The 57,671-nt window shown below is 56.1% G+C and carries 57 protein-coding genes, 1 other RNA gene and 1 riboswitch (2 of these 59 cut by a window edge); of the genes, 3 read left to right on the plus strand and 55 right to left on the minus strand.

The genetic code is table 11. The features are described from left to right. The 12 genes from nifS to SDD30_RS01970 form a co-directional block, all read right to left on the minus strand. Positions 1-1,135: the 5' portion of a cysteine desulfurase NifS gene (gene nifS, locus SDD30_RS01915; protein ID WP_434073241.1), read on the minus strand. Its footprint begins 41 nt before the window's first position; the window shows 1,135 of its 1,176 coding nt (coding positions 1-1,135); the start codon lies at positions 1,133-1,135; the stop codon falls past the left edge of the window. 18 nt (positions 1,136-1,153) lie between these two features. Then, positions 1,154-1,606 (minus strand): RrF2 family transcriptional regulator, encoded by a 453-nt coding sequence (locus SDD30_RS01920; protein WP_434073242.1) that lies wholly within the window; start codon positions 1,604-1,606, stop codon positions 1,154-1,156. 362 nt (positions 1,607-1,968) lie between these two features. After that, a complete protein-coding gene (locus SDD30_RS01925) occupies positions 1,969-2,808 on the minus strand; it encodes an Mrp/NBP35 family ATP-binding protein (RefSeq protein WP_434073243.1) in 840 nt (279 codons plus the stop codon). 111 nt (positions 2,809-2,919) lie between these two features. Then, positions 2,920-3,417, minus strand: coding sequence for a DUF134 domain-containing protein (locus SDD30_RS01930; protein ID WP_434073244.1), 498 nt, complete (start codon positions 3,415-3,417; stop codon positions 2,920-2,922). A 153-nt stretch (positions 3,418-3,570) separates the two neighbouring features. Continuing rightward, on the minus strand, positions 3,571-3,834 hold the full coding sequence (locus SDD30_RS01935) for a toxin-antitoxin system TumE family protein (protein ID WP_434073245.1): 264 nt from the start codon (positions 3,832-3,834) through the stop codon (positions 3,571-3,573). An 82-nt stretch (positions 3,835-3,916) separates the two neighbouring features. Continuing rightward, the gene (locus SDD30_RS01940; protein ID WP_434073246.1) at positions 3,917-4,234 is read right to left on the minus strand and encodes a hypothetical protein; all 318 of its coding nucleotides are present in this window, start codon (positions 4,232-4,234) and stop codon (positions 3,917-3,919) included. 200 nt (positions 4,235-4,434) lie between these two features. Then, positions 4,435-6,681, minus strand: coding sequence for a molybdopterin-containing oxidoreductase family protein (locus SDD30_RS01945; RefSeq protein WP_434073247.1), 2,247 nt, complete (start codon positions 6,679-6,681; stop codon positions 4,435-4,437). 136 nt (positions 6,682-6,817) lie between these two features. After that, on the minus strand, positions 6,818-8,086 hold the full coding sequence (locus SDD30_RS01950) for an MFS transporter (RefSeq protein ID WP_434073248.1): 1,269 nt from the start codon (positions 8,084-8,086) through the stop codon (positions 6,818-6,820). Between the two features lie 146 nt (positions 8,087-8,232). Beyond that, positions 8,233-8,451, minus strand: coding sequence for a 4Fe-4S dicluster domain-containing protein (locus tag SDD30_RS01955; protein WP_434073249.1), 219 nt, complete (start codon positions 8,449-8,451; stop codon positions 8,233-8,235). A 3-nt stretch (positions 8,452-8,454) separates the two neighbouring features. After that, positions 8,455-10,200: an FAD-dependent oxidoreductase gene (locus tag SDD30_RS01960; RefSeq protein WP_434073250.1), complete on the minus strand. Its 1,746-nt coding sequence runs from the start codon at positions 10,198-10,200 to the stop codon at positions 8,455-8,457. 88 nt (positions 10,201-10,288) lie between these two features. Next, entirely contained in the window at positions 10,289-11,686 is a 1,398-nt protein-coding gene (locus SDD30_RS01965) for a tryptophanase (RefSeq protein WP_434073251.1), read from the minus strand. Between the two features lie 37 nt (positions 11,687-11,723). Beyond that, a complete protein-coding gene (locus SDD30_RS01970) occupies positions 11,724-13,034 on the minus strand; it encodes a UbiD family decarboxylase (protein ID WP_434073252.1) in 1,311 nt (436 codons plus the stop codon). Positions 13,035-13,195: 161 nt separating this feature from the next. Here SDD30_RS01970 and SDD30_RS01975 point away from each other — a divergent pair, with 161 nt between their 5' ends. Together SDD30_RS01975 and SDD30_RS01980 are read left to right on the plus strand one after the other, a co-directional pair. After that, positions 13,196-14,098, plus strand: coding sequence for a LysR family transcriptional regulator (locus SDD30_RS01975; RefSeq protein ID WP_434073253.1), 903 nt, complete (start codon positions 13,196-13,198; stop codon positions 14,096-14,098). A 96-nt stretch (positions 14,099-14,194) separates the two neighbouring features. Continuing rightward, positions 14,195-15,520, plus strand: coding sequence for an AAA family ATPase (locus SDD30_RS01980; protein ID WP_434073254.1), 1,326 nt, complete (start codon positions 14,195-14,197; stop codon positions 15,518-15,520). Between the two features lie 249 nt (positions 15,521-15,769). On the opposite strand, the gene SDD30_RS01985 is transcribed toward SDD30_RS01980, so the two are convergent. The 38 genes from SDD30_RS01985 to SDD30_RS02170 form a co-directional block, all read right to left on the minus strand. Next, complete coding sequence (locus SDD30_RS01985; RefSeq protein ID WP_434073255.1) at positions 15,770-16,639, minus strand: FAD binding domain-containing protein; 870 nt, start codon at positions 16,637-16,639, stop codon at positions 15,770-15,772. 66 nt (positions 16,640-16,705) lie between these two features. Next, positions 16,706-17,197, minus strand: a complete 492-nt coding sequence (locus SDD30_RS01990; protein WP_434073256.1) for a (2Fe-2S)-binding protein — start codon at positions 17,195-17,197, stop codon at positions 16,706-16,708. A 195-nt stretch (positions 17,198-17,392) separates the two neighbouring features. Next, a complete protein-coding gene (locus tag SDD30_RS01995; protein ID WP_434073257.1) occupies positions 17,393-17,866 on the minus strand; it encodes a hypothetical protein in 474 nt (157 codons plus the stop codon). A gap of 1 nt (position 17,867) precedes the next feature. Then, a complete protein-coding gene (locus SDD30_RS02000; RefSeq protein ID WP_434073258.1) occupies positions 17,868-18,812 on the minus strand; it encodes an ABC transporter permease in 945 nt (314 codons plus the stop codon). Then, complete coding sequence (locus tag SDD30_RS02005) at positions 18,766-19,836, minus strand: ABC transporter permease (protein ID WP_434073259.1); 1,071 nt, start codon at positions 19,834-19,836, stop codon at positions 18,766-18,768. Before SDD30_RS02005 ends, SDD30_RS02000 begins: the two co-directional genes overlap by 47 nt. Further along, a complete protein-coding gene (locus SDD30_RS02010; RefSeq protein ID WP_434073260.1) occupies positions 19,820-21,355 on the minus strand; it encodes an ABC transporter ATP-binding protein in 1,536 nt (511 codons plus the stop codon). The genes SDD30_RS02005 and SDD30_RS02010 overlap by 17 nt, the downstream gene beginning before the upstream one ends. A gap of 66 nt (positions 21,356-21,421) precedes the next feature. Then, complete coding sequence (locus SDD30_RS02015) at positions 21,422-22,483, minus strand: BMP family protein (RefSeq protein WP_434073261.1); 1,062 nt, start codon at positions 22,481-22,483, stop codon at positions 21,422-21,424. A gap of 61 nt (positions 22,484-22,544) precedes the next feature. Beyond that, entirely contained in the window at positions 22,545-24,680 is a 2,136-nt protein-coding gene (locus tag SDD30_RS02020; protein ID WP_434073262.1) for a xanthine dehydrogenase family protein molybdopterin-binding subunit, read from the minus strand. 30 nt (positions 24,681-24,710) lie between these two features. Next, complete coding sequence (ade, locus tag SDD30_RS02025) at positions 24,711-26,474, minus strand: adenine deaminase (RefSeq protein ID WP_434073263.1); 1,764 nt, start codon at positions 26,472-26,474, stop codon at positions 24,711-24,713. 48 nt (positions 26,475-26,522) lie between these two features. Continuing rightward, complete coding sequence (locus tag SDD30_RS02030) at positions 26,523-27,266, minus strand: GntR family transcriptional regulator (RefSeq protein ID WP_434073264.1); 744 nt, start codon at positions 27,264-27,266, stop codon at positions 26,523-26,525. A 257-nt stretch (positions 27,267-27,523) separates the two neighbouring features. Then, positions 27,524-28,084 (minus strand): YdcF family protein, encoded by a 561-nt coding sequence (locus tag SDD30_RS02035; RefSeq protein WP_434073265.1) that lies wholly within the window; start codon positions 28,082-28,084, stop codon positions 27,524-27,526. A 229-nt stretch (positions 28,085-28,313) separates the two neighbouring features. Continuing rightward, entirely contained in the window at positions 28,314-28,643 is a 330-nt protein-coding gene (gene trxA, locus SDD30_RS02040; protein ID WP_434073266.1) for a thioredoxin, read from the minus strand. A gap of 30 nt (positions 28,644-28,673) precedes the next feature. After that, a complete protein-coding gene (locus SDD30_RS02045; protein WP_434073334.1) occupies positions 28,674-28,967 on the minus strand; it encodes a metal-sensitive transcriptional regulator in 294 nt (97 codons plus the stop codon). A 222-nt stretch (positions 28,968-29,189) separates the two neighbouring features. Beyond that, on the minus strand, positions 29,190-29,903 hold the full coding sequence (locus tag SDD30_RS02050; protein WP_434073267.1) for a tRNA threonylcarbamoyladenosine dehydratase: 714 nt from the start codon (positions 29,901-29,903) through the stop codon (positions 29,190-29,192). A 16-nt stretch (positions 29,904-29,919) separates the two neighbouring features. Next, positions 29,920-30,104, minus strand: a non-coding RNA gene (ssrS, locus tag SDD30_RS02055) — 6S RNA. Positions 30,105-30,237: 133 nt separating this feature from the next. Beyond that, positions 30,238-32,043, minus strand: coding sequence for an aspartate--tRNA ligase (gene aspS / locus SDD30_RS02060; protein ID WP_434073268.1), 1,806 nt, complete (start codon positions 32,041-32,043; stop codon positions 30,238-30,240). Further along, positions 32,037-33,308 (minus strand): histidine--tRNA ligase, encoded by a 1,272-nt coding sequence (gene hisS / locus SDD30_RS02065; RefSeq protein ID WP_434073269.1) that lies wholly within the window; start codon positions 33,306-33,308, stop codon positions 32,037-32,039. The genes aspS and hisS overlap by 7 nt, the downstream gene beginning before the upstream one ends. Before the next feature lie 10 nt (positions 33,309-33,318). After that, positions 33,319-33,942, minus strand: a complete 624-nt coding sequence (locus SDD30_RS02070; protein WP_434073270.1) for an MBL fold metallo-hydrolase — start codon at positions 33,940-33,942, stop codon at positions 33,319-33,321. Positions 33,943-33,965: 23 nt separating this feature from the next. Next, positions 33,966-34,415 carry a D-aminoacyl-tRNA deacylase gene (gene dtd, locus SDD30_RS02075; protein ID WP_434073271.1) on the minus strand — a complete coding sequence of 150 codons (450 nt, stop codon included), beginning with the start codon at positions 34,413-34,415 and terminating at the stop codon, positions 33,966-33,968. A 111-nt stretch (positions 34,416-34,526) separates the two neighbouring features. Beyond that, on the minus strand, positions 34,527-36,680 hold the full coding sequence (locus tag SDD30_RS02080) for a RelA/SpoT family protein (protein ID WP_434073272.1): 2,154 nt from the start codon (positions 36,678-36,680) through the stop codon (positions 34,527-34,529). Continuing rightward, complete coding sequence (gene recJ / locus SDD30_RS02085; RefSeq protein WP_434073273.1) at positions 36,649-39,438, minus strand: single-stranded-DNA-specific exonuclease RecJ; 2,790 nt, start codon at positions 39,436-39,438, stop codon at positions 36,649-36,651. Before recJ ends, SDD30_RS02080 begins: the two co-directional genes overlap by 32 nt. Then, positions 39,435-39,761: a LapA family protein gene (locus SDD30_RS02090; protein ID WP_434073274.1), complete on the minus strand. Its 327-nt coding sequence runs from the start codon at positions 39,759-39,761 to the stop codon at positions 39,435-39,437. The genes recJ and SDD30_RS02090 overlap by 4 nt, the downstream gene beginning before the upstream one ends. A gap of 22 nt (positions 39,762-39,783) precedes the next feature. Then, positions 39,784-40,728, minus strand: a complete 945-nt coding sequence (locus SDD30_RS02095; RefSeq protein ID WP_434073275.1) for a cation diffusion facilitator family transporter — start codon at positions 40,726-40,728, stop codon at positions 39,784-39,786. A 121-nt stretch (positions 40,729-40,849) separates the two neighbouring features. After that, a complete protein-coding gene (locus SDD30_RS02100) occupies positions 40,850-41,368 on the minus strand; it encodes a hypothetical protein (protein WP_434073276.1) in 519 nt (172 codons plus the stop codon). Between the two features lie 163 nt (positions 41,369-41,531). Continuing rightward, positions 41,532-42,473 carry a protein translocase subunit SecF gene (gene secF / locus SDD30_RS02105; protein WP_434073277.1) on the minus strand — a complete coding sequence of 314 codons (942 nt, stop codon included), beginning with the start codon at positions 42,471-42,473 and terminating at the stop codon, positions 41,532-41,534. Then, on the minus strand, positions 42,473-43,762 hold the full coding sequence (gene secD, locus SDD30_RS02110) for a protein translocase subunit SecD (RefSeq protein WP_434073278.1): 1,290 nt from the start codon (positions 43,760-43,762) through the stop codon (positions 42,473-42,475). Before secD ends, secF begins: the two co-directional genes overlap by 1 nt. A gap of 117 nt (positions 43,763-43,879) precedes the next feature. Continuing rightward, complete coding sequence (locus SDD30_RS02115) at positions 43,880-44,281, minus strand: HD domain-containing protein (RefSeq protein WP_434073279.1); 402 nt, start codon at positions 44,279-44,281, stop codon at positions 43,880-43,882. 6 nt (positions 44,282-44,287) lie between these two features. Continuing rightward, positions 44,288-44,557: a preprotein translocase subunit YajC gene (gene yajC / locus SDD30_RS02120; protein WP_434073280.1), complete on the minus strand. Its 270-nt coding sequence runs from the start codon at positions 44,555-44,557 to the stop codon at positions 44,288-44,290. Between the two features lie 222 nt (positions 44,558-44,779). Beyond that, positions 44,780-45,901 carry a tRNA guanosine(34) transglycosylase Tgt gene (tgt, locus tag SDD30_RS02125; protein ID WP_434073281.1) on the minus strand — a complete coding sequence of 374 codons (1,122 nt, stop codon included), beginning with the start codon at positions 45,899-45,901 and terminating at the stop codon, positions 44,780-44,782. A 13-nt stretch (positions 45,902-45,914) separates the two neighbouring features. After that, positions 45,915-46,940: a tRNA preQ1(34) S-adenosylmethionine ribosyltransferase-isomerase QueA gene (queA, locus tag SDD30_RS02130; RefSeq protein ID WP_434073282.1), complete on the minus strand. Its 1,026-nt coding sequence runs from the start codon at positions 46,938-46,940 to the stop codon at positions 45,915-45,917. Positions 46,941-47,140: 200 nt separating this feature from the next. Beyond that, positions 47,141-48,286, minus strand: coding sequence for an anti-sigma factor domain-containing protein (locus tag SDD30_RS02135; protein ID WP_434073283.1), 1,146 nt, complete (start codon positions 48,284-48,286; stop codon positions 47,141-47,143). Next, a complete protein-coding gene (sigI, locus tag SDD30_RS02140) occupies positions 48,273-49,013 on the minus strand; it encodes an RNA polymerase sigma factor SigI (RefSeq protein ID WP_434073284.1) in 741 nt (246 codons plus the stop codon). Before sigI ends, SDD30_RS02135 begins: the two co-directional genes overlap by 14 nt. A 48-nt stretch (positions 49,014-49,061) precedes the next feature. After that, entirely contained in the window at positions 49,062-49,286 is a 225-nt protein-coding gene (locus SDD30_RS02145; protein WP_434073285.1) for a DUF2905 domain-containing protein, read from the minus strand. Positions 49,287-49,301: 15 nt separating this feature from the next. Further along, on the minus strand, positions 49,302-50,312 hold the full coding sequence (ruvB, locus tag SDD30_RS02150; RefSeq protein ID WP_434073286.1) for a Holliday junction branch migration DNA helicase RuvB: 1,011 nt from the start codon (positions 50,310-50,312) through the stop codon (positions 49,302-49,304). Continuing rightward, a complete protein-coding gene (gene ruvA / locus SDD30_RS02155) occupies positions 50,313-50,921 on the minus strand; it encodes a Holliday junction branch migration protein RuvA (protein WP_434073287.1) in 609 nt (202 codons plus the stop codon). It abuts the gene before it with no gap. Then, the gene (gene ruvC, locus SDD30_RS02160; RefSeq protein WP_434073288.1) at positions 50,918-51,421 is read right to left on the minus strand and encodes a crossover junction endodeoxyribonuclease RuvC; all 504 of its coding nucleotides are present in this window, start codon (positions 51,419-51,421) and stop codon (positions 50,918-50,920) included. The genes ruvA and ruvC overlap by 4 nt, the downstream gene beginning before the upstream one ends. 123 nt (positions 51,422-51,544) lie before the next feature. Beyond that, positions 51,545-52,099, minus strand: coding sequence for a hypothetical protein (locus SDD30_RS02165; protein WP_434073289.1), 555 nt, complete (start codon positions 52,097-52,099; stop codon positions 51,545-51,547). A gap of 80 nt (positions 52,100-52,179) precedes the next feature. Next, entirely contained in the window at positions 52,180-52,938 is a 759-nt protein-coding gene (locus tag SDD30_RS02170; RefSeq protein WP_434073290.1) for a YebC/PmpR family DNA-binding transcriptional regulator, read from the minus strand. Between the two features lie 307 nt (positions 52,939-53,245). Beyond that, positions 53,246-53,445, plus strand: a riboswitch (cyclic di-AMP (ydaO/yuaA leader). Between the two features lie 50 nt (positions 53,446-53,495). On the opposite strand from SDD30_RS02170, the gene SDD30_RS02175 reads away from it, so the two are divergent. Further along, positions 53,496-54,224 (plus strand): CAP domain-containing protein, encoded by a 729-nt coding sequence (locus tag SDD30_RS02175; RefSeq protein WP_434073291.1) that lies wholly within the window; start codon positions 53,496-53,498, stop codon positions 54,222-54,224. A gap of 125 nt (positions 54,225-54,349) precedes the next feature. Here the strand turns inward: SDD30_RS02175 and cysK are convergent, their stop codons facing one another. From cysK to tyrS, 5 genes are all read right to left on the minus strand, one after another. Continuing rightward, positions 54,350-55,270: a cysteine synthase A gene (cysK, locus tag SDD30_RS02180; protein ID WP_434073292.1), complete on the minus strand. Its 921-nt coding sequence runs from the start codon at positions 55,268-55,270 to the stop codon at positions 54,350-54,352. Between the two features lie 153 nt (positions 55,271-55,423). Then, entirely contained in the window at positions 55,424-55,615 is a 192-nt protein-coding gene (locus tag SDD30_RS02185) for a CooT family nickel-binding protein (protein WP_434073293.1), read from the minus strand. After that, a complete protein-coding gene (locus SDD30_RS02190; protein ID WP_434073335.1) occupies positions 55,608-56,039 on the minus strand; it encodes a DUF3842 family protein in 432 nt (143 codons plus the stop codon). Before SDD30_RS02190 ends, SDD30_RS02185 begins: the two co-directional genes overlap by 8 nt. A gap of 165 nt (positions 56,040-56,204) precedes the next feature. Then, complete coding sequence (yunB, locus tag SDD30_RS02195; protein ID WP_434073294.1) at positions 56,205-56,873, minus strand: sporulation protein YunB; 669 nt, start codon at positions 56,871-56,873, stop codon at positions 56,205-56,207. Positions 56,874-56,912: 39 nt separating this feature from the next. Next, on the minus strand, positions 56,913-57,671 hold the 3' portion of the coding sequence (gene tyrS / locus SDD30_RS02200) for a tyrosine--tRNA ligase (protein WP_434073295.1). The gene runs 462 nt beyond the window's last position; 759 of the gene's 1,221 nt are visible here — the last part of the coding sequence; its start codon lies beyond the right edge, outside the window — the gene reads right to left on this strand; its stop codon occupies positions 56,913-56,915.

Raw genomic sequence — 57,671 nt, forward strand, 5'->3', positions numbered from 1 at the left:
GCAGGCGGGCTACTATCGCCGGCATAACCTCCAGGACGTAGTCGATATCCTCTTCCGTATTGTCGCGGCCCAGGGTCATGCGCACCGAGCCGTGGGCGACCTCGTGGGGGATCCCCATGGCCAGCAGGACGTGGGAGGGATCCAGGGATCCGGAGGTACAAGCTGAGCCGCTGGAGGCGCAGATGCCCTTCATGTCCAGGCTCAAGAGTAAGGATTCACCTTCAACATAAAGGAAGCTGAAATTAGCATTGGTGGCCACCCGCTGCCGGGGGTCGCCGTTTAACTGGACATCCTCAATGCGGCTCATAATACCGTCAATCAGCTTGTCCCGCAGGCCCTGCAGGCGCTCCATCTCGCTCGCCAGTTCCTGGCCGGCCAGTTCGGCCGCCCGGCCGAAGCCGACGATGCCGGGCATGTTCTCTGTCCCCGGCCGGCGCTTGCGCTCCTGGGCACCGCCGTAAAGGATAGGGTTGATTCTGGTCCCTTTGCGGATATAGAGGCAGCCAATGCCCTTAGGACCGTAGATCTTATGCCCCGAAACCGATAATAAGTCAACACCCAGTTCGTCGACATTAACCGGTATTTTGCCTGCGCTCTGGACAGCATCGGAATGGAAGATAATCCCCCGCTCCCGGGCGAGTTTGCCTATCTCCTTGATGGGCTGGATGGTGCCTACCTCATTATTGACGTGCATCACGCTGATGAGGATGGTTTCATCGGTAATGGCCTTTTCCACATCCTCCACGCGGACCAGACCCTCCGGGGTCGCCGGTAGGAAGGTCACTTTAAAGCCGTGGCGCAGCAAGTACTGGGCTGTATGCAAAACGGCGTGGTGCTCAATGCTGGAGGTGATAATATGGCGGCCTTTCTTCTCATTGGCCGCGGCCGCGCCGATGAGGGCCAGGTTGTCGGCCTCGGTTCCACCGCTGGTAAAAAAGATCTCCTCCGGCCGGGCACTGATCAGGTTGGCTACTTTTTCCCTGGACTCGTCCAGGGCTTTCTTGGCCTCGCGGCCGTAGCTGTAAATGGTGGAAGGATTGCCAAAGGCCTCGTCCTTTAAAAAGGGTAACATAGCCTCCAGGACTTCCGGCCTGACCGGCGTGGTAGCACTATGATCAAGATAAACCCTGCGCATTGCGTTCACCCTTTTCCGTCAGATGTAATACATATAGTATTTACTGTTTTGACGCATTTGACTGGCCTTGGCTACCATATCCGCCAGGGTAAAACTATCCAGGACGTCGCTGATACTGTCCCGGACCTTTTCCCAGATACCCCTGGTGACACAGGTCTCGGCCCGTTCACAACTCTCACCCTCGCCAACGTTCAGGCAGTCTACCGTGGCAATAGGGCCCTCCAAAACCCGGATGATATCACCCACGGTAATCTCCTCGGGCTCCCGGCTGAGGATATATCCCCCCTGGGCGCCGCGTACGCTCTTGACCAGCCCGGCTTTCCGCAAGGCGGCAATCAATTGTTCCAGGTAGTGCTCGGAAATATCCTGCCGCTCGGCCACACTTTTAATGGGTATCGGACCCTCGCCGTAGTGCTGGGCCAGGTCAAACATGGCCCGGAGGCCATACTCACCTCGAGTCGAGAGTTTCACCCTATCACCTCCAATCCCTACTGATTTCCTCGGTAATAATATCTTAGCAACCCACTCGGGAAATGTCAACGCTAAAGTTGACTTTTTTACTACGCTTTCTAACTTATCCTGGAATCGGGAAATTTATACGGCAACCTGCCGGGAGGAAACCATCTGGCTGATCGATCAGGAGCGAAAGCTGGAGAACACGCCTATACTTGTCGATCTGGTTGCCAGTATTACCCGTGCCTGTAAGAAGAGGATTTATATAATAAAAAGCCCCGGGAATCTGACATCCCCAGAGCTGAAAATATTCCCGCCGCTGCTCAAAGTCGCCTGGCCTAGAGATAGTTTGTGGAGCCGTCTAATACCGGAAAAACTTACTACTGCCCGGCCGTTATCTTTTGCACCAATTCCCTGGCCCGGGTCAGCAAGGGCCCGTGGTACTCCTCGACCCGGCCATTATCGCTCAGGGCTGTCAGCTCCGGATCCAGGGGCAGGGTGCCCAGCAGGGGGATACTGGCTTCAGCCGCCGCTGCTTCGGCGCGGCTGGGACCAAAGATATAGATCTCCCGGCCGCACTCAGGGCAGCGGGCAAAGCTCATATTCTCCAACAAACCCAAGATCTTGACGTTCATAATGGTGGCCATCTTCACGGCCTTACGGACCACCATGTGGGCCAGTTCCTGGGGTGAACTGACGATGATCAGGCCGTCCAGGGGCAGGGATTGGAGGACCGTCAGGGGGGCGTCACCGGTTCCCGGCGGCAGGTCCACCAGGAGGTAATCCAGGTCACCCCAGATAACGTCGGTCCAGAACTGCTTCACAGCCCCGCCAATCAGGGGACCGCGCCAGATGACTGGGTCGTCTTCGTGGGGCAGCAGGAGATTCAGGGACATGATCCTGGTGCCCCCCGCGCTCTCCGGCGCGATCATCCCATTGGCCGTACCCTCGGGTGGGCGGTGCAGGCCAAAGATACGGGGAATGCTGGGCCCGGTAATATCGGCATCCAAAATACCCACCCGGTAGCCTTCCTCTTTTAAAGCCAGCGCCAGCAGGGCCGTAACGGAGGATTTACCGACACCGCCCTTGCCGCTCATGACGCCGATAACATGCTTGATATGGGTAAGTTCGTGGGGCGGGACCCGGCCCGGCTTTTTAGCTTCACAAGTACTGGATTCACAGGTTTCCGGGTTACAGGTCTCGCAGGCTTCGTTGGCCAAGATCTCTCACCTCGTTGATATGATCGTCTTGCTATTAGCTATTATTATGCTCCTTTTGCGGTCATATGTCAATTAATATTTATCGCAGAACTTACATAGTACTCCTACGGGTTATTCTTCCGGTAGTTCTGCATCTGGGGAGACTGTGGGCGTATCAACCCTTCCGTAAGGACCGTGCCCGTGACGGTGGCAGCGACCCCGGCCCGGGCCGGCGCCCCGGCCGGCCAGCTCCCTGCTCCCGCAGCGTGGGCAGGCGCCCTCCTCTACCGCTTCGGGTTCCCACTCGTGACCGCAATGACGGCAGCGTACCTTTTGTCCCACCAGGCGGTAGCACCCGCCCTCCACCCGGATGGCTTTACCGTTAACCAGGGCGTCGGCAACCTTATCCCGGGCGGCGTTCAAGATCCGCACAAAGGTCGGCCGGGAGACGCCCATGCGGACGGCACAATCCTCCTGTTCCAAACCCTCTTTATCCTTTAGGCGGATGGCCTCCAGTTCCTCCACCGCCAGGACAACCTCTTCCAGGTCTCGCAGGGGTATGGCTGCCGGTTTAAAATAGGTAACCCCCGGCAGGAACTCTACCCGCCGGCATATAGGTGGCCGCGGCATTTTAATCCCCCTTTTCGGCAACGAAATTTACTCTTATCATAACCTGTTTGCTGAACTTATGCAACAAAAATGCTCTATGAGCCCTATAAGGCCCTCCAGCTCTATTATACCGGACATCCGGGCATAAAAAAGCGCCCCTGAGGGCGTTAGTTGTTAACGACCGCCTTTCATTCGGGTATGAATGGCGGTAAGGACTTCATTTAAATCTGTTTCTGACGAGGCTAGTACTTTTTTCTCGTCATAAAAGTGCTTATGATGGGGGTGGGTTTCAATCTCTGGCCAATGCGGCACATTATCCCATCGAACCAGCAGTTTATCATCCTTATCCTGCCAGTGATAGGCATATTTTCGTCTCTGGGCATCAAAAATGTAGTCCCGTACATGGAGTTTACTTCCGTCATTAAAGGTAATCTCCATTTACAGGGAGCTGTCGTTGCCCTCAACTTCAAAGCATAACACTTCCAAGTGGGCAATGATATCTGAAAACGATTTTAATATATTACCGATATGCATTCTTTAAGACCCCTAATCGCTTCTGCCACAAGGCAAGGGCATCTTCTGCAAACTCCCAATCCATTAAGTCGTTTTCTTCTTCAAAGGCTTCTGCGCCAACAACACTATTTACTTTACGTTGAAACTCTTGGAACGACTGGCCATACTTCTTCTTAAATTTTGCACATTCCCGTTCATATCTACTAATCTTCGTAAGGGCAACCATTAAAGAAACCTCACGTGTGGCTTCCTTCTCAGAAGCAAAGCCACCTTCGGCCAAAGTGTGTGTAATCACCTGGTTAAGGTCGAGATTTAAACTTTCCATTCGGCCTTTATCACCCTTTCAACGTGAAATTTTAAGTCAACGCGTAAAAATCCCCTACTTTACCCTTTATTATACCACTAACGGCGCATCGGCGGCTACACCTACACGCAGCTGCAGTGACCAATGCTGATACAAAAAAAGCGCCCTCTCCAGGGCGTTAGTTAGGCTTCTATGCCAACCTTCTATGCCAACACATGGTATTATATCTTCCGGAGGCGTACCAGGATCGACCGGTTGGCGGTGGTGCCGGAGATGGGGTCAAAATGAGCGCCGTCTGTCAGCAGGTTCAAGTTAGCATTCGCGCTGGCGTCAGCATCGTGGCACCTGCCGATGGGCAAAGGCGAACAAAGATTGGATTGGTTCAGGCGGGCACTCCCACCAGCATCGCCATAGGTGTTGGCGCCGGTAGCGTCAGTGCCAGCGCCGGCATTGGCGTCAGCTCCAGCACTGACTTGATCATCAAGCCCAACTGCGTAGGGCTGGCCCCAGCCGTAACTTAAGAAAAGTACCTCCGGCAAGACATCAGTGGTTACCCGGGCGCGGAGTTTTACCTGGCCACGCTCGGATTCCACTATAACCGTATCCCCGTTGGCTATACCATACTGAGCCGCAGTCTGGGGGTGGATTTCTACCCAGGGTTGCGGCATCTCTTTATATAGGCTGGGCAGGGTACGGAACATTGTTTGCGTATATTCCGCCAGCCTTAAACCGGTATTGGCGATGAGCGGGAAACGGGCGTATTTCTCCGGAGTGCTGTAAGGACTCTCCGCCGGTTCGCGGAAAACCGGCAGGCCGTCGTAATTATGAGCGGCACAGGTCTGGGACCACAGCTCCACCTTCCCAGATGGGGTGGCAAAGCCGGAGTTCATATACTTACGGTACATCCTTTTCCCGGCCGGTACCAACACCCAGGGATTAGCTATTAATTCCTCTACCGTCACCGGAGTGGGAGCCAGTAAATCCCGGAGGGCCTCCAGGTTGGTGGACCAGGGAAAAGCCGCACCGAAGCCGAGCTTGCGGGCCAGGGCGAAGATGAACTCCTGGTCCGTCCGGCACTCGCCTACCTGACAGACCGGCCGCTGCAAATAAACCACATGGTAATCTTCACCATCAGCCATGGTCACCGCGAAGTAGGTATAAAGTAGATAGCGTTCCAGATATGAGCTGGCGGGAAGGACGAAATCGGCGAGTAAGGCGGTGTGGGTCAGGTACTGCTCATGGACTACCAGCAGATCTAGCTTCTTTAAGGCTGCGGCAACCCGTCGGGAATCGGAGCTGCTGGCCACCAGTGCCGCCCCCTGGACGATAAGGGCGTGCACCGGTTCCGGCTCCCCGGCGGCTATCGCCTGCAACAGGATCGGTGGGGTAACCATGGCGTAGCGGCCCTGACCCAGGAGGGGGTATTGGCCTAGTAAAGGGGAAAGCTCGGGTTTTAAGTAACCCAGGGTTAAATTAGCAGTCCTGAACCCTGATAGGAAAACGTTGCCGCCGGGTATATCAAGATTCCCGGTCAGAGCCCGCAGGCAGGCTATAGCCCTGGTAGTGTTGACCACATTAGTGTGCTGATCTAGACCGTTGCCATCCTGTAGGCACGCTGGTTTAGTGGTGGCATAAAGTTTGGTCGCCTTAATAATTAATTCGGTAGGCACCCGGGTTAACTCTTCTACCCGTTCCGGCGGGTAATCCTTGACCAATTCTGCAAGTCGCTCTAAACCAATGGTCCAACTTTCTGTAAACCCTTGATCATAAAGTTTTTCCTGGATAATGATATTTAGCATCCCGAGAGCTAATGCCCCATCACTCCCCGGTCGTACTTGGAGAAAAAGATCAGCCATTGCTGCTATTTCGTTACGGCGGGCATCGACGACTATTAATAGGGCGCCCCGTTCCCTGGCGGCTAGTATCCGAGCGGCGTTATAGGGCCGGGAGGCGGCGGGGTTGGTCCCCCAAAGGAGAATGCACTGCGCCTGCTCGTAGTCAGGGGCCGGCATGGCACCATAGGTGAGGCGGTGGGCCAGCATACGAGGGACATGACAGAGGTGGTTATTGGTAGACAGGGTAGGCGAACCCAGGACGTTCATAAAGCGGATGACGAAATCCCAGTTGCTCTCCCACTCCGAGGCATGGCCGCGGTGGTAGGCGATGGCCCGTGGCCCGTAGGCGTCTTTAATGGCCAGCAATCGTTCGGCTATCTCCCCCAGGGCATCTTCCCAGGAGACCCGCTGCCAGCGCCCTTCTCCGCGCCCGCCGATTCGCTTTAAAGGATAACGCACCCGCCGGGGGTCGGTTACCAGCTCTTTACCGGCTTTGCCTTTTGCACAGATAAACCCTTTACTTACCGGGTGGTCCGGGATTCCCTCCAGGTCGATGATGGCACCATTTTCGACCAGCACATAGATGCCGCACTGCCCGCTGCACATCTGGCAAACGCTCGCTATCCTATGCATTAATCTCCACTTCCTCGCGTAAAACTAATTACTACCTACCCCAGTTTTAGGTCTCCCGTCTTCTGGGTATTAATGATTGAGTTTTATTCCCTCACCTGGATCACTTATAGCATACTATCAAGGGTCGCCTTGAGGTTTAAACACTTTCCTGCATGCTTACCCCCCGCTCCGGGACGTTAAGGGGCTCAATTTTACCTAGGATAAAAGCAAAGGCCAAGGCCGAGACAATCATCCATGCTCCCGCTATTATTAATGGCCAGTAAAAGCTTTTAGTCGTCGCCAGGAGAAAGCCGGTTAAGGCCGGAGCAATAATCCCCCCCAGACCTGCCGCCATATTCATAATACCCCCCACCTGGGCGGCAATAGGCCGAGGAGATATGTCGGCTGCTGTGGCCCCGCAAATGGCGCTACTAGCCTGACCGGTAATTTCTGCAATAGAGAACAGGATTACGGCCAACACCGGGTTGGGAACAAAAGCGCCAATGGCTATGCACGCTGCCACGAGGTTCAAGGTTATTAAGAAAAACTTGCGCGACGCTGTTCCTGACCAGCCGTGCTTGATTAGATAATCACACAATCCCCCCACCAGGGGTTTACCAAAGGCCCCGGTTAAGAAGACCAGGGAGGAGAAGGCGCCACTCTGTAGTAAATTTAAATGCCATTTGGTTTCGAAATAAGTAGGCAGCCAGGTAAGAAAGAAAAAGAGGCTATAGTTGGTGCCAAAATAGCCTATGGTGAGTCCGATAATATTCCGCTCCCGGAGCAAGGCGGTTAATTTTGTGTTGCTGATCGCAACCCTGGAGGCTGCGTTTTTAGGGCTAAAATTCTCGCGATAAAGCAGGTACCATAAAGGTATAAAGGCCAGGGTGATTAAACCGGTTACCAGAAACATAATCCGCCAGCCGAGATGGAATACGATACGGGAAACCAACCATGTCGAACCGGCCAGGCCCACATTAACAGCCGCGGACAAAAAGCCCATGGCCAGGGCCCTTTGGTTTTGCTTGAACCACATATTGATAAATTTTACGTTACCGGGATAGATGGCTGCCTCGCCAATTCCTAAAGCTATGCGCATAATAATCAACATTGTAAGTCCGTTAATCGCCCCGGTTAGCATAGTTACAATACCCCAACTGACAAAAGTCCAGCTAAGTCCTTTTTTTAGCCCGGTGCGATCGAGAAAATACCCTGCTGGGATCTGGAAAATAGTATAGGGCCAAAAAAAGGCCGACATGGCCAGGCCCATAGCAGCCGGCCCGAAGTTAAATTCCTTCATTATATTTGGGGCTACTACGGAAAGGTTTACCCGGTCCAGAATGGTTATCAAATTAAACAGAAATACCATTGCTAGAAATAACCACTGGCGGCTATAAATATTTTCCTGAGCGGATTGGGTATTCATCTTGTTTCACCTCATTTTTTAGATTCTTCGCTGTTTCGTGTGAGTGAAACGATATTTTGCCCTCGTCCTTAACATGAAGCCTCGCACTCGTGTTTCTAAGGGGCAAGCGGCAGAGCGACTTCGCTTACCCTTGTGAGCGCCTTTTATTACCAGGGCATAACAGCCCGGCGTTCCCGGTAGGGTGTAACGTAGATAGCCTGCCGGGGACAGTAAATCTCACATAAAAAACAGGCCTGGCAGTCTCTTAAATATTGTATGAGGGGTTTATGGTTTTCTTGGTCAAAACGCAGGACGTCTTCTGGGCAGATTCTAGTACATTGCCGGCAGCCATCGCAAACTTCATAATCGATTTTCCTGATGCCCATTACTCAACCCTCCCGGACATTATTTTCTATGGCGGCTATAACCGGGTGTTTGACCAGCGTTGGTGGCGCTTTAAGCCGGTACCGTTCCACGGGTATGTCTTCCGTGCGGAAGGTTAACTCGCCATTCCTTTCCTGAATTACAATCCACTTCAACCAGTCAATGTTGTTCATTTCTGGGTAATCCAGGCGGAGGTGGGAACCCCTGCTCTCCGTACGTAAAAGGGCGGCTCGTAAAAACATTTCCGCACAGAGGACCATATTACGAGCTTCCAGGGCCATGCGCAGGTAGTGGTAATCATAAGCCTTCACATCAGGTAGTTCGTTTTCCCTGAGCCAGAGGATAGCATTTAGGGCCTTTTGCAGGGTACTCTCATGGCGTAAGATGTAGACTTCCATTGGGAAAATAGTTTCCTGTACTTTTAGGACAATATGATCAGGCTCGATGCCTGCGGGTGTCCTTAAGGGGGCCAGGGTATGCCAGGAAAGTGCTGCTACTTCATCTTCGTCGATAGCTACTCCTATGGCATCGCGGGCATACAGGGCGGCAAAATGGCCGGCCCGCGCCCCGGAAGTAGTGGCGAAGGGAATAGCATAGGCACAGAAACCCTCTACGCCTGCTGAGGGCCCGCAGGTAGCATCCCCGGCGGCGAATAGCCCCTCCAGGGTGGTGCGGCAGGAGGTGTCAATGCGCAGGCCGCCGCCGAAGCCCACATTGCCGGACATAACCGAAACCCATTCAAGTTTCTTCTTGACAAACTGGCCGTCCTTAATAATGCCCCCCCGTTCAAAGGCGCGGTAAAGAATGGGCAAGACACGGGCAAAAAGTTCTACATCCTCCCGGGTGTAGCTGGAAAAATCCATATACAGGGGTCCCCTACCATCCCGCACCTCCATGGCCATGGCGGCGGAGATGCGGTTTAAACTACCGTGGTCCTTATGTTCAGGGTCATATCTGCCCATAAATTGCTCCCCCTGCCGGTTGACAAATAGGGCTCCCAGGCCCTGGATGACGTTCATCCCGGTAGTGTCAAAACCAGCGTAGGAAAGATGGTGCAGGGTATATTCATAATTCATCAGTTCAGCCCCGGCTTTAAGCCCCATAATGTGGCCGTCGCCGGTAACCATTTTATGATAGGCGTAATGGGATTTATAGCTCTGGCCGCCGGTAGAGAGTACCACGGCTCTAGCCTTTAAGATGTAACGGTCGCCGGTTTCCAGGTGAAAGCCCAGGGCACCACGGATCACCTGCCGCTCACGTTTATCGTGAAGGAGATCTGTAACCATGACTTTATCCAGGATTTTCACCCCGGCATTTAGTACAACCCGGCGCAGTACGTCCATTAGCTGAGGACCATGAAACATCAAGGTTTTAATGGGCCGGATCTCCGAGGAACCCTGCCCCTCGATCCGCCGGTAGGTACCGTCGGGGTTTTTCTCAAACTCAACGCCCCATTTTTCCAGTTCCTTAACCCGGTGGAAGACTTCCGCCAGGTGGATTTCAATCCATTCCTGGTCATTCATGTAGTAGCCTTCTTCAACGGCTTTACTAAACCATAGCTCATAGTCGTCTTCCTGGGGGATAAAACCCTTGAAGGAACCGGCGCCGAAAGTGGCGCAGCCGCTTTTACCCACGTAGCCCTTATCCACTAACAGAACCCTTTCGGCCCCGGCTTCCCGGGCCTTGATGGCCGCAAAACAACCAGCCGGGCCGCCGCCCAGAACTAACACGTCCCACATTGAGTCTTGCATTTTACTCCTCCTCCCAGTAATTGTTGAAGAAACGGTAACTTCAAATAAGTATCTCTGTCAGGTTTTACTGATGAACACCTCCCGAAATTTAATGATGGAATGATAACATCTCAAAGCGCGCGGTAAAATGGCGTAATACCGGCGCCTCGTAGACTAGCCGCAGGCCTGGTATTCGCTCCTTGCGGGCGGCAATAGCCCGAAAAGCCCTGACCACCAGGTCCATGTGCCGGTCAGTGTAAACCCTACGAGGGATAGCCAGGCGTACTAATTCCATCTCCGGGTAAACCATTTCCCCAGTCTCCGGGTTCCGGTAACCAAAGGCGCAGGTCCCGAGTTCTACGGCGCGAATACCTGCTTCTAAATATAGCTCGACAACCAGGGCTTGGGCAGGAAAGGCTGCCTGCGGCAGATGGGAGAGGAAACGCTTGACATCCACGTAAATGCCATGACCACCAGGGGGCTCAATAATAGGTATCCCGGCCGCCAGTAACTCCTCACCCAAATACGCTACCTGTCTGATGCGGTTTTCCAAATACCTTTCATCAATACCCTCATAGAGTCCCCGGGCTATTGCTTCCAGGTCCCGGCCCGCCAGCCCACCATAGGTTCGAAAACCTTCATAAGTAATTTGAACCTGTACCGCTTTCTCATAAAGTTCGCGGTCATCCTTGAAGGCTAAAAAGCCCCCGATGTTAACTAGTGCGTCTTTTTTGGCACTCATGGTACAGCCATCGGCATAGGAGAACATCTCCCGGGCGATCTCTTTTATAGATTTATCCTGGTAACCTGGTTCCCGCATCTTGATAAAATAACAGTTTTCCGCATAACGGGCGGCGTCCAAATATACGGGGATACCATAACGGCTCGCAATTTCCCTTACCCCACGAATGTTGGCCATGGCAACCGGCTGGCCCCCGTTATTGTTACAGGTTACCGTTATCAAGACAAAAGGAATTTGCGCCCGCCCGAACTGCTTAATCTCGGCTTCCAACCTCTCCAGGTCAAAATTACCCTTAAAGGGGTGGTGGATAGCTGGTTGTTTTCCTTCAGGAATCACAAGATTAACTGGTTTAGCGTTTCTTATTAAGATATGTCCTTCAGTGGTATCGAAATGCATGTTCCCCAATACCCGTTGCCCGGCCTTAACCATTAGAGTCATCAAAATATTCTCAGCGGCCCTTCCCTGGTGAGTGGGGACGACATACTTATAGCCCATTATATCATTTATTGCATCCCGCAAATGATAAAAATTTTTGCAGCCGGCATAAGATTCGTCGCCCAGCATCATTCCCGCCCACTGGTTATCGCTCATAGCCGCCGTCCCGCTATCGGTTAAGAGGTCGATGTAGACGTCCTCTCCCCGCAAATTAAACACATTATAACCGGCTTCCTTAATAAGCATCTCCCGAGTAGACCGGGTAGTTTCTTTGATTGTTTCTATGGCTTTAATTCGAAAAGGTTCCGCATACATATTTCGACTAGGCATTGTCTTCGCCAGCCTTTCTTGCTTTTTATAAATTCGTCTATACAGTTTTCCCTGCCGGTAAAGTAGTGCGCTCAAATTCCTGCCATTCCCCCAAGGGAATGGTGGCATCGATTCCCAGTTTAGATTGGTGTATCTGATAGGGATCGCGGGGGAAACCGACGGCATCGGGTATCACCAGCACTCCTTTATCAGGCCGGCAACGGGTAGATATTGCCCACCAGACGTCAGCAATGTCAAAGGCATTGACATCATGGTCAACTACGATGCAGATCTTCATCCAACTATAGCTACCAAAAGCCGCCATCATAACGTTTCTAGCCTCATCAGCAAACCTTTTACGTATAGAAATGATACAGGTAAAAATCATGGGGCATAGACTAAGGGCCTTAATCTCGGTACCAGTAGCTTTAACAGCTTCGTACACCCTAGCTTCGCGGGACAGGGCCAGGAGATGGGTATCTTCAATGGAACCGGCCATCATCGTCTGCAGAATAGGGTTCCTGCGGTGAGTAATTGCTTTGATGTGGAGGACATGATTATCCATCACCGGAACATAGTAGCCCATAAAGTCACCAAAGGGCCCCTCGGCTTCTCGTTCATATGGCCTAACCTCCCCTTCGATGACCAGTTCGGCGAAGGCCGGTACTTCCAAATCTACTGTTTTACATTTGACTACCTTTAATGCCTCGCCTCTCAGGCCACCGGCGATCCCTAATTCATCTACACCCAGGCTAGTACTCGTGGTCGCAGCAATTAAGTCTAAAGGATGGTTACCTATAGCCACGGCCACTTCCAGAGGTTTCTCCAGTTCCTCCGCTTTGGCGTAAATGACCCCCAGGTGTTGGGGGGGCATCATCCTTATCCCCAGCCGATCTGCCCCCTTTAACTGCATGCGATTGATAGAGACATTACGTATGCCGGTCTCCAGGTCTTTAGCGATTACCATCCCAGCAGTTATATAGCGGCCGGCATCTTTAGCACTATGGACCGGGAAAGGAAACTTTTCTATGCTCAACTTTCCGTTCCCCGCCGTCTCTATTTCTTCTTGTACCGGGGCCTTATCTATCAGTTCTGGTTCAATAGGTTTTTTACTACGTCGAATAAATTCCGGTACCACCTCTTCACACTGGCACTTAAAAGCCCGGGCCAGAAACTCCCGCCCGCCCAGGATATTATAGACGAGGGGATAGTTATAGCCGTTAATAGCTTCGAAAATTATAGTTCTCCCTTCGCGTTCTGCCTGATGCATTTTTGTAGGTACTTCGGCAAGGTCAACTGAAAATGCAACCCGCTCTAACTTGCCCGCATCCTCTAACTCCATCAAGAAGGATCTTAAGTCTGCTTGCATACTATGACTTCTCCTTTCAGATATCTTGATAATGACGAGATAATGCCAGTATAATAGATTCAATCTTAGTATTCCCAATAAAAATCCTATCAGTGTTGTAGTGCCATATCAATATGGTTATTTAGATAATACTATTATCTTTCCTGATAGGGGGGGTATTAATGGATCTTTTGCATTTCTTAAAGACGTTTGTTTGCCTAGCTGATAATGGTACTATGTCTAAGGCTATGGATATCCTCCAATATTCCCAGCCAACCATCTCTACCCATATAGCTGCTCTGGAGGATTTTTATAAGTGCCCTTTACTTGAATTCCAAAATAAGAGATACGTCCTTACGGAAGAAGGTAGGGTACTTTATAACTATGCCACCAAAATGCTGACCACTGCTACAGAGGCTTTTGATGCTTTGCTGGAGTTTAGGAACTTGGAACGGGGTTCCCTGGCTATTGGCGCCAGTGAAAATATTGGTGTGTATATGATTCCCCAGATTTTAACGCTTTTCCGCCAAAACTACCCGCAACTAAAATTGCAGGTCGTTATTGATAAGACCAGCGAGATAGAAAAGAAGGTCATCAACTATGAATTAAACATTGGATTGGTTGAAGCCGAGTTATCTTCCCACAATAAATTAAAGATAGAGCTATTAAAAAAAGAGCCCCTCATCTTAATCGCCGCTCCATCACATCCATGGGCCAAACAAGGAAGCATCGCTATCAATGATCTCCTTAAGGAACCCTTTGTCGTGGGGGAACCGGGTGCTGGAACGCAGAAAGCCCTGGAACGTCAGCTGGGCGATGTTATTAACCATGTAAATGTAGCCTTAGATTTAGGCAGTACAGAGGCAGTAAAAAAGGCTGTCGCCAATTCCTTCGGCGTTTCTATTGTAGTGGAATCAGCTGTTACCCGCGAGTTGCAAGCTGGGACCCTGGCTTCTGTTTCTATTATGGGGATTAATCTTTATAAAGAGTATAAAATTATCTACCGTAACGATAAGCATCTAAACGCTGGAACACAAAAATTTCTGGCGATCTTGCGCTCAATATACCACGAAGAAAATAAGTAAAAACCGAAGGTTTTGCTCACCCTACGAAAGCCGTGTTATAATTAAACAGAAGGAATATCCCATCCCTAAATTCTCGAGTATATCGAGGTGCAGCTGATGGACCTCTTCGAGCAGGCTGCTGCAGATAACCGGGAGGAACAGGCCCCCCTGGCCGTGCGGATGCGGCCGCGCACCCTGGACGAGTTCGTCGGCCAGGAAAAGATAATCGGCCCCGGCACCCTGCTACGCCGGGCCATTGAGAGTGACAGCCTGACCTCTATTATCCTCTGGGGGCCGCCCGGTAGTGGCAAGACCACTTTAGCCCGGATTATCGCCCGGATGACCAGGGCCCACTTTGAGGCCCTCAATGCTGTTTTAGACGGCATCAACGACATCCGGCGAGTGATCGCCGCTGCCAGGGAGCGTGAGAAATACTACCAGCAAAAGACGGTTATCTTTGTCGACGAGATCCACCGCTGGGCTAAAAACATCCAGGACGCCCTCCTGCCCTGCGTCGAGGAAGGGTTGCTGACCCTCATCGGCGCCACCATCGAAAACCCCATGTTTACCGTCAACGCCGCCATTCGTTCCCGTTCCCGCCTCTTCCGCCTGGAGGCTTTAACCGATACGGATATCCTCAATCTATTACGCCGGGCCCTGGTGGACCGGGAACTGGGCCTGGGTAAGTTTAACGTCCAGGCCGACCCTGAGGCCCTGGAGCACCTGGCTCGGGTGGCCAACGGCGATGCCCGGGTAGCTTTAAACGCCCTGGAGTTCGCCGTTCTGACCACACCCCCGGATACCGGCGGCCGGCGCCACCTGACCCTGGCGGTGGCGGAAGAGGCCATCCAGCAGCGGGCCGTCCTCTACGACCGCGACGGGGACCAGCATTACGACTGTGTCTCGGCCTGGATCAAAAGCATGCGCGGTTCTGACCCTGACGCCGCCCTGTACTGGCTGGCGCGGATGATCTACGCCGGTGAGGACCCGGCTTTCTTGGCCCGGCGGCTGATGATCCACGCTGCCGAAGACGTCGGCCTGGCTGATCCCCAGGCCCTGGTGGTGGCCAGCGCCGCTGCCCAGGCCGTCGAACGGGTAGGCCTGCCGGAAGGCAGGATCATCCTGGCTGAAGCCTCCCTTTACATCGCCCTGGCCCCCAAGAGCAACACCGTCATCAAGGCCATTGACGCCGCCCTGGCGGCGGTGGCCAGGGAGGCCGCCCCGCCCGTACCGGTACACCTGCGGTACGCCAATTACCGTGACGCGGCCGCCCTGGGTCACGGCAAGGGCTACAAGTACCCTCACGACTACCCCGGCGGCTGGGTGGAGCAGCAGTACCTGCCGGACAACCTGCAGGACAAAGTCTTCTATCACCCCAACGACTACGGCCGGGAGGGGCAATTAAAAACCGCCTGGCAGCAGCGTACCGGGCGTCGGAAATAGGCATAGCCGGCGAACAAGGCGCACCATGGCCGCTCCCCTTAATCTGTCCAGATCCCACTCTACCCTCTTTGATTTACACTCCTACTTTCCGGTACCTGTTTAAAGCATTGGCTTAATAAAGAACTAAATGTAAGAGTAAATAGCCTTTGTCCAAATAATCAACTTTAGACCAAATTCGATGCTGCTAACACTATTTACTGTTAATGGGGATTCTATCCAGTTATTATTATCACAGAATTCAAGTTAACTTTAATGTACGTAGGCACCCTTGCCCTTGCTCTTAAGAATTGTTACCAGCCCTTTAAAAACCAGATCGACTGCAAGCTGGCGCCGGTAGGCGGCTGTAGCGCGGATATCGTCGATGGGATACACTTCCTCAGCCACTATCCCCGCGGCCTGCTGAATTATTGTATAGTCCAGTTTACTCTTTTCCAATAAAGCCGCACAACGGTTAACGCAAACTATCGTGGGTCCGACTGCTCCCAGGACAATCCTTGCTTTTTCCACATAGCCTTCCGGTGTAATCGCTAACCAGCCAGCAACACTGGCTAGAGCAATACTCATAGACTGGCGCAAGCCCACTTTATAATAAAAACCGGTTTGGTTATATTGTCTTGCCGGAATTGCCACCGCTTTAATAATTTCACCGGGTTGTAAATCTGTTATATTGGGCCCCTGGAAAAAGCGTTCCGCAGCAACCTGGCGTTCACCATCTATCCTAGATAAGTACAGATACGCTCCAGAAGCTACCAAAGCAGGAAGTGTATCGCCGGCCGGGGATGCCGTACCCAGGTTGCCACCCAGAGTGCCCCGGTTGCGTACCTGGGGTGAACCTACCCGGGCGCAGGCTCGAGCCAGCAAAGGAGCAAATGTAAGGACCAGAGGATGGCAAGCCAAACGGGCATGATTATTACCGGCACCAATGATTAATATATCTCCCTCGAGTTTGATCGCCTTCAGCTCTGGCACATCGCTGATATCAATTAAAGCAGGGAGTGACAGTATTTCTTTTTTAAGCAAGGGAACAAGATCCGTACCGCCGGCAATTACCCGCGCGCCAGGGTAAGCCTTTAGCAGCTCTAAAGTATCATATATTGTTTTGACTTTTAAAACTTCCATAGTATTACCCCCATAGAACGAATGTAAGAAATTTTAACATTGCCCCACTACAACTGAAGGATTAAATCAAAAGCTATTGTCCGCCGGCAAAGTAAGGGCGCTGGCAGCGGCGGCAACAGCATCAACAATCTTCATGTAACCGGTACAGCGACAAAGATTCCCTGACAGGCCGGCCCGGATATCTGCCCGGGTAGGGCGGGGATTATGGCTTAACAGGTCGATTGCCGCCATCACCATGCCCGGCGTACAATAACCGCACTGGATGGCTCCGTGCTTAACAAAGGCTTGCTGGATAGCATACCAGGGGCTGGCAGGAGTAATCCCTTCTATAGTAGTTATTTCATGGCCAGCAGCCTGCACGGCCAGCACCAGACAGGAATTAACGGCGCGGCCATCCATGAGCACGGTGCAGGCCCCGCAGTTGCCCTCACCGCAACCTTCCTTGGTTCCGGTGAGCCCCAGTTGCTGACGCAGGACTTCCAGGAGAGTCACCTCCGGATAAGGCAGGGTAACGAAATACTCTCGATTATTTACTTTTAAAATAACTGTTTGTTCCATCTTAAATTCACCCCTATTTTGGTATACCTTCATGCCAGTATTTGTTCTTGAGAACAACCCCCATCATTGTTTAAGAAGAGTCTTCTATAGCAGCACACCACCAGCGAATGAAGGAAGTGATAAGCGTAGCCAGTTTTCAATCAGGAACTGGCTGCTAGCTAGTTCCGAGGAAAATTCCAACTTTTTCTTCTAACTCTACTTTCCGGGGAGCCGGTGCAGAGCCGTCCGGAAACTTCCATCGGCGATTTCGCGGAAGGCCATCATATAATAATCACCACGATACCAGTGTAAAGTAAGAACCATGGTTTGCCCAGGCAGGCGGGCTGCTACGGTGCAATAGACAACCCCGGTATACCGGTCCGGAGCGAGCTCCATTTTATCGATATAAAGATAAAGGGGCGTCAAATAAGGATAGGCACGGTCAGCGGTAAAATTGGCGGTAAACTGCTTTCTGGTCGTCAAACTGGCGATGGTTGGATCTAGAAGGCAATAGACCTCCGCCGGACGGTTGGTATTAACTGCGTTGACAAATAATTGTGCTCTTGTATAGGCACGTTTCATGGATGGCATCGAGCAGTCTTCCGCACTGGCAAAAATGAGCAAAGCAAAAACAATAATTATAAACCCCGAGCGCAGATAGCTACTTTTCTTCACTGTACCATTACCCATCTTAATGCTCGCCCCGGTGATAAGGCAAAGTATAGGCGGCCGGAAACTCCGCCCGGCGAGAGACGCCGATTAGTACCAGCACCGTTAACAAATAAGGCAGGGCCAATAGAAATTGATGAGGAATAGCTACCCCCATAGCCTGCAGGCGCATTTGCAAGGCATTGGCTCCCCCGAAGAGCAGGGACGCTCCTAAAGCCCTGTAAGGGTGCCAGCGGGCAAAAATAACTACGGCTATGGCGATGAAGCCGCGACCGGCGGCCATTTGATCGAGAAAAGTATTCATAAAGCCGATAGACAAGAAGGCGCCTCCCAGGCTGGCATAGGCACCGCCAATAATAACTGCCAGGTAACGGGCCAGATAAACATTGATTCCCTTGGCGTCGGCTGCCTGCGGGTTCTCCCCCACGGCTTTAACCTGCAGGCCAAAAGTGGTACGATCCAGGATAATGCTTGTAACCGGCACAAGCAAAAGAGCCAGATAAACTAAAAAATTGTGGTTGAATAAGATAGATCCGGCCACGGGTATATTGGTAAGTCCGGGAAAAGTAATCAGAGGGAAACTGGCCACCCGCGGCGGCAGGGTCTGAATACCGAATACCGAACGATAAATGAACATAGTCAATCCACCGCCCAGGATAGTCAGGGCCGTACCAGCGATAATCTGGTTGGCACCCACCGTAACGCTCAAAAAAGCCATCACCAGGGCCAGCAGCATTCCGGCCAACATGGCTGTAAGCAACCCAATCCAGAGGTTGTGGCTGAAGTACGTGCCCAGAAAACCTCCCAGGGCGCCCATTAACATAATTCCTTCAAGCCCCAGGTTCAGGATACCAGCCCGTTCGGTATAAATCTCCCCCAGGGCCGGGAGCAAAATCGGCACGCTCATTCTAATAGTTCCGCTAGCCAGACTGATTAACGAACCAGCGGTTAAAAACGCCTCTTGCACGCTGCCAACCTCCCCTTGCTAGGATTATCCGGCTGATAGCAAAGATTATCACCAGGCCCTCAATGATCCCGATAAGCGAAAAAGGTGTCCCCGCTAGGCGTTGCATAGTGCTGCCCCCTACCAGTAGGGCGGCAAAAAAGAAAGAGGCTACCATGATGCCGATCGGGTCCAGATTCCCCAGCAGGGCGACGACAATGGCCAGACTTCCGTAACCGGTATTAAGATCATCCAATAAGCGATAATGAATGCCAAAGACCTCTGTCCATCCCGCCAGCCCGGCCAGGCCCCCGGATAAAAGCATGGTCAGGACAACTGTAGCAGGTACATTGAGGCCGCAATAACGGGCGACCTCCTGACTTTCTCCGACCAACTGAATGCGGAAACCCACTCTGGACCGCCAGAAGAAATAAGATAAAAAGACAATAACCAGAGCAAGCAGGAGACCGCTGTGCAATCTCGTCCCGGCTAGCAGGTGCGGCAGGCGCAGGGCCGGGGCCAGCAGCGGCGTCTGCGGAAAGCCGGCGCCATTAGGGTCTATCATCGGCCCGCGCACCAGCCATTGGAGCAAATAGGAAGCTATATAATTAAACATTAGCGTCGTAATTACTTCGTTGGCATTAAAACGCGCCTTCAGAAAACCTATTATCCCCCCCCAGCAAGCGCCACCGGCGAAAGCCGCCAGCAAGGTGAGTAATAAAACGAGGGGTGCCGGGCCGGGTACATTCAAGGCCACGATTACGGCCAGGATAGCCCCCAAGATAAACTGGCCGTCACCACCGATATTCCAGACCTGGTTACGGAAGGCGATGGATATGCCGATCCCCATGATCATCAGGGGTGTCGCCTTGACCAGGGTTTCGGCAATGCGGTTAGCTGAACCGAAGGCGCCCCAGAAAAGCACCGTATAAGATTTGAGCGGATCTTTGCCTACCAGTAATAAAAGCAGTGCCCCCACTAACAGGGCCGCCATTACGGTCAACAGGAAGAACAGCATTTCCCGCCCGGCTTTAGCCAGCCTGGTCATTTACCTTACCCCCTGTACTGCCGGCCATCATCAGACCTATAGCCTGGATCGTGGCCTCCTGGTGCGCCACAATACCCATCAAGCGCCCTTTATAAATAACGGCAATGCGGTCGGCCAGTTGCCAGATTTCCTCCAGGTCCGTCGATACCAGTAAAATAGCGGCTCCCCGTTCCCTTTCTTCCACCAGCCGCTGCCGGACATAGGCGGTAGCTCCGATATCCAGGCCGCGGGTGGGCTGGTGAGCAATAATCACCCGCGGTTTTGCGCTCAATTCCCGTGCCAAGATGATTTTTTGCTGGTTGCCGCCCGAGAGATTCTTTACCGGGGTATCCAGGCTACCGGTTTTAATATCATAAGCAGCCACATATTGAGTTGCTTCCCGTTGCATCCGGGCCAGGTCCAGAAGGAAACGGCCGCTAAAGGCCGGCTGATGAAAATTCTTCAGGAAAAAGTTTCGCATAACGCTGAAATTCATAGCCAGGCCGGTGCGCTGGCGATCCTCGGGGATATAAGCGATCCCGGCGGCAATAAAATCCCCGGGCGGCCTGTTGGTTAAATCAAGGTCCCCCAGCTTGATGCGTCCACTAGCTGCCGGGCGCAGGCCGGTAACTACCTCGCAGAGTTCCTTTTGCCCGTTGCCATCGACCCCGGCCAATCCCAGGATTTCACCTTCATGGAGGGCCAGGTCAATCCCGTCGACAGCCGGTAGGCTCCGGTCGTCCAGGCAGCTGATACCTTCCAGGCTGAATATGCACTTTTCCCCCGGCGCACTGGAATGCTTAAAATCAAAGCTTATCTCCCGGCCGACCATCAAATGGGCCAGTTCCGCGGGGGTCGTACTGGCTGTAGCCACTTCCCCCACCACCCGGCCATCCCTGAGAACAGTGCACTGATCGGTTATTTGCATAATCTCTTCCAGCTTATGGCTGATCAGTACTACTGCTTTGCCATCATCCCGCATGGCACGTAATACGGAGAAGAACCCCTCAATTTCTCCGGGTGTAAGGACGGCCGTAGGTTCATCCAGAATTAAAATCTCCGCTCCCCGGTACAGGGCTGTTAGGATTTCCACCCGTTGCTGTTGGCCTACCGAAAGCTGCCAGATCTTAGCAAATGGATCAATCTCTAACTTGTAATGGTGGGCCAGCTCTTCCAACCGCCGGGCCGCCCGTTTTAAATCCAACCAGGGGCCCCGGCCGGAAGGTAAACCCAGGACTACATTTTCCACCACGGTTAAAGGCCTGACCAGCATAAAATGCTGGTGCACCATACCAATGCCCAGGGCAATAGCTACCTGCGGTGAGGTAATGTTTACTTTACGGCCGCGGATATAAATCGCGCCGGCATCTGGATAATAGAGGCCGTAGAGAATATTCATCAGCGTTGTTTTGCCGGCGCCGTTTTCTCCCAGCAGGCCGTGAATCGACCCCTTCTGTAAAGTAAAATCCACCTGTTTGTTGGCATAAGTTACGCCGAAGCGTTTACTTATCCCCCGTATGGCGACTACGTCTTCCGCCACCTGTCGCACCTGCCCCCGAGGGGGAGCGTGCGATTTTAAACCACGCTCCCCGCAAACATGATTGGGTTACTTCTTGAATTCCGGTAATTTGATGCTGCTGTCAGCCAGACCCTTCTGGACCGCGGCCAGCTTATCTTTGACTTCCTGGGGGACCTTACCCTCAAGGCCATGGAAGGGAGCCACCTGCACGCCGCCATTGGCAGCTGAAAGCCAGTAGAATTTTTCGTTGCGGTTGGTAAAATTGTTGTTCAGGATGTCGTCAATAATCTGTTTAGCCACCGGTGTCCAGTTATAAACAATCCCGCTCAACACGTTGTTGGGGGCCAACACATTCTGGTCGGCGACATTACCCAATACCAGCTTGTTCTTTTCCTTGGCCGCATCCACTGCTCCCAGACCAATGCCATCGCCGGAATGCCATATAATATCAGCACCGGCATCATACATGGACATGGCCGCTTCTTTGGCTTTGGCTGCGTCACGCCAATCGCCGGTATATACCTCCTGGATAGCTATATCGGGTTTAATCTTTTTGGCCCCCAGCTTGTAGGCCTCATGACCGCGATAAATTTCCGAAACATCGACCCCGCCGATCAGGCCAATCTTATTGGTTTTGGACATCAACGCCGCCAGGGTTCCCATCAGATAGCCGCCATCTTCCAATTTGACATCGTAAACGCAGGTATTGGGCAGGGTCTTGAAACCCGTCCCCAGGGCAAAATTGACTTTGGGGAATTCCTGAGCTACTTTTATGATCGGCTCCTGGAACTGGAAGCCGTGGCCGAAAATCAGGTCATAACCCTGGGAAGCGAAGTCCCGCAAAGTGGGTTCAATAGCACTGACATCATAAACATCCTCAACATAGGTGACCTTAATCTTATCCTTATACTCATTTTCCAGCGCCTTGATTCCCTGGTACATCACCTGATTCCAGGAAACATCATCGACTTTGCCCGGCAGGATTACGGCCACTTTCAACACCTTAGCACCTGCTTTGTCCCCTGCCGGCTGGGTACTCCCTTCTTTCGTGGGTTCCGTAGTTGCCCCCTTCTGACCGCACCCTGCTAGGGCCAGTAACACCAGTAAAACAATAAATAGCCACAAAATTCCCCTTGGTTTGTTAAGCATCTTTTTTCCTCCATTTCTGTTTCTGAATTAAATCTTTCCGACCAGCAACAATACTCCATAATCATCCTGCCAGGGCGGTATCCCCCCTTTTTCTTTGCCAGGCTTGTTTAAGTTGCTCCCTGCTCAGGGGCAGGGCAACCGGCATCCAGTCCAGCATGGCCATGACCGCGCCGGCTATGGCCGGTGCCAGGGCAATGCTGCCCACTTCGGCGCAGCCCTTCAACCCGTAAGGACCGCTCCATTCTTCCATATCGACAGTGCATGGATACATATCGGGTAAATCAAGGGCCGTTGGCAAAAGATAGGTCGCTAAATCCAGCGTCCTGGGTATACCTTTTTGAAACACCATTTCCTCCCACAGGGCGTACCCGGCGGCCATAGCCATTCCCCCTTCGATCTGCCCGGCCAGAATTAAAGGATTGAGAATCTTGCCAGCTTCCGTAACCGCATCGATGGCCTCCAGCTTCAGGTTACCGGATACCGGATCCAGGCGCACCTTGACTGCCTGGGCAATAAAACTGTACATGATATGAGGTAAACCTGGGCCCGGGTTGGCGTCCTGCACTTCAGGAAAAACTACCCGGCCGTAACCCCGCGGCGGACCGGCGGCTTGCTGCTGGTTACGCTGCAAGTCAGCGACCGCTTCCAGGATAGCACTGCCTACGATATAGGTCGTCCGCGACGCCGCCGTGGAACCGCAGTTACGGGTCAGGGTCGTATCCGCCATGACAACTTCAACCTGCTCCATAGGTACACCCAGGGCCGTGGCCGCTATCTGGGCAAAGGCCGTGCGGTTGCCCTGGCCGATATCGACGACCCCGGCTTTAACCAGGTATTTGCCGTTCTCCTGGCGGGTAATCTCTACCTCGGCCTGGTCGGGAATACCCTTCCCCATACCGCAACTCAGATGCCCCACGGCCATGCCGTAGGCGACCTGCGGGTTCTGGTTCCTGCCCTGCTCCTGCCACAGGGGCATTTGTCGCAATTGCTCCAGGGCCTGTTTCAAACCGATGCTGTGGTGCATCATATGGCCCAGGGGGGCTTTTTCTCCTGTTTGCAGGGCATTGCGCAGGCGTAGGGTAATGGGGTCGATTTTAAGCCTGGCGGCTGCCTGATTTAGTAAAGTTTCGGTGGCCATGGCGGCCTGGGGCTCGCCAAAACCGCGCATAGCACTGGCCGGTGGCTTGTTGGTATAAGCCAGGTAGGCGTCTATCTGAACGGCCGGGATGCGGTATGGTCCCGGGCAGTGTTCAGTAGCCAAACCCAAGACCGCCGGGCCCAGGGCTGCATACGCACCGGTATCATAGTCTAGGCGGGCCTGGTAAGCCGTTATACGCCCGTCGCTGGTAAAGCCGATGCGGGCCCATACCTGCGCCCCGTGGCGCTTGTAGGTGGCCATCAGGGATTCCTGGCGGGAAAACACCAAACGGCAGGGCTTACCTGTTTTCCAAGTTGCTAGGGCAAGAAAAAGCTGCACCGTATTACCGTCCTTACCGCCGAAACCCCCACCCGTACAGGGGCAACACACCCGGATGCGCTCTTCCGGTAGTTTTAACACCCGGGCAATCTCGGACCGGTCGTAGAAGGGATTCTGAGTACCGGCTTTTATGGTTAAAATTTCCTTGTCCCAGTAAGCCACCCCGCCTTCCGTTTCCAGGCACAGATGGTCGATAACCGGTAGTGTAAAAGTATTCTCCAAAACAAGATCAGCCCGGTTAAAAGCCTTGGTTACATCGTCTCTTTTGATATGTAACTCGTGTAGTAGGTTGCCTCCGGGGTGTATTGCCGGAGCGTCCGGCTGCAGGGCATCAACGACTGTCGCGACAGCCGGCAAGGGTTCATAGGTTATTCTCACCATTTTTGCTGCTCTGGCCGCTACACGGGGGTCCGGTGCCGCCACCATAGCTACCGGTTCACCATAGAAACGTACCCGCTCCGAGGCAAAAACCGGCTGGTCTTTAATCATACTGCCAAAGGAGTTTACCGGCACGTCCGCAGCAGTAAAAATCTTTACCCCTTCTATTGACTGCGCGGCGCTAGTATCTATCTCTTTAATCAGTCCATGGGGTATGGTAGCCCGTACCAGTTGTAAGTAAAGCATGTCCGGGAAAAAAATGTCGCTAGGGTATTTGAGCTGGCCTGTTACCTTTTCCCAGGCATCTACCTTTGCTATAGCATTTCCTATAAAGTTCGCCACCTAGTACCGCCTCCTCCAGAATAGGAAATCCTAATCAACCAGGGGAGATACCAGTTCCCGTTTCATAACGTCGACGAGCCCATAATCTGTTAAACCCAACTGGGGTACAGTAGGCAGGGAAATAAAGGAAAGAGTCATAAAGGGAGCTGGCAACGTGCAACCAAGAGCAGTTGCAGCAGCATTCAGTTTTGCCATGGCTGCCAGGATTTGTTCCGGCGGCCAGGGGCTCATCAAACCGCCGATAGGTAGCGGCAGACTGGCCACCACCTGACCGTCGGTCACTGCTACCAAGCCCCCCTGAAGGCGGCCTATCTCCTGTACAGCCAGGTACATATCAGCGTCGCTGGCCCCGACGACGACGATATTGTGATGGTCATGGGCTACAGAAGCAGCCAGGGCACCCTTTTTCAATCCGAAGCCGCGTACAAAGGCCAGGCCAACACGGCCACCGCGGCCATAACGCTCCACGACTGCCAGTTTCAGAATGTCCCTTTCGGTATCTACTTGTACCTTATCGTCAACTATCGGCAACTCATCTATAGTCTGATAATTGATAATCTGATCGGGATAAAGATTAATTACTTTGGCCCGGACCGTAGAACCCTTGGCCGTTAATTGCAAAGAAACTTCATTAAAACTTTCCGGTACCTTAACAGTATGATAAAGAAACTCCGGGTAAGAACCGACCGGCAAATCTATTACCAGTTGGCCTTCTTTAGCTACTAGCTGTCCTCTAAAGAAAACAGTCCGCGGCTTAATTGCTGTTAACGTGTCGCAGAGAATGATATCGGCCTGCCGGCCGGGTGCCAGCGAACCAAGTTCCTGCTGCAAGCCAAAGTGCCTGGCAATATTGATAGTTGCCATCTGAATAGCCTTAATAGGTGATAAACCCAGGGCGATAGCTTTATTGACATTAAAATTTATATGGCCTTCAGCGAGTATATCGTTTGCATGCTTATCATCGGTACAGAAAATAAGATTGGTGGTCGGCAGGTTATTAGCTATGACGCCTTTGATGAGCTTTTCAACATTACGTTCAGTGCTTCCCTCCCGGAGCATAACCACCATCCCCAACTTTAATCGCTCCAGCAGTTCCTCATATTCAGTGCACTCATGGTCGTCTGCCAGCCCGGCGCAGGCGTAAACGTTGAGTTGCTCCCAATTAAGGCCTATGGCATGGCCGTTGGCCCGGCGCCAGAGCTTCTTGGCGGCGATGATTTTGGCCAGGTATTCTTCCTGGTAGTTTAAAACTTTAGCCGGGTCCATCTCACCCAGGCTGGCGGCAAGCGGCTCATCCAGCAGCGCTTCCACCTCGGCCAGGCCGAGGATACCGCCTGTTGTCTCCAGGCCCGGCGCCGTAGGTACCCGCGAAGGCACTTCCAGGAATAAGTGGTAGGGCAGTGCCTGGCTGGTTGCCGTCAGCGCCCTTAAACCCTCTATACCGGCGACGTTGGCAATTTCCATGGCATCGACAAAGAGTGCCGTGGTACCGCAGGGTACGGTAAGCGCTCCCAGGGTTTCCGGAGTTAAAAGAGTGGGCTCAATATGTACATGAGCGTCCATAAAACCGGGTATAGCATAGGAGCCCCCACCATCGTAGATCTGGATGCTTTTAATCTGGAAACCGGGGTTTACTGCCACAATACGCCCGTTCTTAATTACTAACGTACCGGGATAAATGGTCTCCGTAAAGACATCAACCACCTGGATATTAGTTAACAATAAATCAGCAGATTTTTCTCCGGCAGCAACAGCCAGGTTCTCCTTGAGCTGCCTCACACTTTGAGTTATCACTTTGTCGCCTCCGCATCTAGACATATGATATAGATAAAAGCAAATCGACTATATCTTCCGGCGTAATAGGGTAAAGCGTAAAATACCCAAACGGTAATACTCCTGTGACCACAGGATAGGACACTGATCCTGGTTATAACCTACTTCATCCAAGTGCAGGATGGGGTCCCCGAACTTAATCTCAAGCAAGGAAGCAATCCGTTCATCTGCCTGGGCCGGTATGACTTCAGTTAAATCAGTAACTACTTCTTGGTGACAGTAACGTCTTATAAAGTTAAAAATTGGCTCTTGTAGGTCTTTTTCACAGTAAGAAAATTCTTTGATTAAATCATAAGCAAAATGATCGCGGCAAAAGATTACCGGCGTCGCATCGGCCAGGATAAGACGTTCCACTAGGTAAATCCTAGCGCCTTCTTGAATTTGTAGCCTTTGTGCTACCACTTCTGTTGCTTCCGTGACGAAAGGCCGGGCAAAAGCGATGGCCGGTTGATAACCAGCCTCGGCCACGGTATCCAGGAACTCCATTTCCAAATCGAGGCGACCGGTTATCGCCAGTACCGGCTGGTTGATGACGGTGCCAATCCCCCGCCGACGACTGATAAAGCCTTCGACCTCCAAAGCCGCCAAGGCATCTCTGACGGCTGTCCGACTGACACCCAGTTCCCTCGCCAGTTCCTCTTCTGGTGGTAGCTTGCCGGTGTCTTTAAAGGCTCCAGCGCGCATCATTTGCAACAGGGCTTTCTGAATTTGTCGATCAAGAGTCTGGGCGGCAAAGTTGGGAAAATCAGTCACGGTAACCTCCCTAAACAAAAAAGTAGGTAATAAGTATTACTAACTCTAGTATAACCTATCTTTTCATAATCATCAAGTATCATTTCTTTTTTTGCAAAAAACTTATGGTCGGATAGGACTTTTTTCTGATGCTTAAGGAGAATTACTTTGAAGACCATGCTCGCAATCTTTTGTATATTATTGGTTTCTCTCCATGAGATTTATGCAGCCTTTATCTAAAAAATGCGCAATGAAACCCGGTTTTAGCCGGGGGTGAATCAGGTAAAGGTTCGGGCGATATTGGCCAGTACCTCGCGTAATACAAGGGGCGGCCTGAACATGGCCGTTTGATGAACTCCGGCGCCATCGGCCTCTATTCCCAAACGTTCGGCTTCCCTGATGGCCCGCAGCAGGTGATAATCATGGGTGACAATAATGGCCCTCCGCCAACCATTTTGGAGCATAATTTTTTGCGCTTCAGCTAAATTCTCCCTGGTGTTACTTGATTTGGTCTCTGCATCCACTGCCCCGGCCGGAACACCGGCGGCGATTAGTACGTTCCTGGCTGCAGCACCTTCCGGTACAGGGTTTAAACTGCCGGCCCCGCCCGTCGTAATTATTGCCCGGGCATAGCCATTCTGGTAAAGCTCTTGCGCCAGGGAGACACGTTCCAGCAGGGCCGGGCTGGGGCCACCGCTCCAAACGGCCGCTCCCAGTACGATCAGGACATCGGCAGGCCGGGGCTCGCTGGTATGCCCATACCATTCGATATAGCCATACATAAGGCCCATTATTATAATAATGGCCGCTGCAGCAGTGATAATTGCTTTTTTAATCATTGCGCCTGAAGTCCTTTGATCCGTTTACCAAATCCATACCCTCTATTCTCGCACTATCCGTTGTTACCTGCCGCGGCATTGTGGATTGTTTGAGGTTTTCTCTTAATTCATTCGCCACTATTTTAATTTTCCCTGCCTTTTTCCAAGGCTTCCGGATAGAACCAAACAAAAGTCCCCGGGCACCACTTATCTGGTCCCGGGGTTTTTTCCTACCTGGACTAATCTGACCCTATATGTTTTTCTCCAGCATCTGGGCGAGTTTCTCCTTGGTCTGGAAGCCCACTGTACGGGCCGCAACCTCGCCCCCTTTGAACAGGACCAGGGTTGGGATGCTCATGATACCATAGTCAGCGGGTATCTTGGGGTACTCGTCTACATTGAGCTTAGCGACTTTTAACCGGTCGCCGTATTCGCCGGCCAGCTCATCCACAATAGGGGCAATCATCCTGCAGGGACCGCACCAGGCGGCCCAAAAATCAACCAGGACCGGGGTGGTGGCGTTCAGCACTTCCTCTTCAAAATTGGCATCCGTCAAGGTAATAATATTGGGTGCCGCCATACTAATCTTCTCCCCTCTGGTTTTTAATTTTTAACCAATGAAGCGGTTTAAAACGTCTATAAGTTCGCTGATGATCTCCTTATCTGCCTGGTTGACTATTGCCGTGCGGACACAGCCCCGGACATGGGCCTCAAAGATCATGCTGCCCACCTTTTTTAAGGCCGCCCGGACGGCTGCTATCTGAATCAGGATATCGACGCAGTACTTGTCCTCTTCAATCATGCGGTGGAGGCCTTTGACCTGGCCCTCAATCTTGCGCAGGCGCAGCAGCAAATCGTCCCGCTGGGGTGCATAGGAACTCTCTTCGCCAGGTATTCTGCTCATCATCTCCGCCCCCTTTCCCGGGATATACCCCGATCCAGTATAATGTATTTCCCGGTCCAGGGCAACTACCTACTGCTACCGTTAAATACAGACCACCGCCACTTTTAGCCATTCCGACGCTATATACCATAACTGCCGCGAAACCTAGCTTACCGCATGGATCTAACTGGCTTCACTGTATGGCTGTCTGGCCAGGCAGGCTGTGTGGTTACTGCTGCGATATCAAGGATTTAAGATTAATCTCACCACCAGGCTGGCCAAGAGCAGACCGGCCACGGCCGGAACAAAGATCATACTGCCCGGGGGTTGCCGTTCACCCGGCGTCAGCACCGGCAGCGACCCGGTCGCCAGGGGCGGCTCCTCTGAGTAGACCACCGTCAGGCCCCTTACGATACCCCGCGCCTGCAGGCCCCGGCGGACCCGGCGGGCCAGGGGGCAGCCCCGGGTGGCGCTAATGTCGGCCACCCGCAGCAGGGTGGGATCCAGGCGGTTACCGGCGCCCATGCTGCTGACAATAGGCCGGCCGCCCTTAACGGCCCTAGCCAGAAGGTCAATTTTAGCCCCCAGGCTGTCGATGGCGTCGACCAGGAAGTCCAGGTCCGGCCGGACAAAGTTAGAGCCCGTTGCCGGGCTGTAGGCTTCCTGCCGGGGAACGATGGTCGCTTCCGGGTTGATATCACGGCAGCGTGCTGCTAGAACGGTCACTTTGGGCTGTCCCAGGGTGGATTGCAGGGCCGGCAGTTGGCGGTTCAGATTGCTGGGCCGGACGACATCCGGATCCACCAATTCCAGGTAGCCGATGCCGACCCGGACGAGCCCCTCAACAGCAAAGGAACCGACTCCGCCGGTGCCGATAACTGCTACCCGCGCTGCTGCCAGGCGCTCCCGGCCGGCAGCGCCGATAAGCATTTCCGTACGGGACCAGAAACTCTCCACTGGGTCACCCCAAAATAAAAACCCCACAAATGCCGTGAATACCGTGTTTTTTGAACCTGCTCTCAGCAGGTGGGTACCTCCACGACCACTTTTTGCTTCCCCTGAAAACTGGGGCCTGCAAGCCATGACCGGATATCAGGTTCCCTAAGTTTTGGTGTTGGCTCAAAACTTCACGGCTCTTCACGAACATCGCAGGGTAAACTTTGTACTTTCCTTCTGCTTTCCTTTGACACCACTGATGTTAACACAAACTTAAAGGTTTTGCAAGTACCTGAGCCCTTGCCGTTGCTGCCAATTTCCCCGGTTATTACTGGTTATCGGGGTGTTGCCCCTTTTACTTTCCAGCTTCGCCGGCCAGGCGGGCCGTGGTCCGCAGGTGCAGTTCTTGCAATTGCTCCGGGGCAACCCGGGAGGGAGCGTAGGTCATCAGGCAGGTGCCGCTCTGGGTCTTAGGGAAGGCGATGCAGTCGCGAATGGTCTCCCGCCGGGACATGAGCATCAGCATCCGGTCCAGCCCAAAAGCGATGCCGCCATGGGGCGGGGTACCGTACTCAAAGGCATCCAGCAGGAAGCCGAATTTATCCCGGGCCGCCTCCGAGGTAAAGCCCAGGAGATTAAACATCTTCTCCTGAATGTCCCGGCGGTGAATCCTGATGCTGCCCCCGCCCAGTTCCACGCCGTTTAACACCAGGTCATAGGCCAGGGCCCGCACCCGCAGGGGGTCGCTGTCCAATAGGGGCCAGTCTTCCTCCATGGGCATGGTAAAGGGGTGATGCACGGCCACATAGCGTTTCTCCTCCGGGCTGTACTCCAGGAGGGGGAACTCCGTCACCCAGGTAAAGGCCAGCTCTTCCGGGTCAAAGAGATGCAGGCGCCGGCCCATCTCCAGGCGCAGGGCCCCCAGGGCCGTGGCGGCCGTCATTTCGGCATCGGCCACAAAGAGGAGGAGGTCGCCGGTTTGCCCCTCCAGGCGGGCCACCAGGCTTTCCAACTCGGTAGCGGTGAAGAATTTAGCGATGGGGGAACGGACACCCTCGGTAGTCAAAGCCATCCAGGCCAGGCCTTTGGCGCCAAAGACCGCGGCCTGCCCGGTCAATTCATCCAGTTCCCGGCGGGAGTAGCCGGCGCACCCGGGCACGCGGATGCCGCGGACTACCCCGCCCCCAGCTACGGCACCGGCGAAAACCTTAAAGCCGCAGCCGGTCACCAGGTCTGAGACATCGACGATCTCCATGCCAAAGCGGATATCCGGCTTATCAGAGCCGTAGCGGGCCATGGCCTCCCGGTAAGTGAGACGCGGCAGGGGCAGCTCCAGTTTTACGCCCAGGGTCTCCTGGAAAACATAAGCCATGAGTTCCTCTACCAGCTGCAGGATATCCTCCCGCTGGATAAAGGACATCTCCATATCCAGCTGGGTAAACTCCGGTTGGCGGTCGGCTCGCAAGTCCTCGTCCCGGAAGCAGCGGACGATCTGGAAGTAACGCTCCATCCCGGCCACCATGAGAATCTGCTTGAAGAGCTGGGGCGACTGGGGCAGGGCGAAGAATTCCCCGGGCCGCAGCCGGCTGGGCACCAGGAAATCCCGGGCTCCTTCGGGGGTACTGCGGGTCAGCATGGGGGTTTCGATTTCCCAGAAGCCGTGTTTATCCAAAAAGTTGCGGATGGCCCTGGTGGTGCGGTAGCGCAGGTGCATTATTTGCCGCATCTCCGGCCGCCGCAGATCCAGGTAGCGATAACGCAGGCGCAGGGTTTCATCCACATCAATGTTGTCTTCGATATAAAAGGGCGGCGTCTTGGCCCGGTTTAACAGGCGCAGTTCCCGGGCCAGGACTTCGATCTCACCCGTGGGCAGTTTGGGGTTGGCCGTTCCCTCCGGCCGCAGGCGGACCTTGCCCCCCACGGCGATGACATACTCGTTACGCGCCTCTTCCGCTTTTGGAAAGGCTGGCCCGGCCTCCGGGTCACAGACTACCTGTACCAGGCCGGAGCGATCCCGCAGGTCAATAAAAATCAGGCCGCCATGATCCCGGCGCCGGTGGACCCAGCCCATGATGGTGACTTCCCTGCCGGCATCCGCTGCCGTCAACTCACCGCAGCCATGACTGCGGTGGAGTCCGGCCAAACCTTCGACCACTACCATCCACTCTCCTTCTCTTTGCGGCAATAATCAACTACCCCGGCCAGGGGTATCTCTTCCTGGCCGCCGGTGTCCAGGCGCCGTACGGCAGCCCGGCCCCGGGCCAGTTCCTCCTCGCCCATGATTACCGCCAGCCGGGCCGGGTAGCGATGGGCATACTTCATCTGGCTTTTCAAGCTGCGCTCCAGGTAATCTTTATCGGCCTGGATACCAGCGGCCCGCAGGTCGGCCAGGAGACGGACGGCTGCCGTATCCACCCCGGCACCGGCCGTCACCACCAGGACATCGATGCCCCCCGGCCGGGGCAGCTCCCGCTCCTGGGCCGCCAGAGCCAAGAGGACCCGCTCCAGGCCCAGGCCGAAGCCAATGCCCGGCACTTGTTTACCGCCTAGCTCCGCCACCAGGCCGTCGTAACGCCCGCCGCCGCCAATGGAGCTCTGGGCGCCGATACCACCAACCATAATCTCAAAGGCAGTATTGGTGTAATAATCCAACCCCCGGACCAGGTGCTCGTCCAGGATAAAGGGGATGCCCAGGGCCTGCAAATACCCCTGCACCCGCTGGAAATGGACGGCGCAGTCCGGGCACAAGGCAGCGGCCACCGTCGGCGCCCCAGCGATAATCTCCTGGCAGGCCGGGCTCTTACAGTCAAAGATGCGCAGGGGGTTACGTTCAAAGCGGCCCTGGCAGGTAGGGCAGAGTTCTTCCCGGCGGGGACGCAGGTAAGCCTGGAGCTGCTCCCGGTGGGCTAGCCGGCAGTTGGGACAGCCGACGCTGTTCAGATGCAGCTCCAGGTTCTCCAGTTCCAGGCGGCGGTAAAAGTCCATGGCCAGAGCGATCACCTCGGCGTCCAGGGCCGGATCCTGGGAGCCAAAGGCCTCCACCCCGAATTGGTGAAACTGGCGCAGCCGTCCCGCCTGGGGCCGGCCGTAGCGGAACATGGGCCCCAAGTAGAAGAGTTTGACTGGCAGGCCCCGGGCCTCCAGGCTGTGCTCTACAAAGGCGCGGACTACCGGCGCCGTGCCTTCCGGCCGTAAAGTCAGGCTCCGCTGACCACGGTCGGTAAAGGTATACATCTCCTTTTCGACGATATCGCTGGTAGCGCCGACACCACGGTTAAAGAGCTCGGTATGTTCAAAGATGGGCGTGCGGATCTCCTGGTAACCATAGAGCCGGCTGACCTCCCGGGCCGTAGCCTCCAGGAGGTACCAGCGGTCCATTTCCTCCGGCAGGATATCTTCCGTACCCCGCGGGCGACTGGTTAACATGACAGGCCTCCTAAGCAAAAAAGGGGTTATCCACTCGCTCGACGCCGATGGTTGAGGCCGGGCCGTGGCCGGGATAAACCACCAGTTCATCATCCAGGGTAAAGAGTTTTTCTTTGACGGCGCTAATTAACTGGCTGAAGGAGCCCCCGGGGAAATCGGTGCGGCCGATGGAACCGGCAAACAGGGTATCCCCGGTAAAGACCAGCCCCTCCCCCTGCAGGCAGATTCCCCCAGGGGTGTGGCCTGGAGTATGGATAACCTTCAGGGTTATAGTCTTACCGACGTTGATGGTGTCGTTCTCCTCCAGGAGGCGGTCGGCCGGGGGACTCGTTTCCCTAAAACCTATAAGGGAAGAAAGGTTAGCACCCGGGTCGTTTAAACAGGGGGCATCCAGTTTATGGATTAAAATGGCAGCATTGGTAGCCTTTTTTATAGTGGCGTTGGCGCCGATATGGTCGCCGTGACCGTGAGTATTGATAATCTGCTTAATGGCCAGGCCGGCCTCCCGGGCCGCCGCCAGGATGCGTTCCCCTTCGGCGCCGGGGTCGATTACGGCCCCTTCTTTGGTTTCCAGGCAGCCAATGAGGTAGCAGTTGGCTCCCAGGGGACCTACCACCAGGGTCTTCAGGAACATCGGTTGGCCTCCTTCATATACTTTTAAAACAGCCGCTGGCTGTCCAGGAGCATAGTTACCGGGCCGTCGTTGGCCAGGGTTACCAGCATGGCGGCCTGGAACTGGCCGGTAGCCACTTTGAGGTCCCGGTCCACCAGGGCGGTGACGAACTGCCGGTAAAGGGCCAGGGCCTGTTCCGGCGACGCCGCGGCGCTAAAACCGGGCCGGCGGCCCTTACGACAGTCGCCGTAAAGGGTGAATTGGGAAACGGCCAGGACTTCGCCGCCGGTGTCCCGGACGGACAGGTTCATCTTGCCGTCTGCGTCGGCAAAGATGCGCAGGTTGGCTACTTTGTCGGCTATATAGTTGACGTCATCCGGCCCGTCCTCCAGGCCGACGCCCAGGAAAACCAGCAGGCCTGGGCCGATAGCGGCGATTTCCTTCCCGGCCACCGTCACCCGGGCGCTCTTGACCCGCTGGACTACCGCTCGCATGGTAATAACCTCTCCTGCAGTTTATCACAAATAGACCGCAACTGCTAGCAAAAAACCTTCCAATAGCATCCTGCCGCTACAACACAATTTACCCATCTGGTCGCTCGGGGCTTATCCAGGGACCACCCTTTTCACCTCTGTTACATCCCGAATCCGGCGCACTTTATCCATGATGTAGTGGAGGTGCTCCAGGCTGCGGATTTCAATCTTTAAGTCCACCAGGGCCTGGTCGTTACGGGTGGCCCGGGCATGGATGGAATTGATAATGGTCTTGGTATCGGCCACCGCGGCCATGATGTCCATGGCCAGGTTGGGCCGGTCCAGGGCCAGGGCTTCGATCTGCACTTGATAGGTGGCCTCGGCGTCATTATCCCAGGCGACTTCGATGATCCGCTCTCCCTCTGTCTCCTGGTGGTGCTGGATATTGGGGCAGTCGGCCCGGTGCACTGTGACCCCCCGGCCCCGGGTAATATAACCGATAATGGCGTCGCCGGGCAGGGGGTTGCAGCAATGGGCCAGGCGGATATCCAGGTTATCGACGCCCTTCACCCGGACCCCGTGAGAAGGCCGGCCGAAGCCGCTCCAGGGCTTGAGGGTATTCTTGACCGCTTCGGCATCCGGCGTTTCTTCCTCCCCCTTCAAGCGTCCCAGGACCTGGAAGGGGGTGAGAACACCGTCCCCCACGGTAACGTAAAGGTCCTCTACATTGGCCAGGTTGAATTTACGGGCCGCCTCCTGGAGCAGGGAGGTTTTCAGGATCTCCTCCGGGTCAAAACCCTGCTTCTGGCACTCCTTTTCCAGAAGTTCCCGGCCGCGAACCAGGTTTTTCTCCCGTTCCTCCTTCTTGAACCACTGGCGGATGCGGTTTTTGGCCTGGGAGGTCTTGACGATATGCAGCCAGTCCCGGCTGGGCCGGCTGCCTTTGGTGGTCAGGACCTCTACGATATCGCCGGTCTTCAACTGGTAGTCCAGGGGGACGATGCGGCCGTTGACCCGGGCGCCGGTGCAGCGGTGACCGACGTCGGTATGCACCCGGTAGGCAAAGTCAATGGGTACCGAACCGGCCGGCAGCTCGACGACGTCCCCTTTAGGGGTAAAGACATAGACGCGGTCGGAGAAGAAATCAATACGCAGGGATTCCATGAATTCCCGGGGGTCGCGCATCTCCCGCTGCCAGTCCAGGAGTTGGCGCAGCCAGGTCAGCTTCTGCTCGAATTCCCGGTCGGAACCGCCGTCACCTTCTTTATAGCGCCAGTGGGCGGCAATGCCATACTCGGCGGTGCGATGCATCTCCCAGGTCCGGATCTGGATCTCAAAGGGGTCGCCGTTAGGGCCGATGACTGTCGTATGCAGGGACTGGTACATATTGGGTTTGGGCATGGCCACATAATCCTTGAACCTGCCCGGGATGGGTTTCCAGATAGCGTGGACCAGGCCCAGGACGGCATAGCAGTCCTTGACGGTATCGACGATGACCCGCACGGCGATAAGGTCGTAGATCTCGCTCAGTTCCTTGCCCTGCTTGACCATCTTGTTGTAGATACTATAAAAGTGTTTCGGCCGCCCCTGGATGTCGGCCTTGATACCGGCCTCATCCATCTTCTGCCGCAGGACTTCAACCACCTGCTGGATATACTCTTCTCGTTCCCGGCGCTTCATGTTGATGCTGTTGACTAGCTCATAATAGCTTTCCGGTTCCAGGTAGCGCAGGGCCTGATCCTCGAGCTCCCACTTCAGGCGGAAGATACCCAGGCGGTGGGCCAGGGGAGCGTAGATCTCCAGGGTCTCCCGGGCAATCTCCTGTTGCTTTTCTACCGGGTGGTACTTCAGGGTCCGCATATTGTGCAGGCGGTCGGCCAATTTAATTAGAATAACCCGGATGTCCTGGGCCATGGCCAGAAACATCTTGCGCAGGGTTTCCGCCTGCTGCTCTTCCTTGGTCTTATATTCCAGCCGGCTTAACTTGGTGACCCCGTCCACCAGCAGGGCCACCTCGTCGCCGAAGAGTTGTTTGATGGTGTCCAGGCTGATAGGAGTATCCTCAACTACATCGTGAAGGAGGGCGGCGGCGATGGTCACTACATCGAGCTGGAGTTCCGCCAGGATGGCCGCCACCTCCAGGGGATGGGTGATGTAATCCTCCCCGGAACGCCGTTTCTGGCCCCGGTGGGCTGTCGCTGCCAGGATGTAGGCATCCCGTACCAGTTCTAGGTTAGCCCCGGGCTGGTACTCTTTAATCTGTTCCTCCAGTTCCTGTAGATTCATCGCCCTGTCGCACCTCCTTTCTTGGTAGTTGCCGCTGGAATTCCCGGGCCAGCTCCCTTTCGGCCTCTAATTGCTGGTAACGCCTGGAGGCCATCAAGTCGCGCCTGGCGGTTACTTTCAGGGGCTGGACCAGTAAACCCCGGCCGGTGGCGGTGACCCGGATTAAGCCCAGTTCTTCAAAGATAGCCAGGTAACATAATTGATGATAACCCTTATTATTAAGTATGTAAAGATCGCGGCCGCGGTTAGCCCGGCGCTGTAACTGACGGTAAAAAGCAGCCAGTTCCTGGCGTAAATCCGGGGTTGGTCTTTCCCCGGCCGGCCGGCAGATAGCCACCCGGGGTAGCTGCTCTCCGGGCGGCAGGGCGAGTTCCACCTCCTCCTGGCTCCCGGGCTGGTAGGTAAAGACCACCAGATCGGCCGGGTAAAACCAGGCCGGAACCTCCCGCCGGGCCACCAGCAGCGGCAGCCGGCCGGCCAGGGCCCCCTCCCGGGCCAGGAGAAACTGCCGGTAATCGCCATAGGTATCCACCGCCACCAGCCGGCCGGGCAGGGCTGCGGCCAGACGGCTTACCATCCCGGGGAGCTGGCTCTGGGTAACATAGAGGAGGATCCGCCGGTCCTGTTCCAGGCTAGCCGTCAAAAAAGGCAGCAATTCCGGCCAAAACTCCCAGGTGGCTGGATCAGCGGCCGGCTGCAGCAGCTGTCCCTGTGGCTGATTTCCTTGCACTAGGGGCGAAAATAGGGAAACCTCCCCATCAGGGGAAGTCGCCGGCCAGAAGGGGCTGCAGGTAATTACCCCCGTAGCCCGCTCCAGGACGCCCGCGACCCCGGCCCGGCCCAGCCAGGGGCCCAGGGGCCGCCAGGTTTCCGCCGGGGGAAAAAAGCGGCGGCAGCCGTTGTAGGCCTGACGGACGGCGGTAGTCGTAGCCAGCACTACCCGCACCCGCCGGCCAGATGCAGCTGATAACTCCTGCAGCCGCCGGCCCCAGGTCGGTAGCGTTCCGCCTTCACCGGTGGCGGCTACTAGTTCCCCGGCCCCGGCCGCGACGTTCACCTCAGGTTGCGTCGGTTCCAAGTCCACCAGCTTGAGCTGGAGTTCCTCCTGTTCCCGGTAGGTGTTACGCTCCAGGAAAAAGGCCAGATCTACCGGCCGACCGGGAGCAAGGCCCGGCGGCAGGGAGAGGTTAAAGCCGATGGCCCCTATCTCCCGTCCCTCGCCGGCTACAGTCATCTTCAGGTGGGCACCCTCTTTACCGACCTGGCGGGCGGCCCTGATCTGGGCGTGGCGGGCGACGAGGATAGGCCGGGGGTTGCCTTCACCAAAGGGGGCGAGCTGCTCCAGTTCTGCCAGGAGCTGCCAGTCGAGGTGGCTCAAGAGGACCTCCGCCTCGGCCTGGAGCGCCGGCGGTTGCGGTTCGATTCCTTGACCTGCCAGGGCGGCGTTGAAGGCCGCCCGGAAGGCGGGAATTTCCCTGGCGGCAACCTCCAGGCCGGCTGCCTGGCAGTGGCCACCGAAGGCCAATAGGTGCGCCCGGCACCGGGACAGCAGCTCATGCAGGTTAACCCCCGGGATACTGCGTCCCGAGCCCCGGCCCTTCTCCCCGGCCAGGGCAATCAGGATTACCGGGCAATGAAAGCGTTCCACCAGGCGGGCGGCGACAATGCCGATCACCCCGGGATGCCAATCCGGGGCTGCCAGGACCAGAGCTTTCTCTCCCCGGGCCCTGGCCGCGACGGCCATCTCTGTGGCGGCTGTCAGAACGCCTTCCTCCAGCAGCCGGCGTGTTTGGTTCTCTTTTTCCAGCTGCTGGGCCAGCTCCAGGGCCCGCTGGGGTGAACTGGTCAGCAACAGTTCCAGGGCCGGGTCGGCGGCGCCCATCCGGCCGGCGGCATTTAATCGGGGAACCAGGCCGAAGGCCACCTGCCGGGCGCTCCAGCTGCCGGCAGGCAGACCCGCTACCTCAGCCAGTGCCCTGACCCCCGGCCGCCGCGTCGCCGCCAGTACCGGCAGGCCCAGCTGGACCAGCAGCCGGTTCTCCCCCTGCAGGGGCACGGCGTCGGCAATGGTTCCCAAGGCTACCAGGTCCAAGGCCCAGCCGGCCGCCACCCCTACGGCGGAGGGCAGGTTAAAGGAGTTCGCCAGGGACTGGGCGAGTTTAAAAGCCACCCCGGCGCCACAAAGGGGGGTTATCTCTGGCGCCAGGAGAGGATTAACTACCGCCGTTGCTACTGGTAGTTCCGCTCCCGGCTGGTGGTGGTCGGTAATGATCAACTCCAGGCCCTCCCGGCGGGCCACCGCCGCCTCTTCCAGGGAGGTAATGCCGCAATCAACAGTCACCAGCAGCCGGCAACCCCTGGCCCGGGCCCGGTCCAGGCCGTTCCTTTTCAGACCGTAGCCCTCAGCCAGGCGGTCGGGCAGGTAATACTCAGCGGTAGCCCCCAGCCGGGCCAGGGTTTCCAGCAGAATGGCCGTGGCCGCCAAGCCGTCAACGTCGTAGTCACCATGAATTAAGATTCTTTCCCCCGCTGTTATGGCCTGAACTAACCTGTCCCGGGCAGCGGCCAGGCCGGGGATTGCCTCCGGCGGGAGGATGTTGGCCGGATCAGGCTGTAAAAAAGCCCTGGCTGCCACCGCTGTCGTTAGGCCACGGTTCAGCAACACCTGGGCTGTAATGGGCGCAATATGTAGTTCCCGGGCCAAGGCCAGTCTCTCGGGCAAACTGGCCGGCGGGATCTCCCAAACTGGCGCCGTCAAATCTCCTGCTTCCTTTCTATGTCCGGGTTTTCCGACCCGGCCGCTGCCGGCGTCCCCTGTTCCAAGCGGGCCAGGTTGGCAGCCAGGCGGTGGTTCTCCTGCCGCAGCTGTCGGATCTCCCGGCTGGCCCGTACCTGCCGGACCAGGCCCAGCAAAAAGACGACCAGGGCGCCGAAGGCTGCCGCACCCAAAATTACCAAAACCAGGGAGATCTCGGGAAACTGCCAGGCCAGAAAGCGGATGTTGACCGCCACGGCGTTCTGGACGGCAAAGATGGCCACCAGCAGGGCAAAGAGAATGGCCAGGAGCGAATAAATCTGCATACCACGTTCCTCCCGGAGATTATTACCGCCAACCTTCCCTATATTTCGCCCTCGAAGGCTGTTTTTCCTGCTCCGGACATTCCCGGCACACCGTGCAGTCCCGGATTGAGGTGCAGGGCTCGGCGTGGATTAAGACATGGGTGTAGGGTAAAGAGGCCTTAATCTCGTCGCTGATATGCTCGCACAGGTCGTGGACGTAATCAATATGTTCATAGCGGGGCACTACCAGGTGCAGGTCAATCTGGCGCTCGCGGCCGGATTTACGGGTACGTAGTTTATGAAACTCCACGTATTGATCAGCGTGCCTGGCGATGATCTCTTTGATGATCTGCTCTTCTTCCGCCGGCAGACTGGTATCCATCAGGGGTAACAGGGCCTCCCGGCTTAAACTGTAGGCGGTCTTGATGATCATGGCTGCCACTACCAGGGCCACCACGGGATCTAACCAGTGAAAACCCGTCAGCTGCAAAGCCAGCAACCCCACCAGGACCCCTACCGAAGTATAAACGTCAGTACGCAGGTGCCAGGCGTCGGCGTCCAGGGCGACGGATTCCGTTTCCCTGGCCACCCGGAACAGGAAATTGGCAACCAGGTAGTTGACCAGGCTCGCCCCAGCCATGACAGCAGCCCCGGCCAAAGCGCTGGTTACCAGGTGGCCGCCGGTCATGAGCCTGCGGACGGCCTCATAAATAATCCAGAGGGCCGCCACAAAGATCAGCAGGGCTTCGATGGTTCCGGAGATATTTTCTACCTTACCGTGGCCGTACTGGTGCTCGGCATCAGCCGGTTTGCTGGCGACGCGGACCGAAAAGTAGGCAATTAGGGCCGCCACCAGGTCCAATCCGGAGTGGATGGCTTCCGACATGACGCTGACGGAATGGATCCCGTAACCTATCATCAGCTTACCCAACACCAGGGATATGTTGGAAATTATCGAGACCCTGGCGGCCCTAACCCTGGCATCCATGCGGACTTCCTCCCTCGGCTTAAATTAAAAAATTGGACTCCATCCGGGATAGATGAAGTCCCTGCCCATAAGGCTTTAACCCAATTTTACACTGCTGGCCGTGAAAATGCAATTAAAAAGCCTAAAAAAGGCCAAGCAGGCGTCCATTGAGAAGGATTACCACTAAAAACAGGGCGATTCCCCGCAAAATCAGGGGAAACAGTCCGCTAGCTATGGCAGCTAACGGGTAGCGACGGTGAAGATAGGCCGTGCCCAGGGCACCCAGGGCACCACCGCTTACCAGTCCCCACAGGGGGCCCAGGAAAACCCCGGCCAGGAGGAGGGTGGCGCTGGCGGCCAGGAGGAGCTGGCCGCTAGTTGCTACCGCCTCCCGGGAGGAGGCCGGCCACCACCTGGCCAGGCGTTCACCGGTAGCAATAAGCAAAGCCCCGACCACGGTGATTACCGCTACGTAAGGCGGCGTCAAGCCTGGAGCAAGGCCAGTTAAACCGTAAAAAACCCCCAGGGCCCAGAGGAGGAACAACCCCCGCCAGGGCCGTACCAAACCTGCCGCCAGGGCCAGGGTAAAGCCCAAACCGCCCAGGAAAGAAATTATAGCGATGGCCATAGTTTTAGTATAAACGAAAGCTCCCGGTTTCAACCAGGAGCCTGGATAACTGGAGTATAATAACCGCGGCCAGGCTAAAAATGAAGGCCCTAGCCAAGGACGGACTTAGGCTGTGGTGTTCCCACCGGTGACGACACGCTGGCCGGATGTCTAAGATAGCTGATCGGGCTGCTTGAGCTGCTGCTGGTTATAAGGCCTAATGGGAAGTCGCCTTGCGGTTTTTCGCTTTGGTTACAGTTTTGCTCTCGGCCCGGATGGCTGCCGCCTGGCGGTGGCGCTCCCGGCTCATATTCCGGAAATCAACCCACAGGGGGCTGGCATTAAAGATGGAGGAATAACAACCGCTAATGGTACCAATGAGCATGGCCAAGGCCAGGCCCCTGGTGGATTCGCCGCCCAGGACCAGCAGGGCCACCAGGGCGATAACTACAGTTGCTACGGTGTTGATGGAACGGCGTAAGGTCTGGATGATGCTCTTATTGACTATCTCCTCGAAGGGTTCTCGTTTGCGCAGGCGCAAGTTTTCCCGCACCCGGTCATAGATAACAATGGTGTCATGGACAGAATAGCCAATGATAGTCAGTAAAGCGGCTACAAATCCGCTATCAACCTCCCAGCGGAAGATAGCAAAGAAGCCAGTCACCACCAGGACGTCGTGGACCAGGGCCAGAATAGCCGTCAACCCAGAAAGAAAATCACCAAAGCGAAGGGTGATATAAATTATCATTAATACCCAGGCCAGGGCCATGGCTTCCAGGGCTTTAATTTCCAGCTCGCGCCCGATTACAGCCCCGACATGATCGTTACGGATAACTTCCATCTGCCCCAGCTTAGCTTGCAAAGCGCTGGTTACCTGCTTGACCTGGTTATCATCAAGCTCCTTGCTGCGAATCAGGAATTCGTTGGCGCCTGATTCCTGGATCGAACTCTGGTTTAGGTTTAAACTATCCATAACCTCCCGTACCTGGGCTGTATTTACCGTCTGGTGAAACTTTACTTCTAACATATTACCGCCGGTAAAATCAATCCCAAAGTTCAGGATAGGCCGGTGCAAGGCCATAGCAATCAGCCCCGGGATAATGACCAGCAACGACAAAGCATACCACCATTTACGCTTGCCGATGAAATCAAAATACATTATGCCCCACCCCTTACCGTTTGCACTTGCTGGTCAGGCCCTTTTACCCCGTAAAAACCATAACCCTGGAACCATGGGACATCTGCCACCAGGTGCAGTAAAAATCGCGTCAGAGTAACGGCTGTAAAGAAGCTGGCCAGGACACCCAAGCCCAGGTTGATAGCAAAACCCCGGACGGCGCCGCTGCCTAAAAAATATAGCACCAGGGCCGCTAGGATAGAATTGCTGTTGGTGTCGACAATAGTTACAAAGGCGTGGCGGAAGCCGGCATCAATGGCCGCCCGCAGGGTTTTACCATTGCGGAGTTCTTCCCGCAGGCGCTCATAGATTAGAATATTGGCGTCAACGGCCATACCTACAGATAGTAAAATACCGGCTATACCTGGTAAGGTCATGGTAGCCTTCAGGAGCCAGAGGGCCGTTAAGATAATCAGCGCATAGATCACCAGGGAAAAGATGGCCACTACCCCCGGCAGGCGGTACATGACCAGCATGAACAGAGCAATGAGAATCATGCTAACTATAATGGCGTTTTTACTTTTTGCCAGGGAGTCGGCTCCCAGGGTCGGCCCCACTATCCGGTGTTCAATTAACTGCACCGGTACCGGCAGGGCGCCGCCTCGCAGCAAGGCTGCCAGGTTGGCCGCCTCGTTAAAGTTGGCAAAACCCCCGCTAATACTGGCCGTGCCATTGGGAATGGCCGTTTTCACCTGTGGGTTGGTCAGGAGTTGCTGATCTAAATAAATACCGATGGCCCGCTTGGGATCCCCATAGGGGTAATTGTTGACAAGTTTCTGGGTAACGTCGGCAAACTTTTTGGTGCCCTCGGCATTAAACTGCAGGGTAATCTCCGGTTCCCCGGTCTGCTGGTCGATAATAGCCTTGGCATCCTTGAGGTCTTTACCAGAAACTACTACCTGGCCGTCACTAGTCTTGAACTCCAGCTGGGCCGTCTTGCCGATTATTTTGATGGCTTCCTCCGGGTTGCTGACGCCGGCCAGTTCGATAATCAGGCGATCATTGCCTTCTTTTTGAATTAACGGCTCGGCTATGCCCAACTGGTCGACCCGGTCCCGCATGACCCGTTCTAAGGCGGCCATATCTGCTGCGGTTACTGCATGGTCCGGCGTGCTCTGGGCCTGGGCTACTATGTGCACCCCGCCCCTGAGGTCCAGGCCCAGTTTCATCGCTTGCATTAAAGGTTTAAAGGCGCCAAATCCCAGCGCCAGGATGGCGATTAATACCACAACCAGCTTAAAGAAACCGCCCGCTCCTTTTCCCCCTGCCAAAACTCCTGCCTCCCTTATGAGAAGTGAGATGTTGGAGGTTAGAGGCAACCTCTACCCCATAAAAATAGCATCCGTATAAGTAAGGACAATATATTATAACCCTGTGGACAATAACCGTCAATTGTTCTGAATCCCTCTGCTGCTAAATCTTTCAAGCCAGGCTTCGTCGCGTTCTTCATCGTGGTTGCCGCAGGCCACCATAATGATAGCCTCTTCGTCTGCCGGCATCCCCAACCGGGTTAAAATATGATAAGCCAGCAGGGCCCCGGACTGGCCGTGATCCTGCCGGCTGACCACATTCCCGATATCATGTAAGTACCCGGCGATGGCCGCCAGTTCAGCTACTCTCTGGGGAAAGCCCAGGCGTTCCAGGACATTACGGCTGATGCTAGCCACCAGATTCAGGTGGCGGTGACTATATTCAGCAAAGCCCATAGTCTCCAGGTGCTCATTGCCCCTGGTGATCAGGGCCTCCACCTCCGCGTCTCGCTTGACTTCCGCCAGGGTTACCAGGGCCAAGGGCCATTAACCCTCCTGGCCCGGTACATAGGCCACCCCGGCTTTATCGACTTCGACCTCGACCTTATCGGCTATCCGGACCATCATGGTATTATCTTTGATTTTGGTAATCCGCCCGTGCAGGCCCCCGGCCAGGACCACCCGGTCGTCCACCTTCAGGCTGGCCAGCATCGCCTGGCGCTGCTTCTGCTGCTTCTGTTGCGGCCGGATCATCAGGAAGTAAAGGATACCCATGAAGATTACCAGATAAAAGATAGTGCCTCCCCACTGTTGCATGAAACAAACCACCACTCCTTCGAAATGAGATATTAGAAGTGGGAGGTGAGAGGTGGGAGGCTTGTCGAAACTGGTGGCGCCAGTTTCAGACTAAAGCTTCCGAACTCTCATTTCTCCCGTTCGCTGGCGGCGTATCCCGCCATAAGGGGATCCTTCGTAAAAATTGGTCAGTGTCGGTTCTGGTAGAATATTCGACGGGTAGGGTCGGAATACCTGCCACCTTTAAATTTTTCCCGAATTATAGCGTTCATAAAAGTCGGCCGCCGTCTCTTCCAGCTGGTCGCCGGCTATGGCCTGGCGCAGGCGGTGCATTAATTTAATCAGAAAATACAGGTTGTGGATGGTTGTTAACCGCAGGCCCAGGATTTCTCCGGCTTTGAGGAGGTGGCGGATATAGGCACGGCTGTAGTTACGGCAGGTGTAGCAGTCGCATTCCGGGTCCAGGGGCCGGAAATCCCGGGCATAGGCGGCGTTGCGGACCACCAGCTTGCCGTAGGTGGTCATGACCGTGCCGTTGCGGGCAATACGGGTAGGCAGAACGCAATCAAACATGTCCACGCCCCGCCGGACCCCTTCAATCAGGCAGTCCGGGGAACCGACCCCCATGAGGTAGCGCGGCTTATGCTCCGGCAGGTAACCCTGGAGTTCTTCCAGGATGCGGTACATCAACTCCTTGGGCTCACCTACGCTCAATCCGCCGATACCGTAGCCGGGGAAATCAAGGGCGGTTATCTCCCGGGCGCTGCGGCGGCGCAGTTCCGGTATGGTCCCCCCCTGGATGATCCCGAAGACGGCCTGATCCTCCCGCTGGTGGGCCCGCAGGCAGGCCTCGGCCCAGCGGCTGGTGCGCTCCACCCCGGCGGCTACTTCCTCCGGGCTGGCCGGGTAGGCGACACACTCGTCGAAGGCCATGGCGATGTCCGATCCCAGGGCTTCCTGGACGGCCATGGACTCGGCCGGCCCCAGGAAATGAGTGGCGCCGTCCAGGTGAGAGCGAAAGGTCACCCCCCTGTCGCTAATCTCGCGCAGGTCAGCCAGGCTGAAGACCTGGAAACCGCCGCTGTCGGTGAGGATGGGCTTCTCCCAGTGCATAAAAGGGTGCAGGCCCCCGGCCTCCCGGACGATATCCGCCCCCGGCCGTAGGTAGAGGTGATAGGTGTTGGCCAGGATGACCTCCGCCCCCAGGCTGGCTACCTCTTCCGGGGTCATGGTCTTGACGGTGGCCTGGGTGCCTACGGGCATAAAGACCGGCGTCTCAATGCTGCCGTGGGGCGTCGTCAGGCGTCCCAGCCGGGCGCCGGTAGAACGATCGCGTTTAAGCAAAGTGAAGGTTACGGCAGGCATGGCTTCCTCCCCATTACAAAATCAGCATGGCGTCACCGAAACTAAAAAAACGATAGCCCTCCCGGACGGCGACCCGGTAGGCGGCCAGGATCTGTTCCCGGCTGGCGAAGGCGCTGACCAGCATCAGCAGGGTCGACCGGGGCAGGTGAAAGTTGGTAATCAGACAGTCGATAGCCTTGAACCGGTAACCGGGGTAAATAAAGATATCCGTCCACCCGCTACTGGCCTGGATGGCGCCGTCCTCCCCGGCCACCGTCTCCAGGGTGCGGACGACTGTCGTCCCTACCGCTACCACGCGGTGCCCTGCCGTCCGGGCGTCATTAATGGCCGCCGCCGCCTCAGGCGTAACGGCATAATACTCGGCGTGCATCTCGTGTTCCTGGATATTCTTTGCCTTGACCGGCCGGAAGGTCCCCAGGCCGACGTGGAGGAGGATGCTGACGATTTTTATCCCCCGGTCCCGGATCTCCTGTAGGAGGCGGGGGGTAAAGTGCAAGCCGGCGGTAGGGGCCGCTGCCGAGCCCTCTTCCCGGGCATAGATCGTCTGGTAGCGCCCGGGATCGGCCGGCTTCTCCTTGATATATGGCGGCAGGGGCATTTCCCCCAGGCGCTCCAGCAACATCTCCCAGGGGCCGTCATAAAAGAACTCCATGACCCGACCGCCGGCGCTGGTTGTACCCGTAACCCTGGCCCGCAGTTCGCCCTGACCGAAGAGCAGCTCCGTGCCAACGGGCACCCGGCGTCCCGGCCGGACCAGAGTCTCCCAGGTATCTCCTGCCTGCCGGTTCAATAACAGGACCTCAATCTTCGCCCCGGTACCGGCACGGCGGGCCCACAGGCGGGCCGGGATAACCTTCGTCTCATTCACCACCAGCACATCGCCCGGTTCAAGGTAACGGGGGAGGTCGTAGAAGTGGCGCTGCTCCAGGGAACCACTCGCCCGGTGCAGGACAAGGAGCCGCGAGGCATCCCGCGGCTCCACCGGTTGCTGGGCGATTAGTTCTAGCGGTAACTCGTAATCAAACTCTTCAAGATGCAACTTTTTTCTTCACCTGTCTGCCCTGTAAATGGAGGTGCGAAGCTTTTCCAGCCTTCTGCTGATGCGCCGGGTCGTCCTCACAGCCCGGTTGTCTTATTGTACGCTAATCCCCTGGTAAAATATACCCTGCCAGCCCATCCTGGCCAGGTTGTTCCAGGCCAATTATTCTTTCGCCCTGTCCTGCCTTTTTTCCTCTATTTTCATGAAGAGTTCCGGGATAATTTTTTGTGCAGTCTCCGGGACATTTCCAGGCCGTCGCGGCTGGCGGGCCGGGAACCCGGCCCGCGGCCAGGATTACCCTCATGACTATCAAGTCGCCGGTTTTCCGGCCCCGGATCTTCCTTGTCTTTAGCCTGCGGCGGCCTGGCTCCTTTACCCTTATCCTGATCCTGATCCCGCCCTGTCCCGGCATTATTTTTCCCAGCTATCGCCGGTCCCGGCGCAGCCCCGTTTCCGGCTCCGGCACCATTCCCCTCCGGGAAGGGACCCTTGCCTAAGGCGGCCTGCAAGGCCGGGCCCAGAAGTTCCTCCCTCTTTAAGAGATCGGGATCCTTTTTTAATCGGGTAAAGACATCGTCCCAGTCAAAGTTGATCTGTTGCAGGACCCTGGTGATGCTCTCCCGCTGCAGGTCGGTGGCTTTAATCCTGGCTCCGGCGGCCAGGGCCTCCAGCATAATGCTGTACTTGCCGGCCGAGAGACCGGCGGCCTGGGCGTGCTGGCGGATCTCCGGCTGCACAGTAGCTGCTTCTACAACAGCCTGGACCTTGGCCTGGCTAAAGACATCCCTTGCTTCCCGCGTAAGCTTTTGTCCCAGGGCATCACCGGCAGCCAGTTTCTCCTTTTCCGAGCCGGCCGGGACTACAGTAACTACCATAGCACCGCTGCCGCCGGCCAGGTAATACCCCTGGCGCAGGGCCTCCAGGGCAAGGAGCTTCATCGCCCTGGTTACCTTTTCCCCCTGCAAGTTAATACCAGCCAGGAGCTTTTCGCCGTCACTATTTAAGCCCCGGGCGTTGATAACTATTTCCCCTTTATCGACGGCGATTTCGACGCTGGGGTTGATGTCCACGTTTACATAATAGGCCACAACAGGTAGAGCTGCTGACGGCGGCGGCGCTTGCCCCTGGCGTACCAGGGCGCTGGCCAAAATGAGCATTAGGATTACGGCCGCGGCGGTGACCAGGGGCCAGATCGGCCTCCGGGTCACCGGTGGCAACATAACCTCTTCTCCTACTTCCGGCAGGGGAGCTGCCACCTTTACGGTGCGCCACTCTCCCTGGGGCGTTAAAACTACTACCTGTTCCCCTGCCCTGGACATGACCAGGCCGCGTTCAGCGCCGTCCATCCTGACCACCCCTCCGGTCCTGGTCGATATAACCGGCCAGGTATTCGTAATTGCCCATGAGCATGATTACTGCGGCAATGATATATTTGCGATGGCGTTCCAGGGTTTTACGGCTGGTCTCGACTTCTCTCTCCAGGGCTTTTAGAGGCAGAGCCTTCCGATTGAGGAGATATTGTTTGAGGAGGGGGTTAGCAGCCACTACCCGGGCGGCGGCCAGGGCCCGGTCCCGGGCATCCCGGTGCTGGGGGCTGCACTTGACCAGATCCCTCAAGGTAATACCATAAGAGGAAAGTTCTTCCTGGTAACGCATAATCTCGTCCCGTCTGTCGGCTAGTTCGTCGATCATATTTATTTCATCCCGGGCGACGGGGTCGGCTGTAGCCGCCGCTTCTCCCTCCATGGCCTGGAGGGAGAGGACCTGGCGGTGCCGCCCTTCCCGGCGAAAATAATCGATCAAGCGCCGCCGGATAACCGTCTCGGCCAGGGTTAAAAAAGTGGCGCCGCCTTCTAAACGGTAGTTATCGATAGCCTCGTTAAAAGCCATTAAGCCAATACTAGCTTCGTCGTCTTCACCCAACCGGATATAATGGCCTGTCGTTCTGGCAACTACTGCAAGGATAAAGGGGGTATAGCGCCGGATGAGTTCCTCCCTGGCCGCGGCATCCCCACCCCTGGCCTGGGCCAGGAGGTGGTTGGGATCAGCTCCGGGCTGCAATTTGCGCTTCACCTCACTATACTTTTTCGCACCGGTATCCAAATTTATGGCCGGCGGGAATCACCGCCGGAAAAGTAAGTTTAATACTATCGTCAGGATCAGGCTAAGCACTAAAGAGGTGACCAGGGGCAGGTAGAAGGTAAAGTTGCCCTTCTGGATATAAATGTCGCCCGGCAGTCGGCCGATGGCCAGGAGCTTGCCCAGGCCCAGGAGCAACAGGCCCATGAGGGCCAGGAAAAGCCCCATCCCCAGGAGCATCCGGCCTAAAAAACTCCAGTCACCCATGAAGTGTTCCTCCCTTCAAAACAAGCGGCCTTCAGGTTTAATCCCCAGGTGTTCATAGGCCCCCGGGGTAGCTACCCGGCCCCGGGGGGTACGCTGGAGAAAGCCCTGCTGGAGTAAAAAGGGTTCGTAGACGTCCTCGATGGTGTCCGGCTCTTCGCTGATGGCCGCTGCCAGGGTCTCCAGACCGGCCGGGCCGCCGTTAAATTTGCGAATCAGGGTTAACAGCAGGCGCCGGTCGGAGCTGTCCAGGCCGGCAGCGTCGACCTGCAGGAGCTCCAGGGCCTCCCGGGCTACTTCCTGGGTGATGACCCCGCCGGCCCGGATCTCGGCGTAATCCCGGACCCGTTTTAACAAACGGTTGGCCACCCGGGGTGTCCCCCGGGCGCGCCGGGCGATCTCCCGGGCTCCTTCCGGCTCGATGGCTACCGTGAGGATACCGGCCGCGCGGCGGATGATCTCTTCCAGTTCCGCCACCTGGTAAAACTCCAGGCGAGAGTTGATGCCGAAGCGGTCCCGCAGGGGGGAAGATAGTAACCCGGCCCTGGTCGTCGCCCCCACCAGGGTAAAGGGGGGCAGGTCCAGGCGGATGGAGCGGGCACCCGGTCCTTTGCCCAGGATAATATCCAGGACGAAGTCTTCCATGGCCGGGTAGAGGATCTCCTCGACCTGGCGGGGCAGGCGGTGAATTTCATCGATAAAGAGGACGTCATGGGGCTGCAGGTTGGTAAGGATGGCTGCCAGGTCCCCGGCCCGCTCCAGGGCCGGCCCCGAGGTAACCCGCAGCTGCACCCCCAATTCATTGGCGATTATCCCGGCCAGGGTCGTTTTGCCGAGCCCTGGCGGACCATAGAGAAGGACGTGATCCAGGGCCTCGCCCCGTTCGCGGGCCGCCTGGATAAAAATACCCAGGGTCTCCTTGACATGTTCCTGGCCTATGTACTCGGCCAGGCGGCGCGGCCGCAGGCTCAAATCCAGTTCCTGGTCTTCATGATGCAGGTTGCCGGCTACCAGTCTTTCCGTCGCCAACTAAAAACCTCCCCCTTGGCCCAGGGTTTTGAGTACTGCCTGGAGCAGGGCCGTGGTCGTGGCCCCTGACCCCAATTCCTGCCGTGCCCGGGCCAGAACTGGGGCAACCTCTTCCCGGCTGTAGCCCAGGGCCTCCAGGGCGGCCAGGACTTCATCATTATCCTTGTCCCCAGCCGGGCTGGCTGCCGCCACCGGCCCGTTTATCAGGCGGGATTTCCTTACGGTATCCTTTAGTTCCACCAGTAACCGCTGGGCTTTTTTAGCCCCAATACCAGGCAGGGCGGTTAAAAAGGCCGTATCCCCGGCGGCAATGGCCCGGGCGAACTGGTCCGGGGTAGCCGCCCCCAGGATCTGGAGGGCGCCCCGGGGCCCGATACCATTCACCCCCCGCAGGAGGGTAAAGAGGCGCAATTCTTCGGGCCGGGTAAAGCCATAAAGTTCCAGGGCGTCTTCCCTGACCACCAGCTGGGTATAGACGGCTACTTCCGCCCCTGGCTCCGGCCAGGAACGATTGGTCGCCGTGCGCACCAGCCAGCCGATGCCCCCGGTCTCCAGGAGGATGCCCTCCGGCATGACCTGGTGTAACTGGCCCCGCAGGTACCCGATCACCGGCCCGCCGCCTCCTGTTCCTTTTGCCGCCAGGGGGCGAAGCTAGCGTGGCAAATGGCTACTGCCAGGGCATCAGCCACGTCATCAGGCCGCGGTCTTGCCGGCAAGGCCAGTAAAGCCTGGACCATGCGCTCGACCTGTTCCTTGGGTGCCCGGCCAAAACCGGCCACGGACTGTTTGACTTCCAGGGGGGTATACTCGGCTACCGGCAGGCCGGCGTGGGCTGCCGCCAGGAGGATTACCCCCCTAGCCTGGCCCACGGCCAGGGCGGTTTTACTGTTTTTATTGAAAAAGAGTTCCTCGATGGCCAGGGTTGCCGGCTGCTGCCGGGTGATTAACTCCCAGAGACCGGTATAAATGGTTGCCAGCCGCTGGCAGGTTTCCTCACCAGCCGGCGTCCGGATACAGCCATAGTCCAGGGCCTGCAGGCGGCCGCTGCTGGCCTTTACCAGGCCGTAGCCGACAATGGCTGTACCGGGATCAATTCCCAGGATTAACATGATTATGCCTCCGTAAAGAACAAGTAACCTCCTGGCAACTATTCGACATCCAGGAGAGCAGTTCCTTTTTTCCAACCAAAAGAAAAACCGGGTCAGCGACCCGGTGGGGCATGGCGTAAATATTCAACGGTATTCATCCAGGCTGTCCAGGGCTTCCAGGAGCTCTTGCTCGGAATTAAAGACAGCGGCACCGCTCTGGATCTGGGCCTGCCAGTTGGGCGGTAATGAGGAAAGCTTCAGGCCGGTCACCCGCAGTAGCGGCCCCAGGGTACCGGCAGGACCCTGGTAAACAGCTACCAGGCCGTCCTTGACGGCCAGGTGGCGTTTAGGGGCACAGGCCGGGCACAGGCCGTCTACCTCCTGGGTGGCGACCAGGCGCCCGCTTTCCTGGGTCAGGTGCCAGCCCTCGGTTGCCGGGAACAGGGTGCTCATCTCTTCCCTGCCGGCCCACTGCCACTTGACCCCTGCCGGCAGGGGCAGCGGGTAGGAATGACCGCAGCCCCGGTAGTACTTTTCCAGCCGCGGCTCGAGCTGGAACCGGGGTTCGATAATCCCCGGCACCCGTAAGACCACCGCCTGGCGGCCGGAGTTCACCCTGGCCCCCTGGTAGGCAACTATTCCTCCCAGCAGGAAAATAATCAGGCCGATGATAATTAAACGCCGGCTATAAACTGGCATCGTGGCGCCTCCCGGTTAAAATTGCCACTAGCTAGCATTGCCGGCCGCCGTAACTTTTATACCTTTTACTAGCTACTTTCCTATATATCCAACTGGTCCATAATTGCAGCAGGAATATCGGCATTTGTATATACTGCCTGGACGTCATCGTGATCCTCCAGGCGGTCTACCAGGCGCATAACTTTACCGGCCATCTCCGGGTCATCGATGGTGACCGTCGTTTGCGGTACCATCTCGACCTCGGCACTGGCGATGGTGACGCCACTGGCCTGCAGGGCCTCCCGGACTGCTTCCAGCTCACCAGGTGCTGTTTTGATTTCCAGCACCTCGTCGTCCTCGTCATCGACGTCCTCAGCCCCGGCCTCAATAGCCTGCAGGATTACTTCTTCCCGCTTCTCTCCGGCCGGGATTTCCACTGTGATTACCCCTTTAGGGTTAAACATCCAGGCCACACAGCCGTTTTCGCCCAGGTTACCACCGCCCCGGGAGAAGATGTAACGAATCTCCGATGCTGTGCGGTTGCGGTTATCGGTGGCTATATTAAGGAGCATGGCTACGCCACCGGGTCCATAACCTTCATAGGTCATTTCCTCATAATTGGCCCCTTCCAGTTCGCCGGTGCCGCGCATAATGGCCCGCTGGATATTTTCATTGGGCATATTGGCTTCTTTGGCCTTGGCTATGGCCGCTTTCAGGCGCATATTACCCTCAGGATCGCCGCCCCCTATGCGGGCGGCAATGATAATCTCGCGCCCGATTTTGGTAAAGAGGCGACCTCGTTTTTCATCGACCTTGGCCTTACGATTCTTGATATTGGCCCACTTGGAATGTCCGGACATCCCTTTGCCCTCCTCTCTCTCAGAATTTAATTGACGTTAAAATTCTAGCATAGAGGGCCGACCAAAAGCAACACTAACCCGGAACCCGGTAAAAAACTATGGAGCCCCTCATGGATGCTGTCGCCCTCGCCACGAAACCATGAAAATGTTCGCTAAAGGGCTGGCGAGTACAGGTGTAAGGCGGCTTGGTTCGAGGCGTCAGATACTTCCGCGAAGCCGCAGCAAAGCGACGGTGTAATATTTTACCTCTAAGTTTTATGTTAACTTATTTTCTGTTTTATGATAAAATGGGTAACAACGTCGTGGCCACCTGTAAACGCCGAATTTCCGTGGCAGGAAAACGGGGGGACCAATCATTGGGGTTAATCCCGGTCCCTGGCAATAGTTCTATCTTTAGCGGGCTTTCCTTGAGGGGAAGCCCCAGCGAAGGAGAAATAGCTGGGGGCCGGGTAGGGCACTTCCGCCCGCACCCGGCAGCTAACCCCGCAGGCGTTGGAAGGAGGTGGATTTATTATTAGCAGGGCCAGGCGTAAAGCATCAAGAAGGAGGCTTTGCCCGTGCGACGTAAGTGGCTAATCACCACCATGAACCTGGTCTTTGCCGCCGCCCTGGTCGCCCTACCTGTAAGCGCGGCCCGGGCCGTCACACCTGTCAATAATGCTCCCTCCATTACTTACGCTTATAACAATAGCCAGTATATCTCACCCTACTGGCTCTGGCACTACCGCCAGGTCGCCCTGAACCCCGGCAGCGGACAGGCATCCCAGCCTGCGCCGCAGCCAGTAAACCCGCCCCGGCCGGCCCCGGTACCCGTTCGGCCACCCAGGCCCGCTCCCCAGCCGCAACCTGTCCCGGCACCCCAGCCCGTACCCCAGCCGGCTCCCACCGGTAACTACCAGTTAAGTGACTATGAACAACAGGTAATCGATCTGGTCAACGCCGAACGGGCCAAAGCCGGCCTGAAGGCCCTGGCAGCCGATCCCCGGCTGGCCCGGGCGGCCCGTTTGAAGGCCGAAGACATGCGGGACCATAATTATTTCAGCCATGAGTCGCCAACCTATGGCTCCTTCGCTAACCTGCTGCAGCAATCTGGCATTAGCTTTCGCACAGCCGGAGAGAATATTGCCGCCGGTTACAGGACGCCGGCAGCGGTAGTGGCGGCCTGGATGAACAGTCCCGGCCACCGCAGCAATATCCTGAATGCTAACTTTACAGCCATTGGTGTTGGCTACGCCGCCGGCGGCAGCTACGGCACCTACTGGGCCCAGGAATTCATCGGCAATTAAGCGGAGAAATCAAACGGGGAAACAGGAAACGGCAGGTTTAAGTTAAAACCTGCCGTTTTTTTCTGCGGCCAGCACTACCGCTACCAGCGTTACCCATTGGGGATTGCTGCCGCCAACCCACTTCGTCAGCCTAATTTAAATAACTCGGTGCTCAGGTAACGCTCGCCGGTGTCCGGGGCAATGGCCAGGACCCTTTTGCCGCTCCCCAGGCTGCGGGCTACCTGCAGGGCAGCGTAGGCAGCCGCCCCGGAGGAGATGCCTACCAGCAAACCCTCCTCCCGGGCCAGGCGCCGGGCCGTTTCCAGGGCGTCTTCATTGGTTACGGTTATAACCTCATCAATGAGAGCCCTTTTTAGGACTGCCGGCACAAAACCAGCACCTATGCCCTGGATCTTATGCGGTCCCGGCCGGCCGCCGGAAAGGACCGGCGAGGCTGCCGGTTCCACGGCGATCACCTTCACTCCCGGAATCTCTTTTTTTAAAACCTCACTCACGCCGGTCAGAGTGCCACCGGTCCCTACGCCAGCGATAAAGGCGTCTATCCTACCGTCCATCTGCGCCAGGATCTCCCTGGCGGTAGCCTGGCGGTGGATGGCCGGGTTGGCCGGGTTTTCAAACTGCTGGGGCATGAAGTAGCCGGGATTCTCCCGGACTAGCTCCGTAGCTTTGTCCACGGCGCCCTTCATGCCCAGGTTTCCAGACGTTAGGACAAACTCCGCCCCGTAGGCGGCCATGAGCTTGCGCCTTTCCATGCTCATAGTCTCCGGCATGACCAGGAGCAGGCGGTAACCGCGTACGGCCGCTACCATGGCCAGGCCAATACCAGTATTGCCGCTGGTGGGTTCGACAATGGTGGCCCCTGGTTTAAGGCGGCCGTCGGCCTCGGCTGCTTCAATCATGCTCAGGGCGATCCGATCTTTAATACTCCCCCCCGGGTTGAAAAACTCTACTTTCAAGTATACCTCCAAGCCCTGATCCGGCAAGCGATTCAGGCGCAGGATCGGTGTCTGGCCGATTAACTGGGTGATGTCCCGGGCTACTTGCATCTCGACCCCTCCTATAGTTAAGTATTTCTATCGGAATTAATTACATAATAGCTCCTCCACCGGCCCTTGTCAAGTAATAAAGCCCCGGCATCTACCCTTTCTGGTAGTATGCCGGGGCTCCCGTTAGTAATTCCACCTCAACCGCATCCTGACTTAAAAGGCTTCCAGCACAATTTTATGGTCCACCAGGGCCATTTCTTTAATCCGGGCGCGCAGGAGTTTGCGCTTACCAAAGATATCCTCCATTAAGATGCCCTCTTCTCCAGGCAGGACCCGGTCGACATTCTCAAAAATCAGTTCCTCGTCCCCGCCTTCTTTCAACAGGTAGGCATTGGCTTCACACATCCTCGCTCCCCCCTTTCTGACAAAAAACCTTGAGGCGTTGTACCAGGGCTTCTATTAGATGGGGTAAGGGTTCCGTGGTAACCCCGATTATCTCTACCCCGGACCTGTTGACAGGCAACAAGATTTTGCGCGCTGGGCTGGCGGCAACGGCCGCCGCCATGGTCGGGGTCAGCTCGCCGAGCATAGCATCAGCCAGGATTACAGCCAGGGAGCCGGTGATAACGTCTACGCGGGGTACATTGTAGAGTATCGCTCTTTCACCGGTAGCACCCTCGTTGGCCCCGGCCTTAAGCATGGCCACGGTGGCCGCCGCGTTGGTCCCTAGGGCCAGGATCTCTACCTCTGGTGGCAGCTCCTGCCGCAGCCGCACGGTGATATGCTTGCCAATGCCGCCGCCCTGACCATCGATAACAGCTATGCGCAGCGAGGCTACCTCCTCCGAAAAAAGTAAAAGGGGCCACAGGGAATCTTACCGGCTCCAACCGGTTCTGACCTCCTCGTGGCCTTCCATCCAGCGCGGTCTCCACACCGCTTTAGTATATATTATTCGCCCTTAAGACCCCGATTCCTGCCTGGTGGACAAGAAAATTTAAAACCCCGGCGAGTGCAGGATGCCCTTTAACATTTCCGAACCCAAGGAGACATAAGTCCGGGGTACCGGGCCGACGATAATGGCTTCCGCCACGGGAATGGTGGTGGCTACCTGGACCTTATCCCGGCTGAAGGGGGCTACGACCTGGACTTCGCTCTCCGCCTGGAGGTAGATGCGATGGCGCGTCTGATTAATACCGGCACTTTCAAAGGTATCCCCGACGTTGACTTTTACCGTACCCAGGGGTACAAAGCGCACCGGTACCGGGGGACCGTAAGCAGCCAGGAGACGGAGGCCCAGGACCTGGCCCAGGGGCAGGTAATAGGTTTGACCCTGCAGCCCGGCCAGGCGTTCCTGGATGGCGAGCTGGGCTGCCGCCTGGAGGCGGCTAATGCTCAGGGCATCGGCCTGCATGAAGACTACCTGGCCGCCTTCACTGCTGCCGGGCTGGATCAGGTTATTATAGCTCACCTGGCCGGTTAATTTGTCCAGGACCGCCTGCTGCATGGCCTCGGTGGCCACCCAGCGGGCCTGGGCGACCGCCAGGGCATCCAGGGCCGGCCGCAGGCGCCACTCCAGGAGGAGCACTACCAGCAAACCGGCCAAAATTAATAGCACCACCGCTCCCCAGGGACGCTGTCCCGGGCGCCGCCACCGCCGCCGCAAGGTTATCACCCCCATATAGAAAGTATACTCAGGCGGCGGCTAAAATGTGTGCAGGCGGGCAAATTTGCGTTTACCGGCCTGGAGGATCATCCCTTCTGTTATATCAATCTCCGCCTCGGGATCGTCCAGGCGTTCACCGTTAATTCTTACAGCGCCCTGGCGGATTAACCGCCGGGCCTCGCTGGTGCTGGGAGCCAGCCCGGCCTGGACCATAAGCCGGGGCAGCCAGGCTTTTGGCTCATTAATATTTACCTCCGGTATGTCTTCCGGCAGATCGTGCTGCTGGAAGACCTGGCGAAATTCTTTTTCCGCTTCCCGGGCGGCTGCCGGCCCGTGGTACAGGGTGACAATCTCCCGCGCCAGGCGCATTTTCCCGTCCCGGGGGTGCAGGCTGCCGGCGGCCAGGCCCTTTTTGATGGCTTCTAATTCCTCCAGGGGCACGGCCGTCACCAGTTCATAATAGGTGGGCATGAGTTCATCAGGCAGGGACATAGCCTTGCCGTACATCTCCCGGGGGGGGTCCTTGATACCGATATAGTTGCCCAGGCTCTTGCTCATTTTCTGGACGCCGTCCAGGCCGGGGAGAATGGGCATCATCATGGCCACTTGGGGCTCCTGGCCGTATTCACGCTGCAGGTGCCGGCCCATGAGGAGGTTGAACTTCTGGTCTGTTCCCCCCAGTTCCACATCGGCAGCCAGGGCTACCGAGTCATAGCCCTGCATCAGGGGGTAAAAAAATTCGTGGACGCTAATGGGCCGGTTTTCCTGGAAGCGACGGGCAAAATCGTCCCGCTCCAG

Source organism: Moorella naiadis (nom. illeg.) (assembly GCF_051020825.1).
GTDB classification, from domain to species: Bacteria; Bacillota; DSM-521; order Neomoorellales; family Neomoorellaceae; genus Neomoorella; species Neomoorella naiadis.

Bases quoted from the DNA above. Each gene is read 5' to 3' on its own strand.
- SDD30_RS01930 (WP_434073244.1), bottom strand. From the start codon at position 3,417: ATGCCGCGGCCACCTATATGCCGGCGGGTAGAGTTCCTGCCGGGGGTT.
- SDD30_RS01935 (WP_434073245.1), bottom strand. From the start codon at position 3,834: ATGGAGATTACCTTTAATGACGGAAGTAAACTCCATGTACGGGACTAC.
- SDD30_RS01940 (WP_434073246.1), bottom strand. From the start codon at position 4,234: ATGGAAAGTTTAAATCTCGACCTTAACCAGGTGATTACACACACTTTG.
- SDD30_RS01945 (WP_434073247.1), bottom strand. From the start codon at position 6,681: ATGCATAGGATAGCGAGCGTTTGCCAGATGTGCAGCGGGCAGTGCGGC.
- SDD30_RS01950 (WP_434073248.1), bottom strand. From the start codon at position 8,086: ATGAATACCCAATCCGCTCAGGAAAATATTTATAGCCGCCAGTGGTTA.
- SDD30_RS01955 (WP_434073249.1), bottom strand. From the start codon at position 8,451: ATGGGCATCAGGAAAATCGATTATGAAGTTTGCGATGGCTGCCGGCAA.
- SDD30_RS01960 (WP_434073250.1), bottom strand. From the start codon at position 10,200: ATGCAAGACTCAATGTGGGACGTGTTAGTTCTGGGCGGCGGCCCGGCT.
- SDD30_RS01965 (WP_434073251.1), bottom strand. From the start codon at position 11,686: ATGCCTAGTCGAAATATGTATGCGGAACCTTTTCGAATTAAAGCCATA.
- SDD30_RS01970 (WP_434073252.1), bottom strand. From the start codon at position 13,034: ATGCAAGCAGACTTAAGATCCTTCTTGATGGAGTTAGAGGATGCGGGC.
- SDD30_RS01975 (WP_434073253.1), top strand. From the start codon at position 13,196: ATGGATCTTTTGCATTTCTTAAAGACGTTTGTTTGCCTAGCTGATAAT.
- SDD30_RS01980 (WP_434073254.1), top strand. From the start codon at position 14,195: ATGGACCTCTTCGAGCAGGCTGCTGCAGATAACCGGGAGGAACAGGCC.
- SDD30_RS01985 (WP_434073255.1), bottom strand. From the start codon at position 16,639: ATGGAAGTTTTAAAAGTCAAAACAATATATGATACTTTAGAGCTGCTA.
- SDD30_RS01990 (WP_434073256.1), bottom strand. From the start codon at position 17,197: ATGGAACAAACAGTTATTTTAAAAGTAAATAATCGAGAGTATTTCGTT.
- SDD30_RS01995 (WP_434073257.1), bottom strand. From the start codon at position 17,866: ATGGGTAATGGTACAGTGAAGAAAAGTAGCTATCTGCGCTCGGGGTTT.
- SDD30_RS02005 (WP_434073259.1), bottom strand. From the start codon at position 19,836: ATGACCAGGCTGGCTAAAGCCGGGCGGGAAATGCTGTTCTTCCTGTTG.
- SDD30_RS02015 (WP_434073261.1), bottom strand. From the start codon at position 22,483: ATGCTTAACAAACCAAGGGGAATTTTGTGGCTATTTATTGTTTTACTG.
- SDD30_RS02035 (WP_434073265.1), bottom strand. From the start codon at position 28,084: ATGATTAAAAAAGCAATTATCACTGCTGCAGCGGCCATTATTATAATA.
- trxA (WP_434073266.1), bottom strand. From the start codon at position 28,643: ATGGCGGCACCCAATATTATTACCTTGACGGATGCCAATTTTGAAGAG.
- SDD30_RS02045 (WP_434073334.1), bottom strand. From the start codon at position 28,967: ATGAGCAGAATACCTGGCGAAGAGAGTTCCTATGCACCCCAGCGGGAC.
- aspS (WP_434073268.1), bottom strand. From the start codon at position 32,043: ATGGTAGTGGTCGAAGGTTTGGCCGGACTCCACCGCAGTCATGGCTGC.
- hisS (WP_434073269.1), bottom strand. From the start codon at position 33,308: ATGTTAACCAGTCGCCCGCGGGGTACGGAAGATATCCTGCCGGAGGAA.
- SDD30_RS02070 (WP_434073270.1), bottom strand. From the start codon at position 33,942: ATGTTCCTGAAGACCCTGGTGGTAGGTCCCCTGGGAGCCAACTGCTAC.
- dtd (WP_434073271.1), bottom strand. From the start codon at position 34,415: ATGCGAGCGGTAGTCCAGCGGGTCAAGAGCGCCCGGGTGACGGTGGCC.
- SDD30_RS02080 (WP_434073272.1), bottom strand. From the start codon at position 36,680: ATGAATCTACAGGAACTGGAGGAACAGATTAAAGAGTACCAGCCCGGG.
- SDD30_RS02090 (WP_434073274.1), bottom strand. From the start codon at position 39,761: ATGCAGATTTATTCGCTCCTGGCCATTCTCTTTGCCCTGCTGGTGGCC.
- SDD30_RS02095 (WP_434073275.1), bottom strand. From the start codon at position 40,728: ATGGATGCCAGGGTTAGGGCCGCCAGGGTCTCGATAATTTCCAACATA.
- secF (WP_434073277.1), bottom strand. From the start codon at position 42,473: ATGTATTTTGATTTCATCGGCAAGCGTAAATGGTGGTATGCTTTGTCG.
- yajC (WP_434073280.1), bottom strand. From the start codon at position 44,557: ATGCAACAGTGGGGAGGCACTATCTTTTATCTGGTAATCTTCATGGGT.
- tgt (WP_434073281.1), bottom strand. From the start codon at position 45,901: ATGCCTGCCGTAACCTTCACTTTGCTTAAACGCGATCGTTCTACCGGC.
- SDD30_RS02135 (WP_434073283.1), bottom strand. From the start codon at position 48,286: ATGGACGGCGCTGAACGCGGCCTGGTCATGTCCAGGGCAGGGGAACAG.
- SDD30_RS02145 (WP_434073285.1), bottom strand. From the start codon at position 49,286: ATGGGTGACTGGAGTTTTTTAGGCCGGATGCTCCTGGGGATGGGGCTT.
- ruvC (WP_434073288.1), bottom strand. From the start codon at position 51,421: ATGTTAATCCTGGGAATTGATCCCGGTACAGCCATTGTCGGCTACGGC.
- SDD30_RS02165 (WP_434073289.1), bottom strand. From the start codon at position 52,099: ATGCCAGTTTATAGCCGGCGTTTAATTATCATCGGCCTGATTATTTTC.
- SDD30_RS02170 (WP_434073290.1), bottom strand. From the start codon at position 52,938: ATGTCCGGACATTCCAAGTGGGCCAATATCAAGAATCGTAAGGCCAAG.
- cysK (WP_434073292.1), bottom strand. From the start codon at position 55,270: ATGCAAGTAGCCCGGGACATCACCCAGTTAATCGGCCAGACACCGATC.
- SDD30_RS02185 (WP_434073293.1), bottom strand. From the start codon at position 55,615: ATGTGTGAAGCCAATGCCTACCTGTTGAAAGAAGGCGGGGACGAGGAA.